We start from the raw sequence: 46965 nt of genomic DNA, 5'->3' as shown, positions 1-46965 counted from the left end.
GTACGCGGCCGCCACCTGCCCGCCTACCGTAAGGGCGCGGACTTGACCCCCGGACACCGGCGCTGTACCCCCCCGGGCTGCCGACGCGACCGAGGGGAACGGACCGCAACCACCTCAGGAACCGCCGCCGCTGAGACTGGCTCGACCACCCTATGGAACCGCGCCAGTTCCCCGAGGGAGCCAAGAGCCCCCGCCGGAGGCGCCGGCTCTTCACCAGGGCTCTTGATCTTGACCTTGATCTTGACCTTGACTGTGCCGTTGATCTTGCTTGTGATCTGGCTCTTGCTCCGACTTGCCGGAGTTGAAGAGGCTTGAGGTGCGGCGGGGTCGTGAACGCGTAGACCGGCAGCCGACGAACACACCCGCCGACCCGAACCCCGAACCGGCACAACCATGACCGAAGGCCGTAAAGAGCATTTAAATCCACAGCCTAACCGCAACCCGGCCCACAAACCCCACCCCCTCTACAGGCTCCAGCTCTAGAGCCTTTAGAGGCGGCCCACGCCCTCGGTCAGCGGGTATCGACCACCTGGAACGCCTCGGCGATCCGGCCTTCGGGCAGCCCCAGCCGCTGCGCGTTGCTCTGGCCCCAGGTGCGCAGCATGCCCTCCAGATCCGAGTGCCCGCTGATCTGCGAGGCGTGCGCCTGGAGCGCGGCCACCTTGCGGTCGAAGACGTCGGTGATGTCCACGGCGTGCGTGGCGTCCGTCATCGACATCACCCAGGTCTCGCCGACCGTCCAGGGCTCCAGCCCCTCCTGCTCCAGCAGTTCGGTGTGGGCCCACGGGTTGCGCGCGTCGGGGTAGACCGCCGCGATGGCCGCCTCGCCGACGGCGCGGTGGTCCGGGTGCGAGGCGTAGATGCGCGCCAGGTTCAGCTCGGCGGAGGGGATCAGGATCCGCTCGGGTCGCACCTGCCGGATCACCCGCGAGAGGTCGCGGCGCAGCTCCAGCGAGGGGGTCAGGCGGCCGTCGGGCCAGTGCAGGAAGCGGACGTCGCTTACCCCGACGGACTTGGCCGCCGCGGTCTGCTCGGCCTCGCGCAGCGCCCCGACCTGCGAGCGCGGCGTGTCCGGGAACGCCTCGCCGGCCTCGCCGCTGGTCGCGATCGCATAGGTGACCTCGATCCCGGCATCCGTCCAGGTGGCGACGGTGCCGGCGGCGCCGAAGTCGATGTCGTCGGGGTGGGCGGCGACGACGAGGATGCGGGACGGGACGCTGGCCTCGGGCATGGGCGGGCTCCTGGGTTCCGGGCGTGGCTGACCGGAGCGGTTCGGCTCCATGACGCGCAACGCCGTGCGGGCGGCTGGTGTTCCGGGTGCCGAAGTATCTCTTAGGCCGGTCGGGCTGCCGGTCAGGCCGGGCCGGGCGATCTCGCGGGCCGGGCCGGGCCAGGCCGGGCCGGGCCAGCCGCCGGCCCGAGCCGGCGGACCCTCGGTGCGGGCCGGGCCAGCCCCCGGCTCGGGCCGGTGGCGCGCGCTTCGGCCCAGGTGACCGCCTCATCTCGGCGAGCACTCCCGCGTTGTCGGTGCGGTCTGCGAAAATTCTGGAGTGAGCTCTTCCCTCTTCGCCCCAGGTGCCCTGCCATTGTTCCCCATGCTCGACGAGATCCGGGAGCAGCGCGGGTCGGGGGAGGAACGGCACACCGACCGCACGCTGCCCGAACCACCGGCGTGGGCCGACGAGGCCGACGCCGAGCGGGAGGGCTGGGAAGGCTGGGAGGAGCCCGAGGACGCCTGGGTCCCGCCGGAGGAGTCGGCCTCGGCCCGCAAGCTGCTCGACGGCCTGAACGACCCGCAGCGCGAGGCCGTCGTGCACACCGGCGGCCCGCTGCTGATCATCGCCGGCGCCGGCTCGGGCAAGACCCGGGTGCTGGCCCACCGCATCGCCTACCTGGTCGGCGAGCGGCACGCGCACCCCGGTTCGATACTGGCCATCACCTTCACCAACAAGGCCGCCGCCGAGATGCGGCAGCGCGTGGAGGAACTGGTCGGCCCGCGGGCCAAGCTGATGTGGGTCTCGACCTTCCACTCGGCCTGCGTCCGGATCCTGCGGGCCCAGGCCAAGACCGCCGGCCTGCCGAGCAACTTCTCGATCTACGACACCGCCGACTCCCAGCGCCTGATGACCATGGTGCTGCGGGAGCTGGAGATCGACCCGAAGAAGACCACGCCGCGCTCGATGCTCGGCCAGATCTCCAAGCTCAAGAACGAGCTGGTCGACCACGACACCTTCTCCAGCCGGGCCCAGACCGAGGCCGAGCGCCAGCTGGCGCAGGTCTACCGGATGTACTCCGACCGGTTGACCGCGGCGAAGGCGATGGACTTCGACGACATCATCATGACCACGGTGCACCTGCTCCAGGCCTTCCCGATGGTCGCCGAGCACTACCGCCGCCGGTTCCGGAACATCCTCGTCGACGAGTACCAGGACACCAACACCGCGCAGTACCAGCTGGTGAAGGAACTGGTCGGGCAGCACGAGAAGCGCACCGTCGACGGCGACCTGGTCAGGCCCGGCCTGAACACCGAGACTGTGCCCAATGAAGATCTGTTGCCCCCGGCCGAACTGTGCGTGGTCGGCGACGCGGACCAGTCCATCTACGCCTTCCGCGGCGCGACCATCCGCAACATCATCGAGTTCGAACGCGACTACCCGGACGCCAAGGTCATCAAGCTGGAGCAGAATTACCGCTCCACGCAGACCATCCTGACCGCGGCGAACGCGGTCATCGAGAACAACAAGGGCCGGCGCGCGAAGAACCTGTGGACCGACTCCGGCGACGGCAAGCTGATCACCGGATACGTCGCCGACGACGAGCACTCCGAGGCCCAGTACGTGGCCGAGGAGATCGACCGCCTGTCCGACGCCAAGGAGACCACGTACGGCGGCGTCGCGGTGTTCTACCGCACCAACGCGCAGTCCCGGGTCTTCGAGGAAATCTTCGTCCGCGTCGGCCTGCCCTACCGCGTGGTCGGCGGCGTCCGCTTCTATGAGCGCAAGGAGATCCGCGACGCGCTGGCCTACCTGCGCGCGCTGGCCAACGAGGACGACATCGTCTCGGTCCGGCGGATCCTGAACACCCCGAAGCGCGGCATCGGCGAGAAGGCTGAGGAGTCGCTGGAGCGGCTGGCCGCCCGCGACCGCATCTCCTTCGGCGACGCGCTCCGCCGGGCCGACGAGGCGCCCGCCCTGGCCGCGCGCTCGGTGAAGGCCGTCCAGGGCTTCACGCAGATGATGGACGAGCTGCGCGAGATGGCGTCCGAGTACGGGCCCGCGCACGTCCTGGAGGCCATACTGGAGCGCACGGGCCTGTTGCAGGAGCTCCAGGACTCCGACGACCCGCAGGACGAGACCCGCATCGAGAACCTCCGCGAACTCCTGGCCGTGGCGCTGGAATTCGAGCAGGCGCAGCCCGAGGGCCGCCTGCCGGAGTTCCTGGAGCGCGTGGCGCTGGTCGCCGACTCCGACCAGATCCCCGACGGCGAGGACCACGAGGGCATGGTCACCCTGATGACCCTGCACAGTGCCAAGGGCCTGGAGTTCCCGGTGGTGTTCCTCACCGGCATGGAGGACGGCATCTTCCCGCACATGCGCTCCATGGGCGACAAGAAGGAGATGGAGGAGGAGCGCCGCCTGGCCTACGTGGGCATCACCCGCGCCCGCGAGCAGCTGTACGTCTCCCGCTCCGTCTACCGCTCCGCCTGGGGCGCCCCGCAGTACAACCCGCCGTCGAAGTTCCTCGGCGAGATCCCGGACACCCTGCTCGAATGGGAGCGCACCGCCCCGGAGCCCAAGACCGCCGAGCGCTCCCCGTTCGGCGACCGCCGCGGCGTGACCCGCGGCTTCCAGCAACGCAAGGGCGCGGTGAAGGTGATCTCCCTGGACCCCGGCGACCGCGTGATCCACGACTCCTTCGGCATGGGCACCGTCGTCGCGGTCAGCGGCCGCGAACGGGACGAGGCGACGATCGACTTCGGCTCCTCGGGCCTGCGGACGCTGCTGCTGACGATGGCGCCGGTGCAGAAGCTGTAGTTAACCAGCTGTAACTAACCAGCTGTGACTAGGCAGCGGCCGACGAGGTCGGGTTCGGCGAGGTCGGCAGCCTCAGCCCGGCCGGGGGCTGGTCGGTGGTCTGCGAGGGGCCGGGGGCGACCAGGTCGACCGGGGTGCCGAAGGCGGAGAAGGTCTCGGTCAGCTTCATCGAAACGATGCCGGCCGCGCCGGCACCGACATCCGCGGTGTCGGTCTCGTAGAGCAGGGGGCGGCCGACGGCGTCCGTGTACAGGTCGGCCGAGATCTGGACCGGGTGCGCCTTGAACACCGGCAACGCCGACTGGCTCTGGATCAAGGATGCGGACAGCAGGGTGTAGGCATCGGCCTGGAAACGATAGTGATGGGCCGACCCGGCGGTCTGGTCGGGGAGTTCCTGTACCGCGGTGAGGTTGGGGTAGCGGAGCACTCCGAACTCGTCGCAGGGCGGGCGCAGCAGGTCGGCGGGGAGCGAGGCGGTAGCCACCTTGAACCATTTCGTGTCGCCCTGGCGGAGATAGTCGGTGCCGTCGACGAGCTCTTCCTCCAGGCCTCCCGAGCCCGTCATATGCGCGGCGAGGTGGCCGGGGCGCGCATCGGCCAGCACGTCCATGCTCAGCGCGGCCGTCTGTCCCTGCACGGTGGCCTTGAGCTGCATCTGGGCTTTCCACGAGGTCTGTTGGCAGGCCGCCTGGACCAGGCCCACCGCCGTCTCCGCGACCAGATCGGAGGACCCCGACGCGGCGGTGCCCGACGACGAGCCGCCCGAGGCCCCGCCCGACGAGGCCGCCCCGCCCGACGATCCGCCGACCGATGCCGAGATGTCCGCCAGCGCCGGCGCCTTGCTCCGGTCTTCGGAGCTGCTGCCGGACGGCTTGCCACAGGCGGCGCTCAAGGCCGCGACGGCGATGAGACAGGCGAGAACCCTGGATCTCCCGATCATCTGTACCCCCCCGGGTGATGTTGGTAGTACGAGCATTTGTACGCCTCGCCCGGGCGAAACGAAAGAGCCCGGGGGGTCCCGGGCTCTTTCGCAGTCTTCTGATCTTCGACGGTTGAACGTCTACGGTCGAACTTCGACGATCGAACTTCTACGGCACCAGACCGTGGCTCCGCAGGAACGGCATCGGGTCCACCGCCGTGGACGCCCCCGGCACCCCGTTGCCGGGATCGGCGGGCCCCGGGGGGTGGTATTCGAGGTGCAGGTGCGGTCCGGTGGTGTTGCCGGTGTCCCCGGACAGGGCGATGATCTGCCCGGCCGCGACCTTGCCGCTGCGCACCTTCATCACGCTCAGGTGGCAGTACCAGGTCTGGCTGCCGTCCGGGTGCTGCACCACGATCCGGTAGCCGTAGGGCCCGGCCCAGCCGGACTCTATGACCGTCCCGTCGGTGACCGCGACCACCTTGGTGCCGACCGGCACCGCGAAGTCCTGGCCGGTGTGCAGGTTGACCCAGCGGTCGCCGGCCTGGCCGAAGCCGGCGGTCAGCACGTAGTCCTGGACCGGCAGGTAGAACTTCTGCGACATCTCGGCGAGCCGCTGCTTCTCCAGCGCCTGCTGCTGCACCAGTTCGGTGCGCTGCTCGCTGCGGGTCGCGCGGTCGGCCAGGTTGGCGCTGGCCGCGCGCATCTGGAGCAGGTTCTGCTCCAGGCCGTTGGCCGGGGTGGCCGGGGCCGCGGCGTCCGCCGCGGTCTCGGTGTGGTTCGAGGGCAGGCGCAGGCCGCCGACCGCGGCGACCGCCACCGCGGCCACGCCGACGACCGCCGCGGGCGTCGAAGTGAACGCGTGCAGGGTGCGGCGCCCGGACAGCGAGACCGAGGGCCGGGCCGGCTTGCTGCCGAACGGGCGGGCCGGGGGAGTGCCGCCGGAGCGGCTGCGGGTCCGCAGCGGGGCGGCGTCGTCGCCGACCTCGTCGTACCCGTCGTCGCCGCTGCCGTCCTCGTACCCGTCGTAGCCGTAGCCCGCGTAGTCCTCGGCATCGTCCGTGTAGCCGGTCGCGGCGTACTCGCCGTCCTCGTACTCGCCTTCGTAGGCGCCCTCGGCGTCGTACGTACCCCCGCCGTTGTAGGCGTCATGGGCGTCGTACCCGACCTCGCCGTCCGGCAGGAGGTCGTAGGCGGCCTCGGTGGACCCGGGCGCCTCGTAGATGGCCTCGAAGGTCCCGGTGTCGAAGTCCGGGTGGTGGAAGTTGTGGTCCTCGTACTGCGGCTGCGCGCCGTACTGCTGGGCCTCGTACGCCGGCTGGCCGTAGTGCGGCTGCGGCTGGTGCTGCGCGGGCGGCTGCATCGGGTGCTGGGGCTGCGCCGGATGCTGGCGCTGCTGGTCGTACTGCTGCTGCGGCTGCCCGTACTGCGCGTACGGGTCCTGCCACCCCGGGCCGTCCCACATCGGGCTGGACTCGGGCGCCTGCGGCTGGGCCGGGATGACCGGCGCGGCGGGGGCCTGCTGCTGCGGGGCCGAATACGCCGCGTACACCGATTCGTAATAGCTCTGGTCCATCACCGGCTGCTGCGGCGCGGCGGCGGCCTCGTAGTCGTAGACAGCGCCCTGTTCATAGAAACCGCTCTGCGGTTGGGCCTCGTATACGCCGGACCACTCGTTGACCGCTTGGTAGCCGTCACTGGAACCGTACAGGCTGTCCTCGCCGTTAGGCGCTATGGCCGCATCCCAGTCGGTATCCCATTGCGACGAACCATGTTTTCCCATGACGGCCAACTACCTCCTGGGAACGTGGGACAGCCGATCTTCATAACGGGGCGGGGACAGCGCCGTTATCGAGTCGCGACTTTAGCGCCTCGGAGGCTGGACGGACAACGGTTCGGCTGACTTTGCGTGCCCTTTGCAAGCGGTTCACTGGTGTTGTCGCAGGAAGTCCGATGATCCTCACGGAGATTGTGCGGACCGTCACAGGGCGGGACTGGACAGGGCGCCGTCCCAGGTCGGCTACTGTGTGAAGCGGTTATGGCGGATCAAAGAAGATCTTCCGGTGGAACCCAAGTGGAGGCAGTCGCAATGAGCCAGTCAGCCCCGGTCCGCGTCGTCATCGCGAAGCCCGGCCTGGACGGCCACGACCGCGGCGCGAAGGTCGTGGCGCGCGCCCTGCGCGACGCCGGCGTCGAGGTCGTCTACACCGGCCTGCACCAGATGCCCGACCAGATCGTGGCCACCGCCATCCAGGAGGACGCCGACGCCATCGGGCTGTCGATCCTGTCCGGCGCGCACATGACGCAGTGCGCGAAGGTGATCGAGGTGCTGAAGGAGAAGGACGCCTCGGACATCAAGGTCTTCGTCGGCGGCATCATCCCGGAGGACGACTTCGCGCCGCTGAAGGAGATGGGCGTGGTGGCGATCTTCACCCCCGGCACCGCCACCCAGGAGATCGTCGACTGGGTCAACGAGAACCTGGCGCACGCCGCCTGACCCGGCGTCACAAAGCCCCACCCGGCTTGTGGGTGCCCTGAAATAGTGTTCGGGGCATGGCAGAACGTTGGACCGCCGCCCAGGTCAACTCGCTGGCCCCGGACCCCGCCGGGCAGAAGGCCGGCGCGAAGCTCGGGGTCCCCGGCCCGTGGTCGGGCATCGGATACCTGGAAGACGAGCGGTTGTTGTGGGGGGACTGCAAGGGGAGCGGGAGCAAGCCGTATCAGGTCACGGTCTCCGTGGCCGATTCGGACACCGCGTATCAGTGCACGTGCCCCAGTAGGAAGTTCCCGTGTAAGCACGCGCTGGGCCTGCTGTTGTTATGGGCGGCCGGCACGGTCCGGGACACCGAAGAGCTCCCGGAACGGGTCCAGGCCTGGTCCGACTCCCGGAAGGACCGCGCGGAGAAGTCCGCGGCCCGCAGCGTCGCCAAGGCCGAGAAGGCCGCCGCCGACCCCGAGGGCGTGGCCAAACGGGCCGCGCAGCGGGCCGAGCGGATCGGCAACGGCCTGGCCGACCTCGACCGCTGGCTCGCCGACCAGATCGCGGCCGGGCTGAGCGACCCGGCCACGCTCTCCTACGGCGCCGTGGACCCGGTCGCCAAGCGGCTGGTGGACGCGCAGGCGTCCGGGGTGGCCGGCCGGGTCCGGACCCTGCCCGGCACCCGCTCCGCCGCCGGCGACGCCTGGCCGGACGCGGTCCTGGCCGAGTTCTCCCGGCTGCACCTGCTGTGTCAGGCCTGGACCCGGCTGGCCGACCTGCCGCCGACGATGCAGGACACCGTGCGGCGGCGGATCGGGATCTCGGTCGACACCGACACCGTGCGCCGCGACGGCGAGCGGGTCGCGGGCCGCTGGCACGTCCTGGGGTCGCGCGATCGCGCCGCCGAGAAACTCACCGAGCGCCGGATCTGGCTGCGGGACGCCGAAAGCGGCCGGCTGGCGATGCTGCTGGCGTTCGGCGCCATGCAGCAGGCGCCGACGCTGGCGCTGCCGGTCGGCGCGGTCTACCGGGCCGAGATGGCGTTCCACTCCGAGGCGCTGCCGCTGCGGGCGCAGATGGAGACCGGCGAGGTCGTCACCACCGACACGGCCGCCGCCCCGGCGGGCGGGACGCTCCAAGCCGCGGCCGAGGAGTTCGCCGCGGCGCTCGCCGTGGATCCGTGGCAGGAGGGCTGGCCGGTGGTGATCGCGGACGCGGTCCCGGACCGGACCGGCGAACTGGCCGACGCCCAGGGCCGCCGCGTGCCGCTGATCAGCGACGAGACCGCCCTGTGGCGGCTGCTCGCGGTCTCCGGCGGCCATCCGGTGACGCTGTTCGGCGAGTACACGGACGCCGGGTTGGAACCGCTCACTGTGTGGGCCGACGGTTCGGCGGTCGGGCTGTGAACGCCTGGGCGCGCGGCGGACAGGACTCTGCGAAGCCCGCTCCGGCAGGGCCGGTGATTAGGGAATTTCAGGGTATTGCCATCGACCCCGTAAGTTGTCAGTGGCGTGGTGCACAATCTGTGGACATCAGTGCGAAGGCTGTGGGGATCTCCTACTCGGCGGAAGCGCGGTGAGCACCATGAACGAAACCTCCCATCAGACCGGCTCCGAGGTCTGGCAGGACCTTGTCTCGACGGCCCTGGTCGGCACCGACCGTCGCACCCCGCCGGCCGCCGGAGAGTTCGACGCGCCCGGTGACACCCCGGCCGCGGCCCTGCTCAGCTCGGCCGCGCTCATGAGCGCGTGGCGGCGGGCCGGCAGTGCCGGTTCGGCGTACTCCGCCGAGCTCGTCGGCGAGGCCGAGGGCGGGGCCCAGACCGAGGGCCGGGACGGCGCCGCGCCGGCCGCGAAGTCGGCCGCGCCCGACCCGCGCCCGCTGCTGTCGACCGCGACCTCGGCCCGGCTCACGGCGCTGGTGGCCTCGCGCTCGGAGACGCTTCCGGAGTACCTGGGCGCCGCCGCCAAGACCGGCTGCCGCGCGCCCGCCGAGCTGCTGCCCCCGCTGTTCGACTACGCCCGCGGCAGCATCGCGGTCCGGGCCGACCTGATGAAGCTGGCCGGCCCGCGCGGCACCTGGCTGGCCAAGCAGAACCAGCAGTGGTCGACCTTCACCCGCTACGCCGCGGCGCCGGACCCCGAGGCCTGGCGGTCCGACAAGCCGCACGAGCGCATCGGCTACCTCACCTGGTTCCGCGGCAAGGACCCGGCTTCGGCCCGGGTCCTGGTCCAGGAGGCGTGGACGCAGACCGGCCCGGGCGCCGGCGTGCTGGCCGCGGAGACCCGCGCCGCCTTCGTCGAGGCGCTGGCCGTCGGCCTGGGGCCGGAGGACGAGCCGTTCCTGGAATCAGCCCTGGACGACAAATCCCGCCAGGTCCGCGCCGAGGCGGTACGGCTGCTGGCCACCCTCCCGTCCTCGCGGTTCGCCGAGCGCATGGCCGCGCGGCTGCACGAGTGGGTCCGGGTGAGCACCGAGGGCACTGCCGTTCTGGTCACCCTCAAGGACGAGCCGCTGGCCGCCACCGAGGACCAGACCCGGGACGGTATAGGCGAGGGCTGGGTGCAGACCGAGGACGAGCGGCGGCTGGCCAAGCTCCAGCCCTCGTACTGGCTGGAGGACCTCATAGCCTCGACGCCGCTGGCGGCCTGGGAGCACTACGGGCTCCTCCCCGCCGAGCTGCTGCGGGCCACGGCCGCGAACCGCTGGGAGGCGAACTCCTGCCACCGCGGCTGGCGCTCGGCCACCCTGCGGCAGAAGGACCCGGCCTGGGCCGAGGCGTTCTGCGCCGTCAACGCCGCCAACGACATGCTGGAGCTGCTGTCCGACGAGGCCGCCGAACGCTGGTGTCTGGGCGTCGTGGCCAGCCACCGGTCGCAGTACTCGATCCACAGCACCCCGATCATCCTCAGCCGGCTGGGCCGGCCCTGGTCCGACGCGGTCTGCCAGGCCCTGCTCGACTCGATCCCGGTCTACCTGCCGAACGCCACCCGCAACGACGTGGCGCGCTTCTTCGGCATGGACAATCTGGCGGGCCGCTGGATGCCGCCGTCGTACGTGGACGCCGTGGCGGCCAAGGCCGAGGAGATCCGGGCCGGGCTGCCGCTGTGGGCCGAGGACCTGGACGACCTCGCGTCGATGCTGCGGGACCGGGCCCTGATGCTCGCCGAACTCGACACTGTCTAACGATCTGGACTCTGTCCGAAACCTTCCCCCAAGGTGGACCCTTGAGTGGGTACCGCCTTGCCGAAATCGAAAGTTGTCTGCCATGTCTGCCAAAGCCGCTGCCACTGAAGCAACAGAGCCGACCGTTCTGCGCCAGCATGCCGAGCACGCCTTCGCCGGGGAACTGGACGCCCTGCGCAAGGCCGACGCCGACTCCGGCCGCCCGAGGCCGCCGCGCTGGAAGCTGTCGCCGTGGGCAGTCGCCACCTATCTGCTCGGCGGCAGGCTCCAAGACGGTACTGAGATAACAGCGAAGTACATCGGCCCGCGCCGGATCGTCGAGATCGCCATCGCCACCCTGGCCACCGACCGCGCGCTGCTGCTGGTCGGCGTCCCGGGGACGGCGAAGACCTGGGTCTCCGAGCACCTGGCGGCGGCCATCTCCGGCGACTCCACGCTGCTGGTGCAGGGCACCGCAGGCACGCCGGAGGAGGCCATGCGCTACGGCTGGAACTACGCGCAGCTGCTGGCCCACGGTCCCTCGCGCGACGCGCTGGTCCCCAGCCCCCTGATGGTCGCCATGTCCACCGGCGCGATCGCCCGCATCGAAGAGCTCACCCGGATACCGGCCGACGTGCAGGACACCCTGATCACGATCCTGTCGGAGAAGACGCTGCCGATCCCGGAACTCGGCGAGGAGACCCAGGCCGAGAAGGGCTTCAGCGTCATCGCCACCGCGAACGACCGGGACAAGGGCGTCAACGACCTGTCCTCGGCGCTGCGCCGCCGGTTCAACACCGTGGTCCTGCCGCTGCCCGCTACCGCCGAGGAGGAGATCGCGATCGTCTCCCAGCGCGTGCAGTCCCTGGGCAAGGCGCTGGAACTGCCCGAGGTCCCGGCCGCGCACGAGGAGATCCGCCGTGTGGTCACGGTCTTCCGCGAGCTTCGCAGCGGCCTGACCGAGGACGGCAAGACCAAGCTGAAGACCCCCTCGGGCACCCTGTCCCCGGCCGAGGCCATCTCGGTGGTGGCCGGCGGCATCGCGCTGGCCGCGCACTTCGGCGACGGCACGCTGCGCCCGGCCGACATCGCGGCCGGCATCATCGGCGCGGTGGTGAAGGACACCTCGACCGACAAGCTGGTCTGGCAGGAGTACCTGGAGACGGTCGCCCGCGGCCGCGACGGCTGGACCGACTTCTACCGCAGCTGCCGCGAGGTCAGCGCCTGATGACGGTGACTGCCACGCCGGCCGGCCCGGTCGCGGGCGCAGGAGCGGCGGCCGGGCCGGTCACGCTGCTGGGCATCCGGCACCACGGCCCGGGATCGGCGCGCGCGGTCGCGGCGGCGCTGGCCGAGCTGAAGCCGGACGCGATCCTCATCGAGGGCCCGCCGGAGGCCGACGCGCTGATCCCGATGGCCGCGCATCCCTCGATGCGCCCGCCGGTCGCGCTGCTGGTCTACGCCGACGCCGACCCCTCACGGGCCGGATTCTGGCCCTTCGCCGAGTTCAGCCCCGAGTGGATCGCCATGCGGTTCGGGGTCGGTGCCGACATCCCCGTGCGGTTCATCGACCTGCCCTCGGGCCACCGGTTTGCCGACCTCCCGCAGGATGAAGATGCCGAGGATCGCGAGCAGGGAACCGCCTCCGAAGACGATCAGGAAGAGCAGCGCCATAGCGAGGAACGGCATGCCCTGGACTCTATGCGCCGGACCGATCCCATCGCCGCACTCGCCACGGCGGCCGGCTATGACGATCCCGAGCGTTGGTGGGAAGACGTCGTCGAGCAACGTGCGAACGGCACGTTCTCAGCCCTCGACTCCTTCGCCGCGATCGCCGAGGCGATGGCCGCCGTCCGCGACCAGACCCGGCCCGAGGACGAGCAGCGCGAGGCGTACATGCGCCAGTGCATCCGCGAGGAGATCAAGGCCGGCCGCCAGCGGATCGCGGTGATCTGCGGGGCCTTCCACGTCCCGGCTCTGGCCGAGATCGGCCCGGCCGCCCCGGACGCCAAGATCCTCAAGGAACTGCCGAAGAAGGCGAAGACCACCGCGACCTGGGTCCCGTGGACCCACGGCCGGCTGTCCTTCCGCTCCGGCTACGGCGCCGGCATCGAGTCGCCGGGCTGGTACCACCACTTGTTCACGGCCCCTGACCTGGTCGTCGAACGCTGGCTGGCCCGGGTCGCCGAGCTGTTCCGGGCCGAGGACCTGATGGTCTCCTCCGCACACCTGATCGAGGCGACGCGCCTGGCCCAGACCCTGGCCACGCTGCGCGGCCGCACCCTGGCCGGGCTGACCGAGGTCACCGAGGCCGTGCAGTCAGTGCTCTGCGACGGCTACGACACCCAGATGGCGCTGGTCCGGGACAAGCTGGTGATCGGCGAGGACCTGGGCGAGGTGCCGCCGGACGTGCCGGTGGTGCCGCTGGCCGCGGACCTGGCCAAGGAGCACAAGCGGCTGCGCTTCGGGCCCAGGCCCGGCCAGACCGAGGTGAAGCTGGACCTGCGCGAGCCCAACCCGGGCGACAAGTCGCGGCTGCTGCACCGGCTGAACATCCTCGGCATCCACTGGGGCACGCTGGGCCGGTCCCAGGGCAGCGGCACCTTCTGGGAGACCTGGTCGCTGGACTGGCAGCCGGAGTTCGCGGTGAAACTGGTCGAGGCCGCGATCTGGGGCACCACGGTGGCCACCGCGGCCTCGGCGAAGTCCGCGGACCGCGCGGCGAACGCCGAGCAGCTGGCCGGGATCACCGACGTCGTCGAGGCCTGCCTGCTGGCCGACCTGCCGGACGCGCTGGACCCGATCATGACGCTGCTGGCCGACCGCGCGGCGCTGGACACCGACGTGGCGCACCTGGCCGACGCGCTGCCGGCGCTGGCCCGGACCCTGCGCTACGGCGACGTGCGCGGTACCGACACCTCCTCGCTGCGCAAGGTCGCCGACACCCTGGTGGTCCGCATCGCGCTCGGCTTCCCGCCGGCCTGTTCCGGTCTGGACGAGGACGGCGCGCAGAAGATGCGGGTGCGGATGGACAAGACGCACCAGGCGGTCGGGCTGCTCGACGACGCCGCCGCGATCCAGGAGTGGCACCGGGCGCTGCGCCTGGTCGCCGACCGCGAGGGCATGACCGGCCTGCTCGCCGGGCGCGCGCTGCGTCTGCTCTACGACGCCGACAAGATCGGCGGCGACGAGCTGAACCGGCGCATGGGCCTGGCCCTGACCCCGGGCGTGCCGCCGGCCGAGGCCGCGGCCTGGCTGGACGGCGTGCTGTCCGGCGGTGCGATGCTGCTGATCCACGACCCGGTGCTGCTGGGCCTGCTGGACCGCTGGATCGCCGGGATCCCGGCGGACACCTTCACCGACGTGCTGCCGCTGCTGCGCCGCACGTTCTCGAACTTCGAGGGCCCCGAGCGCCGCAAGATCGGCGAGCTGGCCCGGACCGTCGGCGCGGCCCCGGTGGCCGGCGTCGCGGCCGGGGCCGAGCCGCCCGGCTTCGACCGGGCCCGCGGCGACCGCGCGCTGCCGGTGGTGCGGATGCTGCTGGGCCTGGGGACCAAGGGGGAGACAGATGCCTGACACGCTCGAAGCGGCTGAAGCCGCCGAAGCCGAGCGCATGCGCCGCTGGCGCCTGGTCCTGGGCGGGGACGACGACGGCACCGGCTGCAAGCTGAGCGGCGTCGATCTGGAGATGGACAAGGCACTCGCCGCGCTCTACAACAAGGGCGGCTACGAGACCGGGGGCGGCGGCGCCGTCCGCACCAAGGGCCGCGGCGGCAAGCAGGCCCCGCGCAGCGCCGGCCTCGGAACGTCCTCGCCGCAGGTCGCGCGCTGGCTTGGCGACATCCGCAACTACTTCCCGCAGACCGTCGTGCAGGTCATGCAGCGCGACGCCATCGACCGGCTGAACCTGCGCCAGCTGCTGCTGGAGCCGGAGATGATGGAGTCGGTCGAGCCGGACGTGCACCTGGTCGGCACCCTGCTGTCGCTGAACCACCTGATGCCCGCCGAGACCAAGGAGACCGCCCGCCAGGTGGTCCGCAAACTGGTCGAGGACCTGGAGCGGCGGCTCGGCGCCAAACTGCGCGCCACGGTCAGCGGCGCCCTGGACAAGAGCACCCGCACCAGCCGCCCCCGGCACAGCGACATCGACTGGGGCCGCACCATCCAGGTGAACCTCAAGAACTACCTGCCGGAGTACCGGACGGTGGTCCCCGAGCGGCTGGTCGGCTACGCGCGCAAGGAGCGCGCGGTGAAGCGCGACGTGGTCCTGGCCATCGACCAGTCGGGCTCGATGTACGCCTCGGTGGTCTACGCCTCGGTGTTCGGCGCGGTGCTGGCCTCGCTGAAATCGCTGAAGACCTCGCTGGTCGTCTTCGACACGGCGGTGGTGGACCTGACCCCGCAACTCAGCGACCCGGTCGACGTCCTGTTCGGCACCCAGCTCGGCGGCGGCACGGACATCAACCGCGCGATCGCCTACAGCCAGTCACTGATCACCCGCCCGACCGAGTCCATCTTCATCCTGATCTCCGACCTCTACGAAGGCGGCGTCCGCCGCGAGATGCTGCGCCGGGTCGCGGAGATGACGGCGGCCGGCACCCAGGTGATCGTCCTGCTGGCGCTCTCGGACGAAGGCGCGCCCTCCTATGACCGCGAGAACGCCTCGGCGCTGGCGGCGCTGGGCGTGCCCGCCTTCGCCTGCACCCCCGACAAGTTCGGGGACCTGATGGCGGCGGCGATCCAACGGCAGGACTTGAGCAAGTTCCTGGACGACTAGCAGCGATTCCTCATCCAGCCTCGGCCCGCGGCTCGCCCTAGGATCGTCCAGGGCGGCCGTCGGCGTGGACGGCCGTCGTGACCGGTGACAGGAGTGAAGTGATGACAGGCGGCAATCTGACCCGCGACGAGGCCGCGGAGCGTGCCCGGCTGCTGACGGCCGAGCACTACGCCGTCGAGCTCGATCTGACCCGCGGCGACACCACGTTCGGGTCGAAGAGCACCATCACCTTCGCCTGCTCCGAGCCGGGGGCGTCCAGTTTCGTCGACCTGCTGGCGCCGAGTGTGCGCAGCGTCACGCTGAACGGCGAGGCGCTGGACCCCGCCGAGGTGTTCGACGGCGCGCGGGTGCGTCTGAGCGGCTTGCAGACCGAGAACGTCGTCGTCATCGACGCCGACGCCGCCTACAGCCGCACCGGCGAGGGCCTGCACCGCTTCGTCGATCCGGTGGACGGCGAGGTGTACCTCTACACCCAGTTCGAGCCCGCCGACTCGCGGCGGCTGTTCGCCAACTTCGAGCAGCCCGATCTCAAGGCCCGCTTCCAATTCACCGTCACCGCCCCGGCGCACTGGCGGGTCTGGTCCAACGAGACGCTGGAGGAGCTGACGCAGGGCGCGGACGACGCCAACACCTGGCGCTTCAACCCCACCGAGCCGATCTCCACCTACATCACCGCGATCGTGGCCGGGGACTACCACGTCGTCGAGGACCAGCACACCGTGCGTCTCAAGGACGGCTCGGACCTGCTGATCCCGGTCAGCGCGATGGTCCGCAAGTCGCTGGCCCCGTACTTCGACGCCGCGGCGATCCTCGACGTCACCAAGGCCGGCCTGGACTTCTACCACGAGATCTTCGACTACCCGTACCCGTTCGGGAAGTACGACTCGGCCTTCGTACCCGAGTACAACCTCGGCGCCATGGAGAACCCGGGCCTGGTCACCTTCAACGAGCGCATGGTCTACCGCTCCAAGACCACCGACGCCTCCTACCAGGGCCGCGCCAACACGATCATGCACGAGATGGCGCACATGTGGTTCGGCGACCTGGTCACCATGAAGTGGTGGGACGACCTGTGGCTCAAGGAGTCCTTCGCGGACTTCATGGGTGCCTTCGCCCTGACCCGCGCCACCCGCTGGCAGCACGCCTGGGTCTCCTTCGCCAACGGCCGCAAGGCCTGGGCCTACCGGCAGGACCAGCTGCCGACCACGCACCCGATCGTGGCCGACATCCGCGACCTGGAGGACGCCCGCCTCAACTTCGACGGCATCACCTACGCCAAGGGCGCCTCGGTCCTGAAGCAGCTGGCCGCCTACGTCGGCGAGGACGCGTTCCTGGAGGGCGCCCGCCGCTACTTCAAGCGCCACGCGTTCGGCAACACCACCCTGAGCGACCTGCTGGCCGTCCTGGAGGAGACCTCGGGCCGGGACATGAAGGCGTGGTCGAAGGCCTGGCTCCAGACCGCCGGCGTCAACACCCTGACCGCCGAGGTGGAGACCGACGCGAACGGCGTGGTCACCGGCGCGCGGATCCGGCAGAGCGCCGTCCCGGACTTCCCGACACTGCGCCCGCACCGCATCGCCGTGGGCTGCTACTCCCCGAACCCGGCCACCGGCGACGTGGAGCTGACCGAGCGGATCGAGCTGGACGTCGACGGCGAACTCACCGACCTGCCGCAGCTGGCCGGCCAGCCGCGCCCGGGCCTGGTGCTGCTCAACGACCAGGACCTGACCTACGCCAAGATCCGCTTCACCGCCGCCGAACTGGACGCCTTCGAGCGCGGCGGCATCGCGGCCCTGCCGGACTCCATGGCCCGCGCGCTGGCCTGGTCCGGGGTGTGGCACATGACCCGGGACGCGGTGATGTCCGGCCGCCGCTTCATCGCCATCGTGCTGCGCAACATCGAGGCCGAGACCGACATCAGCGTCGTGCAGAACCTGCTGCGGCAGGTGCACCAGGTGCGCGGGGAGTACCTGGACCCGGCCAACCGCCCGGCCGCCGACGTCGCGATCTCCACGCGGCTGTGGGACGCGCTGTCGGCGGCGCCGGCCGGCAGCGACCACCAGGTGGCCTTCGGCTACGGCGTGGTGCGCGGGGCGAGTCAGGATTCGGACTTCGCCAAGCTCCGGGCCCTGCTCTCCGGCGAGCTCTCCTTCCCCGGCCTGACCGTGGACCAGGACCTGCGCTGGGCGATCATCGAGACGCTGGCCGCCGCGGGCCGGGACGACGACGGCGCGCTGGCCGAGCGCGAGGCCGCGACCGACGACACCGCCGACGGCCGCCGGCACCTGGCCGCCGCCCGCGCCGCGCGCCCGCTGGCCCAGGCCAAGGCCGAGGCCTGGCGGCTGGTCGTCGCCACACCCGATCAGCCCAACGACCTGATCGGCGCGGTGCTGTCCGAGTTCTACCAGGTCGGCGGCGAGCAGCTGGCCGAGCCGTACGTCGAGCCCTACTTCGAGGCGCTGGCGGCGCTCTGGGCCGAGCGCAGCATCCAGAACGCCGAGCGGATCGTCACCGGCGGCTACCCCTGGCCGCTGACCTCGCCGGACCTGCTGGCCCGCACCGACGCCTGGCTCGCCTCCGACGCGGCCAAGGCGCCGGCCCTGCGCCGGCTGGTGCTGGAGGCGCGCGACGGCGCGGCGCGCGCGTTGCGAGCGCAGGAATGCGACCGGAACGCTTAGCGAATCCCAGGTATGGCGTCCAACCCCACTGGTCCCGTCTCGCATGGCGGGACCAGTGACGGGTCCCTCATGTGCGCGAATTCACACCCCCGGTGTTCGCCTCCCGGTTCGTGATCTGGCAGCGCACCGGACTACCCTGCGATGAGGTGGACGGCATCCGCGCTTTCCGAAGCGGTAGCCGTACCGGAATCTTCCTTTGATGAGGGATGGACGCGCGTGGATCTTTTCGAGTACCAGGCGAGGGACATCTTCGCCAAGCACGGTGTGCCGGTGCTGGGCGGCGAGGTGGCCGAGACCCCGGAGCAGGCGGAGGCAGCCGCCGAGAAGCTGGGCGGCCGGGTGGTCGTCAAGGCCCAGGTGAAGGTCGGCGGACGCGGTAAGGCCGGCGGTGTGAAGCTGGCCGAGGGGCCGGCCGACGCCAAGGAGAAGGCCGCCGCGATCCTGGGCATGGACATCAAGGGCCACACGGTCCACAAGGTGATGCTGGCCCAGACCGCCGAGATCGAGGCCGAGTACTACGTCTCGTTCCTGCTGGACCGCTCCAACCGCACCTTCCTGGCGATGGCCAGTGTCGAGGGCGGTATGGAGATCGAGGAGATCGCGGTCACCAAGCCCGAGGCGCTGGCCAAGGTCCCGGTGGACGCCGCGGCCTACCACGAGGGGCTCTCGCAGGAGAAGGCCGAGGAGATCGTCAAGGCCGCCAACTTCCCGCACCACGTGGCCGACCAGGTGGCCGCCGCGCTGGTGCAGCTGTGGCAGGTCTTCGTCCAGGAGGACGCCACCCTGGTCGAGGTCAACCCGCTGGTGAAGACCTCCGCCGGGAAGATCGTGGCGCTGGACGGCAAGGTCTCGCTGGACGAGAACGCCTCCTTCCGGCACGAGGACCACGAGGCCCTGGAGGACAAGGCCTCGGCGGACCCGCTGGAGGCCAAGGCCAAGGCCAAGCACCTGAACTACGTCAAGCTCGACGGCGAGGTCGGCATCATCGGCAACGGCGCGGGCCTGGTCATGTCCACTCTGGACGTGGTCGCCTACGCCGGGGAGAAGCACGGCAACGTCAAGCCGGCGAACTTCCTGGACATCGGCGGCGGCGCCTCGGCCGAGGTGATGGCCAACGGTCTGGACATCATCTTGAACGACCCGGCCGTGAAGTCGGTGTTCGTCAACGTCTTCGGCGGCATCACCGCCTGCGACGCGGTGGCCAACGGCATCGTCGAGGCCTTCAACCTGCTGGGCGCCGAGGCCGGCAAGAAGCCGCTGGTCGTCCGGCTGGACGGCAACAACGCCGAGCTGGGCCGCCAGATCCTGGTGGACGCCAAGCTGCCGGGCGTGGAGCAGGTCGACACCATGGACGGCGCCGCGGACCGCGCGGCCGAGCTGGCGAACGCGCGCTAAGGGGATTGCAGAGAAATGGCTATCTTCCTCACTGAGAACAGCAAGGTCATCGTCCAGGGGATGACCGGCTCCGAGGGCATGAAGCACACCAAGCGCATGCTGGCCTCGGGCACCAAGATCGTCGGCGGCGTGAACCCGCGCAAGGCCGGCACCACCGTCGACGTCGACGGCGTCGAGGTCCCGGTGTTCGGCACCGTGGCCGAGGCGATGGACAAGACCGGCGCGGACGTGTCCGTGGTCTTCGTCCCGCCGGCGTTCACCAAGGCGGCGGCGCTGGAGGCGGTCGACGCCGGGATCGCGCTGTGCGTGATCATCACCGAGGGCGTGCCGGTCCACGACACCGCCGAGGTGTGGGCCTACAACCAGGCCAAGGGCGCCAAGACCCGGATCATCGGCCCGAACTGCCCGGGCCTGATCACCCCCGGCGCCTCCAACGCGGGCATCATCCCGGCCACCATCACCAAGGCCGGCAAGATCGGCCTGGTGTCCAAGTCGGGCACGCTGACCTACCAGATGATGTACGAGCTGCGGGACTTCGGTTTCTCCACCGCGGTCGGCATCGGCGGCGACCCGGTCATCGGCACCACCCACATCGACTGCCTGCAGGCGTTCCAGGACGACCCGGACACCGCGGCGATCGTGATGATCGGCGAGATCGGCGGCGACGCCGAGGAGCGCGCCGCGGCGTACATCAAGGAGCACATCACCAAGCCGGTGGTGGGCTACGTCGCGGGCTTCACCGCGCCGGAGGGCAAGACCATGGGCCACGCCGGCGCCATCGTCTCCGGCTCGGCCGGCACCGCCCAGGCGAAGCAGGAAGCGCTGGAAGCGGTCGGCGTGAAGGTCGGCAAGACGCCTTCGGCCACCGCGCAGCTGATGCGCGAGATCATGCAGGGCCTGTAAGGGTTCTGTCTCACGGGCCTCGGCCGCGCCTCGGGCGCGGTCGGGGCCCGTGGCGTTTTTCGGTGCCGCCGGACGGCCCGCCCGACACGCCCGCCCGACACGCCCGGCGACACGCCCGGCGACACGCCCGGGCCGATCACTCGGTCGACGCAACCTCGGCCCCGTTTCGGCGCGGATCGGGTGTGACCGGTGGGATTCTGGGGTTGTCGGCGGGGCACGGGCATCTCCTTTTTCTGGCTCTTCGTTCGTGTTTGTGGGTAGGGTCCTGGGCGGTGCCCGACGGGAACAGATCCCGCAGCTCGGCCACGGTGCGCTCGATTCCACCGGCCCGAAGCCGTACATTCGAGGACACGTCGTGCACCGTCTTGAAGGTTGCTGATCTAGACACTCAGAAACCTAGAGCGGGGCACGACGTTCTTCGTTGATCAACACGGACCGACCCACACATGCAGGCGAAGAGCCCTTTTCTGGGTGGTTTGCCCCCTTTGGTTGGGCGGGGCCCAACCGTGCCGCTGATTACGCCGCCGGGGTGAATCGCGGCGGCGCCCTCGGTGAGGCGTGCTGTCGCACCGGAGGCGGCGCGGATCCGCTGGCCACAGTGGGGGGCATGCGCGATGAGAGCGGCGATCGCCGGAATGCCGTGGACGCTGGGCCGGATCGGAGCTGGGTGGCAGAGCAGTTGGCCGCCGCGCGGGCCCGGCAGGAGCCCGAGACCGAGCCGGAGCCGGCCGTCGTGCTCGGGGAGGCGCTGCGCGATCTGGCCGCCGAGTGGGGCGAGGTGCTGGCCGTCGCGTGGAACGGGCCGCATGGGCGGGACGTGCGGTTGGCCGCGCGGGCCGGGGCGCACGCGGCGCTGGCGGCGATCGCCACCTGGCTGGCCGCCGTCACCCTGTGCGTGACCGTCTGGCTCGTCTCGGCGCCCAACACCTCGGGGATCAGCGGGCCGCTGCGCGTCGGCGGCCAACTCTGGCTGCTGAGTCACCACGCCGCACTGGACGTGCCGGCCGGCCGGATCGCACTGGCCCCGCTCGGCTTCACCGCGTTGGTGGTCTTGGCGTTGTGGCAGACGGCCGTCGCCCCGATCGCCCGGCCCGCGCAGCTCGCCTACACCGCGTTCGGCGCCGCGACCGGCTACTGCCTGGTGGCCGCGCTGGTGGCGGCCGGGGCCGCGACCAGCGACGTGCGGCCGGACACGGCGCAGGCGGTGCTGTTCGCGGTCCTGTTCGGCGCGCTGGTGCCGACGGCCGCGCGCTGGCGGCGCATCGCCGGGTTCTGCGATCTGCCGGACTGGGCGTCCACGGCCGCCCGGGCGGGTGCGGCAGCGGGCGCCGTGCTGGTCGGCGGCGGCGCGTTGACGCTGGCCGGGACGATGGTCGCGCACCTGCCGGAGCCGGGCTGGCCGCGCGGCATCGCCGACGCGGTCGGCATGTTCCTGCTCAGCCTCGCGGTGCTGCCGAACGCGCTCGCCTGGTCGGCGTCGTACGTGCTCGGGCCCGGATTCGCGGTGGGTACCGGGACCGGCGTCAGCGTGCTGAGCGCGAAGGTCGGAGCGTTGCCGGTGTTCCCGATGCTCGGTGCCCTGCCGCGCGACGGCAGCCGCCTCCACCCCTACAGCCTGGCGTTCCTCGGGCTTCCGGTGGCGGCCGGGGCGGTGTTGGCGCTGGTCGTGCGACGCGCCGGGGAGCGGCCACTGGGCGAGCGAGTACGGGCCCTGAGCGCCGGAGCGGTGGTCGTGGCGCTGCTGTCCGGGCTGGTCGCGGCGTTGTCGGGCGGTCCGCTGGCCGGCGGACGGATGGCCACGCTCGGTCCTTCCGGCTGGCGCACCGCTGTGGCGGCCTTCGTCCTGCTGGGAGCGACCGCAGCCATCGTGGTGCTGACGCCGTCGCTGGGTCCGGCGGTCAGGGGACTGCCCAGACCGTCGGTCGGGCGGATGGCTGAAGCCGCGGCTGCTCTGCGGCCCCGGCGCCGGGTGACTGCGGAGCCTGAAGCAGAGTTCTTCACAGCAGAGCCCGAGGCCACCCCCCAAGTGGAGCCTGCATCTGAGCCGGAAACAGAACTGGAAACAGAACTGGAAACAGCGCTCGAAGTGAGTCTCGATGATGCTGCCGAAGACACCGCTGCCGAAGAAGCCGTTGAGGAAGAAGCCGAAGCCGACCCGGAGCCAGCCGAGCCCGAGCACCAGCCCGAGCCCGAGCCCGAGCACCAGCCGAGCGAAGAGCAGAACTGAACCCGCTCAGCGCGACGTCGACATCCCCGTCCGGTTCTCCAACTGCGTCAGGCAGGCCTTCTGCGCGACCTGTGTGTTCGCACCCTGCATGCACTTGGCGTAGTCCTTGAACGGACTCCACCACACGATCGAGGCGACCAGCAGCAGCCCGGCCAGCACCCCGGACACCGAGGCCGACACCATGCTCGCGGTGGCCTCGGACGCCCGCTGATGCTTCAGCGCGGCCGTCCGCTGCGCCGAGATCGACAGCACGAAGGCCGCCACCGCGAACGCCAGCCCGGCCGCCGCCCCGACCATCCACGCCGGGAACGTCTCCACGCCCTGGTAGATCGCCAGCATGGTGCACGCCGTCGAGCCCAGCGACAGGCCCAGGGCCCAGCGCGTCTTCAGATCGCGCGGCGGACGTGTGGGCGCCGGCGGTGCCTCGCGTTGGTCCCGGTAGCGCCGGTCCGGGTCGTTCTGCGGGTCCGGGCGCCGGTCCACCGGGCCGTAGCGGTTCGGGTCGCCCCACGGGGAGTGCTGGTGTTCCGGCTCGCGCGGACGCTCCGCACCCCACGGCTGCACTGGTCCCGGACGCACCTGGCCGTAAGGCTGTTGCGGCGGCGGGCCCCAGGGCGAGGGCGGCTGCTGCTGCCGGTCGGCGGCGTCTTCCGGAGGCGGCGCGAACGGGTTGTCCTCAGCCGGAGCCGAAACCGCTCCCGTCCCCACCTCCGAAGCGGACGCCCCACCCTGCTCATCCGGCTCAGCGGCCCCGACGCCACCGGCGCCGAGTCCGCTGTCCGTCGGCGTGGGCCGTTGCTCGGCGTCGGTCACGGAAGTCCTCCGGGTTATCGTGGACATGATCGGTTCATCGCTGGTCGGCTGGCGGGCAACGTCCCGCGTGCCCACTATCGTTGCCTATGGCGACCCCGCCCGTCCAAGTGGGTTGGGTCCGACCGGCAGACAACAGCAAACACCCCTATAAGGAGGCCGCGGTCGTGGTCCATCCCGAAGGAACGAAGAGCCCGCCAGGGCTCGTGGAACACCGCCCGGGCGCCCCGGCGAGGATCGTGGTCCTCGTCTCGGGCTCGGGCACCAATCTGCAGGCGTTGATCGACGCGGAGAACGCCGAGAAAGCCCAGCACACCGACGAAGCCCAGCACGCCGGGAAAGCCCAGCAGGCCGCGAAGGCCGAGCCGGCCGGCAGCCCCGCGTTCGGCGCCACCATCGTGGCCGTCGGCGCGGACCGCACCGGGATCCAGGGTCTGGACCGTGCGGAGCAGGCCGGTATCCCCACTTTCGCGCTGCGGGTCAAGGACTTCGCCACCCGCGAGGACTGGGACCGCGCGCTGCGCGACAAGGTCGCCGAGTACGAGCCGGACCTGGTGGTCTCGGCCGGCTTCATGAAGCTGCTCGGCCCGGACTTCCTGGCCGCCTTCGACGGCCGCGTCATCAACACCCACCCCGCGCTCTCGCCGAGCTTCCCCGGCATGCACGGCCCCGCCGACGCCCTGGCCTACGGCGTGAAGGTCACCGGCTGCACGGTGTTCTTCGTCGCCGGCGGCGTGGACGACGGCCCGGTGGTGGCCCAGGCCGCCGTCCCGGTCGAGGACGGCGACGACGAGGCGAGCCTGCACGAGCGCATCAAGACGGCGGAGCGGGCGCTGCTCGTGGACGTCGTGGGCCGGCTGGCCCGCCATGGCTGGACCATCGACAACCGAAAGGTCACTTTCCAGTGAGCAGCACTGAGGACTTCCGCCCGATCAAGCGCGCGCTGGTCAGCGTGTACGACAAGACCGGGCTGGAGGAGCTGGCGCGCGGCCTGCACGCCGCCGGGGTCGCCCTGGTCTCCACCGGCGGCTCGGCGAAGCTGATCCGCGACCTGGACATCCCGGTCACCGAGGTGGCCGAGCTCACCGGGTTCCCGGAGTGCCTGGACGGCCGGGTCAAGACCCTGCATCCCAAGGTGCACGCCGGCATCCTGGCCGACCTGCGGCTGGAGGACCACCGCAAGCAGCTCGCCGAGCTCGGCGTGGAGCCCTTCGATCTGGTCGTGGTGAACCTCTACCCGTTCACCCAGACCGTCGCCTCCGGCGCCGGCCCCGACGAGTGCGTCGAGCAGATCGACATCGGCGGCCCGTCGATGGTCCGGGCCGCGGCGAAGAACCACCCGAGCGTGGCCGTCGTCGTGAACCCGGCGAACTACGGCGCCGTGCTGGCCGCGGTGCAGGCCGGCGGCTTCAGCTTCGCGCAGCGCAAGCGCCTGGCCGCCGAGGCCTTCGCGCACACCGCCGAGTACGACGCCGCCGTCGCCGGCTGGTTCTCCTCGGCCTACGCCCCGGACGGCGAGTCCCGCTTCCCCGACTTCGTCGCCAACACCTACGAGCGCAAGGCGGTCCTGCGCTACGGCGAGAACCCGCACCAGGGCGCCGCGCTCTACATCAACGACGACGAGCAGAACACGCTCGCCACCGCCGAGCAGCTGCACGGCAAGGAGATGTCCTACAACAACTACGTCGACACCGACGCCGCGATCCGCTCGGCCCACGACTTCGACGAGGCCTGCGTCGCGATCATCAAGCACGCCAACCCCTGCGGCATCGCGGTCAGCTCCGCCGGCGATATCGCCGAGGCGCACCGGCTGGCCAACGAGTGCGACCCGGTCTCGGCCTTCGGCGGCATCATCGCCGCCAACCGCACCGTCACCAACGCGATGGCGTTGCAGGTCAACGAGGTCTTCACCGAGGTCATCTGCGCGCCGGACTACGAGCCGGAGGCGCTGGAGACCCTGAAGACGAAGAAGAACATCAGGATCCTGAGGACCGGCAGCCGCAACCGCCGCCGTCTGGAGTTCCGCCAGATCTGTGGCGGCCTGCTGCTCCAGGACGGCGACCTGTACCAGGCCGAGGGCGACGACCCGGCGACCTGGACCCTGGCCAGCGGCGAGCCGGCCGACGAGCAGACCTTCGCCGACCTGGTCTTCGCCTGGCGCGCGATCCGCTCGGTGAAGTCCAACGCGATCCTGCTGGCCTCCGGCGGCGCCTCGGTCGGCGTCGGCATGGGCCAGGTGAACCGGGTCGACTCGGCCAAGCTGGCGGTTCAGCGGGCCGGCGACAAGGCGCACGGCTCGGTCGCGGCCTCCGACGCCTACTTCCCGTTCCCCGACGGCTTCGAGGTGCTGGCCGAGGCCGGAGTCAAGGCCGTGGTGCAGCCCGGCGGCTCGGTGCGCGACGAGCTGGTGATCGAGGCGGCGCGCAAGGCCGGCGTCACCATGTACATGACCGGCACCCGGCACTTCACCCACTAAAGGAGGCGACAGACATGACCGCACAGATCCTTGACGGCAAGGCCACGGCCGCCACCATCAAGAGTGAGCTGTCGACGCGGGTCGAGACACTCAAGGCCCGCGGCATCGTGCCGGGCCTGGCCACCCTGCTGGTCGGCGACGATCCGGCGTCCGCCTCCTACGTGCGCAGCAAGCACCGCGACTGCGCGCAGGTGGGCATCGCCTCGATCCAGCGCCAGCTGCCCGCCACGGCGTCCCAGGCGCAGGTCGCCGAGGCCGTGGCCGAGCTGAACGAGGACCCGGCCTGCACCGGCTACATCGTCCAGCTGCCGCTGCCCAAGGGCATCGACGAGAACGCGATCCTGGAGCTGGTGGACCCGGACAAGGACGCCGACGGCCTGCACCCGACCAACCTGGGCCGGCTCGTGCTCGGCGCCCCGGCGCCGCTGCCGTGCACCCCGCTGGGCATCGTCGAGCTGCTGCGGCGGCACGACGTGGCGATCGCCGGGGCCGAGGTGGTGATCGTCGGCCGCGGTATCACCGTGGGCCGGCCGCTGGGCCTGCTGCTGACCCGGCGCAGCGAGAACGCGACCGTGACGCTGTGCCACACCGGCACCCGCGACCTGGCGTTCCACACCCTGAAGGCGGACATCGTGGTGGCCGCCGCCGGCGTGCCGAACCTGATCACCGCCGAACTGGTGAAGCCGGGCGCGGCGGTGCTGGACGTCGGGGTGTCCCGCGGTGAGGGCGGTCTGGCCGGCGACGTCGCGGACGATGTGCGCGACGTGGCGGGCTGGGTGTCGCCGAACCCCGGCGGGGTCGGGCCGATGACCCGGGCGATGCTGCTCAACAACGTGGTGGAGATCGCGGAGCGCCGGCTCTAGGCGGCCTTCGGCGGTGCTGATGAGCCGTCCCTATTGACGGTTCATCAGAACACCCCTACAAGGGGGGACATGTCCGACGGCGATCGGGACCTGTCCCCCCTTGATGATTTCCCGTTCCATCAGACCTCGGAGTCGCTGGCACACGTGGCCACCTCCGACCGGAACTTCTACGACCGCTACTACTTCAATGTGCATCACTGCACCGGCGATCTCTTCATGGCGCTGGGAGTGGGGCAGTACCCGAATCTCGGGGTGACGGACGCTTTCGCGGCGGTCGTCCACCGGGGAGTCCACCGCGTGGTCCGGGCCTCGCGCGAGTTGGGGAGCGACCGTGGCGACACGTCCGTGGGCCCGTTCCACGTCGAGGTGCTGGAGCCGCTGAACCGGCTGCGGGTCCTGCTGGAGCCGGGGGAGTACGAGCTCTCCTTCGATCTGACCTGGACCGCGTCGATCCCGGCGACCCGGGAGCCCCGGCAGTTCCTCCGGCGCCACGGCCGGGTCTGGATGGACTCGGTGCGGCTGGCGCAGACCGGCTTCTGGGCCGGGACGCTGCGGATCGGCGAGGACGAACTCGCCGTCACGCCCGACACCTGGTGGGGGTCGCGGGACCGGTCGTGGGGCATCCGGCCGGTCGGCGAGGCCGAACCCGCCGGGATCGGCGGCAACGGCGGGGTCCCGCCGACGTTCCACTGGGTCTACGCGCCGATGCAGTTCGACGACTTCTCGATCCTGGTGATCGCGCAGGAGGACGAGGACGGCGCCCGGGTCGTGGAGGAGGCGGTGAAGGTCTTCCGCGACGGCCGCCCCGCCGAGTCCCTGGGCCGTCCGGACCTGGAACTGCACTACAGCCCCGGCAGCCGGGACGTGAAGTCGGCCGTGGTGACCTTCGCCGGCCGGGCCGAGCGGGTCCGGGTGACGCAGCTACTCCCGCTGCACATGGCCGTCGGCAGCGGCTACGGCCTGGACGCCGACTGGCGGCACGGCATGTATCAAGGGCCTGATCTGGTGGTCCAGCAGGTGGTGATGCCGGCGCCGGAGGCGGCCGCGAAGTCCGGGATGTTCGGCATCACCGAGCGGCTCTCGCGCTTCGACTACGACGGGCCCGAGGGCGTCCGCGCCGGGTTCGGCCTGTTCGAGACGCTGTTCATCGGCGCGCACAGACCCAGCGGTTTCGGCGACTGGCTGGCGGTGGCGCCGTAGCGTGCTCGTTACAGATCGCGGCCGTGGCGATCATGCCGCGCAAGTAGAGTTGCCCGCATGGCAGTGAACAACCGTCCCCCCGGCGCCTCCTTCGGCCGCCAGGTCGCCGCGGAGTGGCCGATCCTGGCGGTGCTGGCCGGTTTCTGCTTCGGCATGACGGTGATACTGCACGACGAGGTCTTCCAGGGCGCCGCGGTGATGGGCCTGTCGCTGCTGCTGGGCGCCGGGCTCCGGCTGTTCCTGCCCACCCGGGTGGCCGGCACGCTGGCCGTCCGGCGCCGGGCGGTCGACGTCGGCATGTACACGGCAGTCGGTCTGACGCTGGTGGTGTTGGGGCTGCTGGTGCAGGGGATCTTCTCGAACTGACGGCCCGGCCGGTCCCGCTCGGACCGGGTCCGGCGGCCGCTTGGCGATCGGTGCCGCGAGGCATGTATCTTGAGGTCGAGATAATTCCCGATCCGTAAGGACGTCCGCCATGGCCTACTCCGGTCCCAAGATCAAGGTCGCGAACCCCGTCGTCGAGCTCGACGGCGACGAGATGACCCGGATCATCTGGCAGTTCATCAAGGACCAGCTGATCCTGCCCTACCTCGATGTCGACCTGAAGTACTTCGACCTGGGCATCGAGCACCGCGACGCCACGGACGACCAGGTCACCGTGGACGCGGCGAACGCGATCAAGCAGTACGGCGTGGGCGTGAAGTGCGCCACCATCACCCCGGACGAGGCGCGGGTCGAGGAGTTCGGCCTGAAGAAGATGTGGCGCTCGCCCAACGGCACCATCCGCAACATCCTGGACGGCGTGATCTTCCGCGAGCCGATCGTCATCAGCAACATCCCGCGCCTGGTCCCGGGCTGGACCAAGCCGATCGTCGTCGGCCGCCACGCCTTCGGCGACCAGTACCGCGCCACTGACCTGTTGGTCCCCGGCGAGGGCACGCTGACCTTGACCTTCACGCCGAAGGACGGCGGCGAGCCGATCGAGCTCAACGTCTTCGACTTCCCCGGCTCCGGCGTCGCGCTGGCGATGTACAACCTGGACGAGTCGATCCGCGGCTTCGCCCGCGCCTCGATGCGCTACGGCCTCAACCGCGGCTACCCGGTCTACCTCTCCACGAAGAACACGATCCTGAAGGGCTACGACGGCCGCTTCAAGGACATCTTCCAGGAGGTCTACGAGACCGAGTTCAAGGCCGAGTTCGACAAGGCCGGCCTGACCTACGAGCACCGCCTGATCGACGACATGGTGGCCTCCGCGCTGAAGTGGGAGGGCGGCTACGTCTGGGCGTGCAAGAACTACGACGGCGACGTCCAGTCCGACACCGTCGCCCAGGGCTTCGGCTCCCTCGGCCTGATGACCTCGGTCCTGATGGCCCCCGACGGCAAGACCGTCGAGGCCGAGGCCGCGCACGGCACCGTGACCCGGCACTACCGCCAGCACCAGCAGGGCAAGCCCACCTCCACCAACCCGATCGCCTCGATCTACGCGTGGACCCAGGGCCTGGCCTACCGCGGCAAGTTCGACAACACCCCCGAGGTCGTGAAGTTCGCCGAGACCCTGGAGCGCGTCTGCATCCAGACCGTCGAGGAGGGCAAGATGACCAAGGACCTGGCGCTGCTGGTCTCCCCGGACCAGCCGTACCTGACCACCCAGGAATTCCTCGCCGCGATCGACGAGAACCTGCAGAAGGCGATGACCTCGGCCTGAGGCTGAGCCTTCGGCTCTGAGCTTGGGGCTCTGAACGCCGGGCTCTGAGCTTGGGGCTCTGAACGCCGGGCTCTATGGGCCTTGGGTTTCGAGCCCCGCGCTCCGAAACACCTCGTGAGGTGCGCGGCCCCCGTGGCCGCGCACCTCACGCGTTTCCGCCGCTGAGCGTCCTCGCCGGTCGAAGCCATGCCGGCGCCGGGTTCTGTGGCGTGCCGCGAGAATCGAGGCGCGCGCTACGCCGCCGGCGTATACGTCACGAACACAATCCCGTTGTTGCCGAACCCGGGCGCCGCGCCGACCGGCGGACTCGGTTCCCCCGGCGAGCTCGGCGGCTGTGAGCCGCCTCCAGTGCCGCCGTTGCCGCCATCCTGCGCGGGCCCGCCCTCGCCGTTTCCGCCGCCGGAGCTGAGGGTGCCACCGCCGTCGCCGCCGAACACGGTGAAGTCGCTGGCGTTGGACGCGCCGCGGCCGCCGTTCGCCCCGGAGATGTTCTGCGCCGCGGCGATCACCTGGCCGTTCTGCTTGCAGACACCGCCCTGGCCGCCGAGTCCGCCGTCCCCGCCGTAGCCGCCCTCGTGCTGGTCCAGCTGCCCGGCGCCGCCTCCGCCGCCGCCGAAGGCGTAGGCGATGGTGTCGCCGCTGCCGAAGCTGCTCGCGCCGCCGCCCCCGCCGCCGCCGGCCGCGGCCACGGTCACCGTGACCTGGGTGACGCCCGCGGGCACGGTGAACACGGTGTTCGCGGTGAACATCTCGGTCTCCGGCTCGGGCGTGGCCGCGCGGGCCGCGGCCGCGGGGAGCACGACGACTCCGGCCAGGGCCGCCACGGCGATCGCTGTGATCTTTGCGGAATTCACAAGGCCACCGTAGGACTCGGTATGAGCGCCTTGATGTACATTTCGCCATGAAATCACCGATTGGCGCCGAATGGCTCCGCGAGCCGGGCAGACAGGTGTCTTATATGCGCATTCGAACCAAGGCCGCAGCAGGCCTGGCCACCTTCCTCACCACGGCGGGCCTGGCGGCGGTGTGGGGACCGCCCGCGTCGGCCGACACCGACGCGGTGGCGCCGTCGGTCCTGGCGATCCTCGCCCATCCGGACGACGACCTGCTGTTCATGGAACCGGATCTCAAGGAGGACTACGGCGTCCCCACCACCACCGTCTACGTCACCGGCGGGGACGCCACCAACCACGGCGACGCGGGCAAGGAGTTCCCCGACCCGTGCGCGTACTCGGCCAGCCGGTTCGACGGTCTGCGCGCGGCCCACTCCCGCGGCGTCCAGAACCCGACCTGGACCAGGGCCGCCATCACGCTCGACGGGCACCTCATCGAGGAGGACACCCTCGACCAGCGCCCGACGACCAAGCTCGTCTTCCTGCGCCTGCACGAGGCGGGGAACGGGCACTTCAAGTCGGGCCAGGACGGCTTCGCCAACATCTACGACCTGTTCCGGGACCCCAAGTCCGGGCTGCAAGAGAAGTCGGAGGGCAGCGACCCCGCCGACGGCGGCGGCGACTGCGACCCGCAGTGGGCGAACCAGAAGTACACCTACGACGGCCTGCTCAAGACCTTCACCGAGCTGATGGCCCGGTCCCAGGCCAGCACGGTCCTGTCCCTGGACCCCAACGTCGGCTACGACTACGTGCGCAACATCGACCACATCGGCGTCGCCCGGTTCGTCGGCGCCGCGTCCCTGGGCTGGCACGGGCCCGAGAACAAGGGCCATCTCCTGCTGCGGGACTATCGGACGTACACGATCGACGTCGATCCCGCGAACCTGGACGCCGCCACGGCCGCCGACAAGCAGCAGGAGTTCCTCTCCTATGTCGGACCGGACAGGGGCGACATCAAGGGGCGCTATCACGGGAGGAACGATCCCGAGCCGGATCCGAACAACGCCTTCTACTCCGGGTTCATCCACCGCGAATACCCGCGCTGGACCAACGGTGTGGCCTGGGCGGCGCTGGACTCCACCGGGAGCTTGAACGCGGCGGCGACGCTGGACAACAAGGTCCAGGTCTGGCGCGAGGACGCCGCGGGCGGCAGCTGGACCGGGCCGAAGCCGGTCCCCGGCAGTGGTCCGATGGCCTCGGCCCTGACGCTGATCAAGGACGGCTTCGGCACCCTGCACATCGTCGGGATCCGGCTGGCGGACAACCAGATCGTCACCACCGCCGAGACCGGGCCCGGAACCTGGGGGCCGTGGACCGTCCTGGGCAATCCCAACCCCGACCCGCGCCAGGAGGCCCTGACCGGCAACCCGGCCGTGGTGGCCGAGCGCGACGGCCGGCTGACCGTGTTCGTCCGCAACTGGGGCAGCGGCGTCAGCGTTCTGCGGCAGAATCCGGACGGGAGCTGGCCCTCGGACTGGGCCGACATCAAGGGCTACCTGGTGCGCGACGACCTCACCGCCGGGCTGGCCCCGGACGGGCACGTCGAGCTGTTCGCGCCGTCGATCGGCGGCCTGCTGCACTGGAGCGAGGTCCCGGACACCGGCGCCTACCCGATCGACCCGGTTCCGGTCGGCCCGGCGACGGCCGGACCGGGCAGCATCAGCCGCAACTCCGACGGCCGCATGCAGATCTTCTACGTGCAGGCCGACACCGGGAAGGTCGCGACGCAGTGGCAGCGGCCGAACGGCTTCTGGACCACCACCTCCGGCGCCATCGGCCCGATCGGGCTCGAAGGCGTCTCGGCGAACGCCGGCAGCGACGGCCGCATGACGCTGGCCACCCGCAACCCCGGGGGCGGGGTGAGCCTGCTGGTCCAGGACGCGCCGAACATCGGCTTCAGCACGTTCCCGGACCTGGGCAACGTGGTCCTCGGCGCCCCGGTCGTGGTGCTCGACCGGCGCGGGCGCCAGGTGGTGCTGGCCTTCGAACGGGACGGTGCGCTGCACGCGGCGCGGCAGTCGGCGCCGGGGGCGCAGAGCCCGTACGGGGCGTGGGAGTTGGCAGGGAGCTGAGATAGGCGACAGCCGAGCGGCCCCGGACCTGTCGTCCGGGGCCGCTGTGGCTTCTTGGCCGCTCAGCGGCGCCTCAGCGGCGCGCCAGCCGCCGATCGGCCAGCGAGGCCAGCAGCGCGGCCCCGTCCCCGAGCACCGAATCATCGAAATCGGCCAGCGGGCTGTGGTTCGAGGGCGCGTTCTCGAAGTCGTCCACCGGACAGGCGCCGAGGAAGCAGTAAGTCCCCGGCACCTCCTCCAAGACCCGCGAGAAGTCCTCGGCCCCGGGGTTCGGGTTGGCCAACCGCAGGAAGCGCTCCTCGCCGAAGAGCTCGCTCGTGACCTCCTGGAGGAAGTCGACCTCGGCGTCGTGGTTCACGGTCGGCGGGTACTGCTCCTTGTAGGTGATGTCCACCCCGCAGCCATAGGCCGCCGCAAGGCCGTTGAGCAGGTCCGGCATCGTCTCCAGCAGCCGGGCCCGGGACGCGTGCGAGAACGAGCGCATCGTCAGGTGGAACATGGCGTCGTCCGGGATGATGTTCGACGCGGTCCCGGCGTGGAACTCGCCGACGGTGATCACCACCGGGTCGAAGATGTCGAACTTGCGGGTCACCAGGGACTGCAATGCCACCACCATCTCGCAGGCCACCGGGATCGGATCCCGGCCGGTGTGCGGCCGCGAGCCGTGCGCACCGGCGCCGCGCACCGTCACCAGGATCTCGTCGGCCCCGGCCATCAGGGTCCCGGCCCGGGAGCCGACCGACCCGCGGGGGAGCTTGTCGGAGAGCACGTGCAGGCCGTAGACGCCGACCACCCGCGGGCCCGCGGCGTCCAGCACGCCCTCGCGGATCATGTGCCCGGCCCCGTCGCCGCCCTCCTCGCCGGGCTGGAACATGAACACCACGTCGCCGGCCAGCCGGTCGCGGCGCGCGCTGAGCAGCCGGGCCGCGCCGACCAGGATCGCGGTGTGCAGGTCGTGGCCGCAGGCGTGCATGTTCGGGCCGTCGGCGGCGTAGTCCCGGCCGGTCCTCTCCACCACCGGCAGCGCGTCCATGTCGCCGCGCAGCAGCACCGCCTGCGCCTGGGCATCCTGGGAGTCTCCGGTGCCGCCCGCCGCGCCGGTACCGCGCAGCACAGCGGTCACCGAGCTCAGCCCGGTGCCCAGGCTGATCTCCAGCGGCAGCCCGTCGAGCGCGGCCAGGACCCGCTCCTGGGTGCGGGGCAGATCCAGGCCGATCTCGGGTATGCGATGCAGGTCGCGGCGCAGCCGGACCAGATCGTCCCGCAGCTCCTTGGCGTCATCGGTGTAGGTCATGCTGCCATCGTGCACCGGCTGTCCAGATCCGCGATCGTGATGACGGCCTGACCGCCGGTGATGCCCGGACGCTTCGGCGCTCGTCTACCGCCCGTCCGGCGGCCCGGCCATCGGCGCCGGCTCCAGGATGTTGAACCGCGCGCCGAACTGGTCGGTCAGCGCGGCCAGCCGTCCGGGCGGGGCGTCGGCGGCCGGGATCAGGACGGTGCCGCCGGAGCCGGTCGCCCGGGCCACAGTCGCGTCGGCGTCGGCCACCATGAAGTAGGGGACCCATTTCTCGTCCTGGATCGGCACCTGGTCGGTGATCGTCATGATCCCGCCGAACGCGGCCATCGGGTCGCCGGACTGGGTCGTCCACATGTCGTAGCCGCCGCCCTCCGGCGCGCCTTCCATATACGGCTCCACCTGCCAGCCGAACAGCGCGGGATAGAAGGACTTCGCCGCGGCCGGATCGCGGGTCCACAACTCGGTCCAGAGCATCGTGTCCTCGACGCAGCAGGCCTGGAAGCCGGTGACCTCGCCGGACTGCCAGAGCGCGAACTCGGCGCCGCTGGGATCGGTGAGCTGGGCGAAGGAGCCCTCGCCGGGGATCCCCGTGACCGGGACGCGCACCTTGGCGCCGCCCTTCTCGGCGGCGGCCACCGAAGCGGCGGCGTCGGCGACCCGGACATAGGTCATCCAGTCGGGTTTGTCGGCCGGATCGGTCAGCCCGCCGAGCCCGGCGACCGACTTCCCGTCCTTGCGCAGGAACCAGTAGCCGGGACCCTCCGGGGAATCCGGCATCATCTGCTCCGCGGTCCAGCCGAAGACCCGGCCGTAGAAGGCGGCCGAGGCGCCGGGGTCGGGGGAGCCGAGGTCGATCCAACCGGGCAGGCCGGGGGTGTTCTCCGAGGTGATCATGAGGAGGCCTTCCTGTGAGGTGCGTCACACATGATCGAGTCTTCCACCCGGCACCGACAGTCACGACCCGGACGCGGATCGGCGATCACACGCTTCCCGCGTATGTCTGCTTTCTCACAGGAGTCGGCGCTCCCTGACGGAAACCTCGCAGGTACTCCAGGAGTAGCCTGTGGGCTGGCAACACATCCATACGGAACCTTCACATAAACGCAGGAGCCACAAGCGATGTCCCGCACCCCCGTCAACGTCACCGTGACCGGCGCGGCCGGCCAGATCGGCTACGCCCTGCTGTTCCGCATCGCCTCCGGCCACCTGCTGGGCCCGGACGTGCCGGTGAAGCTGAACCTGCTGGAGATCCCGCAGGCGGTCAAGGCCGCCGAGGGCACGGCGATGGAGCTGGTCGACTCCGCGTTCCCGCTGCTGGCCGGGATCGACATCCACGACAACCCCAAGGACGGCTTCGACGGCGCGAACGTGGCGCTGCTGGTCGGCGCCCGCCCCCGCACCGCGGGCATGGAGCGCGGCGACCTGCTGGAGGCCAACGGCGGCATCTTCAAGCCGCAGGGCGAGGCCATCAACGCGCACGCCGCCGACGACATCAAGGTCCTGGTGGTCGGCAACCCGGCGAACACCAACGCGCTGATCGCCGCCGCCCACGCCCCGGACGTCCCGAAGTCCCGGTTCACCGCGATGACCCGCCTGGACCACAACCGGGCCCTGGGCCAGCTGGCGCTGAAGACCGGCGCCCCGGTCGCCGACATCACCAATATGACCATCTGGGGCAACCACTCCGCGACCCAGTACCCGGACGTGTTCCACGCCAAGATCGGCGGCAAGAACGCCGCCGAGGTCGTCAACGACCAGGAGTGGATCGAGAAGACCTTCATCCCGACCGTCGCCAAGCGCGGCGCGGCCATCATCGAGGCCCGCGGCTTCAGCTCCGCCGCCTCGGCCGCCAACGCAGCCCTGAACCACATGTACACCTGGGTCAACGGCACCGCCGAGGGCGACTGGACCTCCATGGGTGTCGTCTCCAACGGCGCCTACGGCGTCCCCGAGGGCCTGGTCTCCTCCTTCCCGGTCACCACCAAGGACGGCGAGTGGAGCATCGTCGAGGGCCTGGAGATCGACGAGTTCTCGCGCGGCCGCATCGACGCCTCGGTCAAGGAACTGTCCGAGGAGCGCGACGCGGTGAAGCAGCTCGGCCTGATCTGAGCCGCTGATCTGTGCGGCTCAGCTGCATAGCTCGACAAGACGGCCCGGCGCCCCGCATACCGCGGGAACCGGGCCGTTTCTGATGCCTGACCGTCGCGGGTCACGGCAACGGGTCACAGCAGCGGGTCACAGCAACGGATCCCGCGCTAACAACCGCGTCAGCACCAAGGCCGACCGCGTCCGCTGAATCTCCGGCTCCCGCCGGATCCGTTCCAGCGCCTCCTCCAAGTGCTGCGTGTTCTCGGCGACCAGGTGCAGCAGTGCGTCGGCGTCCCCGGTGATCGTGTACGCGGCGACCACCTCCGGGTGGCGCGAAACGCACTCCCGGATCACGTCCGGCGACGTCCGGTCCCCGCAGTAGACCTCGACGAAGGCCTCGGTGGTCCAGCCGAGCGCGGTCTGGTCGACGATCACGGAGAACCCGCGGATCGCCCCGTCGGCCCGCAGCCGGTCGACCCGCCGCTTCACCGCCGAAGCCGACAACCCCACCCCCGCCCCGACGTCGGCGAAGGACGCCCGCGCATCGCGGCGCAGCGCGTCGATGATGGCGCGGTCGAGGCTGTCCATGTCCTGAGATTAGCGGTCCGCGGTCGCCTGACCCCGGACGCCCGATCCCGATCCGGCCGACTGATCCGGGCGCAACGCGAGGAACGGACGATTGCGGCGAAGGGGTGACGTCACCTCTTCATTGAAGACGACACCCGCCGTCTATGCGGGCGCCGTCGGCCGGACGCCGGAATCACGTCACGGTGAAGAAATCCCGCCACCGACGAGACCAGAACCCCTCGCCACACGTCTAAAGAGACGAAGCCGCGCCCGCAGCGGGCCGTACCCCCGCCGCGAGCGCGGCCGATCACGTCGTGCGGACCCGGCCGCCGAGGCCGGGTCCGTCGCGACCGACAGACAGTATCAACCCAGAGCGCTCCGTAGTTGCAGCACGGCCCAGTCCAGGTCCTCGGCGGTCACCACGAGCGGCGGCGCGAGCCGGATCGTCGAACCGTGCGTGTCCTTGGCCAGCACCCCGCGCGCCATCAGCCGCTCGGAGATCTCCCGGCCGGTCCCGTAGGAGGGATCGACGTCCACCCCGGCCCACAGGCCGCGCCCGCGGACCTCGCGCACCATCTCCGGCGGCAGCTCGGCCAGCGCCGCGTGCAGATGCGCGCCGAGCGTCCGGGCCCGGGCCTGGTACTCGCCGGTGGCCAGCAGGCCGACCACCGCGCGGCCGACCGCGCAGGCCAGCGGGTTGCCGCCGAAGGTGGAGCCGTGCTCGCCGGGGTGGAACACGCCGAGCACGTCCCGGTTCGCGACCACCGCCGATACCGGCAGGATCCCGCCGCCGAGCGCCTTGCCCAGGATGTAGACGTCCGGCACCACGGCCTCGTGGTCACACGCGAACGTGTACCCCGTCCGGCCCAGCCCGGACTGGATCTCGTCGGCCATCATCAGGACGCCGCGCCGGGTGCAGACTTCGCGCACCGCCGCGAGATACCCGTCCGGCGGTACCAGCACCCCGGCCTCGCCCTGGATCGGCTCCAGCAGCACGGCCACGGTGTCGTCGGTGATGGCCGCCTCGATCGCCGCGGCGTCGCCGTAGGGGACTGAGACGAACCCCGGGGTGAACGGCCCGAACTCGTTGCGGGCGTCCGGATCCGTGGAGAACGACACAATGGACAGCGTTCGGCCGTGGAAGTTCCCCTCGCAGGTGATGATCTGCGCGCGGTCCTCGGGCACGCCCTTGACCTGGTAGCCCCACTTGCGCGCGGTCTTCAGCGCGGTCTCCACGGCCTCGGCCCCGGAGTTCATCGGCAGTGCCGCGTCCTTGCCGGACAGCTCGGCCAGCTCGGCGACGAACGGCCCGAACTGGTCGTGGTGGAAGGCCCGCGAGGTCAGCGTCACCCGGCCCAGCTGCTCGCGCGCGGCGGCCAGCAGCACCGGGTTGCTGTGCCCGAAGTTCAGCGCCGAGTACCCGGCGAGCATGTCCAGGTAGCGGTTGCCGTCGACGTCGGTCACCCAGGCCCCGTCGGCCTCGGCGATCACCACCGGCAGCGGGTGGTAGTTGTGCGCGGTGTGCGCGTCGGACTGCGCGATCAGCGCTTTGGCCCGGTCCGAGGGCGGAGCGTGCTGGCCGGTGCGGTCGGTCTCAGGGATCGTGGTCACGGCGGGGCCCCTTTCAGCCTCGGAGTTCGAGCGTGCAGCACTTGACCGAGCCGCCGGCCTTGAGCAGTTCGGACAGGTCCATGCCGATCGGCTCGTAGCCGCGCTCGGCGAGCTGCGCCGCCATGCCGGTGGCGGCCTGCGGCAGCAGGACGTGCTTGCCGTCGGACACCGCGTTGAGCCCGAACGCCGCGGCGTCCTCGGCGGTGGCGATGACAGCGTTCGGATACAGCGTGTTCAGCACCGCCCGCGACCCCGGCGAGAACGCCTCCGGGTAGTAGGCGATGGTCTCGTGGTCGAGCACCGTCAGCGCCGTGTCCAGGTGGTAGAAGCGCGGGTCGACCAGGCGCAGCCCGATCACCGGCATCCCGAAGAACTCCTGCGCCTCCAGGTGCGCGTTCGGGTCGGACCGGAAGCCGTGGCCGGCCAGGATCCAGTCCCCGGCGTAGAGGAAGTCGCCCTCACCCTCGTTGATGAACTGCGGGTCGTGGATCTCGGCGAAGCCGTTCTTCCGGAACCACTCCATGTACGCCGGACCCTCCGGCACGCGCTCCTTGTTCCGGAACGAGGCGCCGAGCACCTTGCCGCCCACGACGGTGGCGCCGTTGGCCGCGAACACCATGTCCGGCAGGCCCTCGATCGGCTTGATGGCCTCCACCTGGTGGCCCAGGCGCAGGTAGGCGTCGCGCAGGGTCTCCCACTGGCGCGCGGCCAGCGAGGCGTCGACCGGTTGGTCCGGGTGCATCCAGGGGTTGATGGCGTAGGTGACCGCGAAGTGGTCGGGGGGGCACATCAGATAGCGGCGCGGGATCGCCACGCGCTGGGCCGCCGAGGGGGCGCCGGAAGACTCGGGGATCATGCAACCTGAGCATAAGTACCGCGTTTCCCCAGCTCAAGGGACCATCGTTGCGTGTCGCCGGGCGAACGTTGCGAAGTTCGGGCGGTCACAGCCGTTTCATTGCGCCCCCGCCGTCCCAGCGGGCCGACGCCCGGGCTCCCTACAATCAGGACGTGAGCCCCATTCTCGTGTCCATCCTGGTCGTGCTGGCCCTGATCCTCGTGGAGGCGCTGTTCGTCGCCTCGGAGATCGCGCTCGTTTCGTTGCGCGAGAGCCAGATCGAGACCATGGCCCAACAAGGCCGCCGCGGCCAGGTGGTGGCCAAACTGGTGCGCGATCAGAACCGATGGCTGGCCACGGTGCAGATCGGCGTCACCCTGACCGCGCTGCTGTCCTCGGCCTACGGCGCCATCACCCTGTCCGAGAGCGCCAAGCGCGGCCTGATCAGCGCCGGGCTCGGGCAGGGCCTGGCCGGGTTCGTCGGGGTCGTCGGGGTCACCCTGGCCATCACCTTCGTCACCCTGGTCATCGGCGAGCTCGCGCCCAAGCGGCTGGCGCTGCAACGGCCGGAGCCGACGGCGCGCGCGGTCGCGCCGTTCCTGAACCGGATGGCCGCGGTGGTCCGGCCCTTCATCTTCCTGCTGTCGGTCTGCACCAACGGCGTGGTCCGGCTGTTCGGCGGCGACCCGGACGTGGGCCGGGAGGCGGTGTCCTCCGAGGAGCTGCGGCTGATGGTGGCCGGGAACCAGACCCTGAACAGCGACGAGCGCGAGCTGATCGACGAGATCTTCGACGCCGGCGACCGGCAGCTCCGCGAGGTGCTGGTGCCGCGGACCGAGGTCACGTTCCTGGACGGGAGCATGCCGATCCGGCAGGCCGGGCGGATCGCCGCCTCCGAGCCGCACTCCCGCTACCCGGTGATCGACGGCTCGGCGGACAACGTCATCGGGTTCGTGCACGTGCGCGACTTCCTCAACCCCGAGCTGGCCGGGCGCTCGATCCGGCTGGAGGAGATCGCCCGGCCGGTGAAGATGCTGCCGACCTCCAAGCAGCTGCTCGCGGCGCTGTCGGAGATGCGGGCGGAGTCCACGCACCTGGCGATCGTCGTGGACGAGTACGGCGGCACCGCCGGCATCGTCACCCTGGAGGACCTGATCGAGGAGCTGATCGGCGACATCCAGGACGAGTACGACGTCGGCCAGGCCGGCACCACCCGGCTGGTCGGCGGGGTGATGGAGGTCGACGGCCTGCTGAACCTCGACGACTTCATGGACGAGAGCGGGATCGAGCTGCCGGACGGCCCGTACGAGACCGCGGCCGGCTTCATCGTGGCCCAGCTTGGCCGGCTGCCGCAGCTGGGCGACGAGGTGGTGGTCGCCTTCGACACGGTGCCCGGGCTCGCCGACGTGGACGACGACGAGGACGTCGAACGCGAGGTGCACCGCTACCAGCTGCGGGTGGCGGAGCTGGACGGCCGGCGGATCGCGCGGATCCGGATCACGCGGCTGCCGGAGGGTGGGGTCGCGGCGGTGGGGGCTGGTGATGAGGCCGGCGATGACGCCGGTGACGCTGGCGCGGGTGACTCCGGTGCCGGTGCCGTGAACGTTGACGGCCACGACGGCTCTGGCGCCAGTGCCGATGTCTCCGCCGATCTCCCTGCCGATGGCTCTGTCGATGTCGATGTTGCCGAGCCTGCCGAGGCCCCGGCCACCGCCGCCGAATCAGCCGCTGATCTCGCCTCTGATCTCACCTCCGGTGATCATTCGGACACTGATGGTGCCGAACCCTTGGCCGGGTCCGGCCGCGGGGAGGAGATCCAGGGAGAACCCGATCAAAGCGAGCCGCGGATCTGAGAGAATGGGGCTCATGGCAGCCGCTCCCCAGTCCTCCGGTCGCAAGCGCGTCTTCTCCGGGATCCAGCCGACCGCCGACTCCTTCCACGTCGGCAACTACCTCGGCGCGATCCGGCAGTGGGTGCCGCTGCAAGAGACCCACGAGACCATCTACTGCGTGGTGGACCTGCACGCGATCACGGTCGAGCAGGACCCGAAGCTGTTGCGCCAGCGCACCCGGATCGCCGCCGCGCAGCTGCTGGCGGCCGGCATCGACCCCGGGCGCAGCACCCTGTTCGTGCAGAGCCACGTGCCCGAGCACGCGCAGCTGGCCTGGGTGCTGGCCTGTATGACCGGGTTCGGCGAGGCCAGCCGGATGACCCAGTTCAAGGACAAGTCCGGCAAGCAGGGCGCGGCCAACACCAACGTGGGGCTGTTCACCTACCCGATGCTGATGGCCGCCGACGTGCTGCTCTACAACGCCGACGCGGTCCCGGTCGGCGAGGACCAGCGGCAGCACCTGGAGCTCACCCGCGACCTGGCCCAGCGCTTCAACGGCCGCTACGGCGACTACTTCACGGTGCCGGACCCGTTGATCATCAAGGCCACCGGCAAGATCACCGACCTGCAGGAGCCGGGCGCGAAGATGTCGAAGTCGGCCTCCTCGCCGGCCGGCATCATCGAGCTGCTGGACGAGCCGTTGGTCTCGGCCAAGAAGATCCGCTCGGCGGTCACCGACACCGAGCGCGAGATCCGCTACGACGAGGAGAATAAGGCCGGCATCTCCAACCTGCTGTCGATCTACTCGGCGCTGGACGGCCGGACCATCTCCGAGCTCGAGGCCGCCTACGACGGCAAGGGCTACGGCGACCTGAAGAAGGACCTGGCCGAGGTCTTCATCGACTTCGTGACCCCGTTCCGGGAGCGGACCCAGGACCTGCTGGCCGAGCCGGACAAGCTGGACGCGGTCCTGGCCGAGGGCGCGGCCAAGGCCCGGGCGATCGCGACGCGGACCCTGTCGGAGGTCTACGACCGAGTCGGATTCCTGCCCGCGGCGGGGAACTGACGGTGGGCGGCGTACCGGATCCCCTAGAGGCGACCTTCGCGGGCGTCAACCCCTTCGCGGCCGCGCACGGGGTGGACACCGTGACCATCGGCGTCGCGGTGCCGATCCCGGAACCGTTCGGCAGCGAGCTGCAGAAGTGGCGCGAATCGTTCCACGACCCGATGGCACTGGCGATCCCGACTCACGTCACCCTGCTCCCGCCGACCGAGGTCGAGCGCGAGGACCTGCCGGGCATCGAGGACCACCTGACCAAGGCGGCCACTATCGGCCAGCCGTTCTCCATGCTGTTGCAGGGCACGGACACCTTCCGTCCGATCTCCCCGGTGACCTTCGTGCGGGTGGCCCAGGGCGCCGAGCAGTGCGCCACCACCGAGGCCCTGGTCCGCTCCGGAGTCCTGGCCCGCGAGGCGCGTTTCCCCTACCACCCGCACGTGACGGTCGCCCACGAGCTGCCCGACGACATGCTCGCCCGGGCCCAGGACGTTCTGGCCGGGTACGAGGCCCGCTTCCCGGTCACCGGTTTCGCCTTGTACCTCCACGGCGACGACGGCGTGTGGCGCGTCCGCCGCCTGTTCCCTTACGGCGGCTAGGCCTACCCGCTCCCTGTCGGAGGCCGGGCCGGGAAAGCGCGAGGGCGGCCCCAGCAGAGCCGGAAGCCGCCGTATGGCTTTGTATCGGGAGAGCTTTTACTCAAGCACGGGTGCCGGCCCCGAAGAGGCCGCCGCCGGCTTTGGCCTCAGCGTCAGCGACAACAAACAAACCGCCAGCGCGATGCAGGCGCCGACCGTCAGCCCGGTCTCCAGACCGTGGGTGTAGTTCACCTTGGGGTTCGGGTTGTGACTGCCCTTCGTCGACGACGTGGAGATGGTCAACAGAACCGCGATACCCAGCGCGCCGCCGATCTGCTGGCAGGCCTGCATCAGGCCGGAGCCGGCGCCGGAGTCGCGCGGGGCCAGGCCGTTCATGATGTTCAGCGCGATCGGGCTGAACGCGATACCGCCGCCGAGGCCGAACAGCAGGAACGGCACCAGCAGGCCGGTGGTGAAGCCGGTGTGGATCGAGATGTGCGACAGCCAGTACAGCGCCACGGCGATCAGCGCCGTGCCGGTCACGATCAGCGGCCGCGGTCCGAAACGGGGCAGCAGCTTGGGAACGAACCGGGACACCGCGAACAGCGTCGCGGTCAGCGGCAGGAACGCCAGCCCGGCCCGGATCGGCGAGTAGCTCAGCACGTTCTGCATGAACTGCGGCAGGAAGAAGAACATCGAGAACATCGCGCCGACCAGCAGCACATAGGAACCATAACTGCGGGCCCGGGTGGAGTTCCTCAGCAGCCGCAGCGGGAACACCGGGAAGTCGCTGCGGGACTCGATGAACACGAACGAGCTCAGCAGCACCACGGCCGCGACGAACACGAAGATGGTCGTGCTGTTGCCCCAGCCGTGCTCGGAGGCGTTGATGAACCCGTAGACCAGGCTGCCCATGCCGGTGACCGAGGTGATGGCACCGGGGATGTCGAACTTGCCCTGCACCCGCGGCGACTCGTTCAGCAACGTGGCCGCGGCGATCGCGGCCACCGCACCGATCGGCACGTTGATGTACATCACCAGCCGCCACGAACCCCAGGTGGTCAGCATCCCGCCGAGCAACAGCCCGACCGACCCGCCGGCACTGGAAACCGCGGTGAACAGGCTCATAGCCTTCACCCGCGGAGCGCCCTCCGGGAACGTGGTGATGATCAGCGCCAACATACTCGGCCCGGCCATAGCCGCACCCACACCCTGCAACGCCCGCGAAGCAAGCAGCATGGTGGAGTCGACCGCGAGCCCACCGATGAACGAGGCAGCCGTGAACAAGATGACCCCGGAGACGAACATCCGCCGCCGCCCCAGAATGTCCCCAGCCCGCCCACCAAGCAGCAACAGCCCACCGAACGCAAGCGTGTAGGCGTTCAGCACCCACGACAGATTCGACTCAGAGAACTTCAGCGACGTCTGGATCTTCGGCAGGGCTATGTTGACGATGGTCGCGTCGAGGACCAGCATCAGCTGGCAGGTCACGATGGTGGCGAGGATGAGCCCCGGCTTGGGCTCCCGCTTCGGAACAACCTTCCCAGTGGAAGGCGTTGTGGATATGGACGCAGTAGACATGGTGTCCTTCACCTGACGGCGAGCAAAAAGCGGAGGCTAACTCCGTTTAGCGTAGAGTGCCGCTACGCATCGCGGCAACTTAATTCGACCGGGGCCCGGGGAAGCCCCGACAACAGGCGAAGGAGTCGATCCACCGTGAGGGCAGACGCGCTCCGCAACCGCGAGCGCCTCGTCGAGGTAGCCCAGTCGGCGTTCGCGAACAACGGGATCGAAACATCCCTAGAAGAAATCGCACGCCAAGCAGGCGTAGGCATCGGGACGCTCTACCGCCGGTTCCCCCGGCGAGAAGACCTCATCGCAGCAGTCCTAGCGGAGCGCTACCTAAAACTCACCGAGTGCGCCCTAACCCTGGCCCAACACCGCGAAGACGCAGACACAGCCCTCACCCAGTGGCTGACCCTCCTCGTAGAGCACATGGCCATCTACCGAGGCCTGTCCCTAGCAGTGAAAGAAGCCATCCACGACCAAAGCACAGCCCTAGGCCGCACCTGCAAAGAAATGATGGACGCCGCCACCGCCCTCCTGGAACGAGGACAAAGCCAAGGCACCTTCCGCACAGACGTGAACTTCTACGACGTCATGTCCCTATGCTCAGGCATCGTCACAGCCGTGGAGCGACGCGCGGAGAAGCGGGCTGACTCGGACGTCCCGCCAGTGGACCCGTACCTGCTGCTCGATGTGGTGTTGAAGGGGCTGCGGTCGGGGGTGGTTGGGGGCGGTGCTGGCGGTTAGGTCGCTGCTGGTGCTGTTGTTGCCGCCGCTGCCAGTGCCGCCGCCGCCGCTGCCAGTGCCGCCGCCGCGAGTGCCAGTGCCATTGCCGCTGCTGTCGTCGCCGTCGCCGTCGTCGCCGTCGCTGTGCCGGTGCTGCCTTCGCTGCCGCTCCGCTGTCATCGCTGTCGTCGCCGTGTCTGCTGCCGTCGTTGACACCGTCACTGCCGCTGCCGCTCTGCTGTCGTTGCCGCCGCCGTCGTGTCTACTGCCGTCGCTGACACGGTCGCCGCCGCCGTGCCGCTCCGCCGCTGTTGGCCGTCGGCATCGCTGCTGCCGCCGCCGTGCATGCTGTCGTCATCGTCATCGTCATCGTCATCGTCATCGTCACGGTGCGGGCCTGGCGTGCCACTTGATCTTCTGTGTCGGTCAAGTCGGCGTGCCGCCTGCGCCGAGCGTGCAGCCCGTGCCGCCCGCCCCGTGCTTGCAGTCCGCGCGCCCGCACCGCCGGTGCTGCCCGCGCCGTGCTTGCAGTCCGCGCCACCCGCGCTGTGCGTGCCGTGCGTGCCGTCTGCGTGATGCGTGCGGCTTGAGCTGGCATGCTCCCCGAGCCGCCGCCGTGCCACGCGAGCTGCCCCGCCCCTTTTCAATCGGCGTGTCGCCCGACCCGCCAAGTCACCCGCACCGCCCCCCCTCGAGCCGGCGTGTCGCCCGACTCCGCAAGCCGCCCGCACTCCCGCGCCGCCCGAGGTCGCCGCCAAACCACCCGAGTTGAATGAGTAGTGAACATCAGACCAACTCCAGGCGACTAAGTTACTGTGAGGCATGCTCACCGAACCCCGGCATGCCGGCACCCGGCGCTCCGAACCAGTCTTCTTCGACGACCGCGCCCGCGTCTCCGCCCTGCGCGCATGCGGAGCAGTGTCGTTCGGCGTATTCGTACTGCTGGCGATCGTCGTCGCGGCCAAGGCGTCCAAGGGCACGGATCAGTCGATCGACGATTCGCTGAACCGCTTCGCGCTGCGTGACACCGGGATCACCGACTTCTTCAAGGCGGTGACCAACGCCGGTTCACCGACGGTGACCCTGGGACTCGGCCTGCTGGTCGCCCTAGCTTTCTACCTGCTCCGGATGCGCACCTCGGCCTACTTCGCCGCAGCTTCGGTGATCGGCGCCTACGCCATCGCCTACGTCGCCAAGAAGGGCGTGAACCGCCCGCGCCCCCACTGGGACGCCGCTCACACGATCTCCACAGAATCCGGCGCGTCCTTCCCCTCCGGCCACGCCACCGGCACCTCCACCTTGGCCGCCGTCCTGATCCTGGCCGCGGTCCCACTGCTGGCCGGCCCGGCGGCGCGCCGCATCGCACAAACAGTCCTGGTGCTGTACGTGATCGTCATCGTCGCGTCGCGCCCAGTCCTCGGCGTCCACTTCCCCACCGACGTCCTCGCGGGCGCCGCCCTGGGCACCGGCTGGACCCTTTTGTGCGCCTCGGTACTGCGGCCGTGGCGGGACCGAGTGTCCAACCGGTGGTCCGCACGTGACCCGCTTAGGAGAACCGGCCGCTGACGCGTGATACTAAGGGCGGACGAGCATAGGGCTTTGCAGCCCGCACCGCTGCGTCGCCCACCGCATCAACAGGAGGACCGGAGAAAGTGACTTACGTCATCGCCCTGCCCTGCGTGGACGTGAAGGACAAGGCCTGCATCGAGGAGTGCCCTGTCGACTGCATCTACGAGGGCGAGCGCATGCTCTACATTCACCCGGACGAGTGCGTCGACTGCGGCGCCTGCGAACCGGTGTGCCCCGTCGAGGCGATCTTCTACGAGGACGACACGCCGGAGCAGTGGAAGGACTACTACAAGGCCAACGTGGAGTTCTTCGACGACCTCGGCTCCCCCGGCGGTGCCTCCAAGATGGGCCTGATCGAGAAGGACCACCCGCTGATCTCCGCCCTGCCGCCGCAGGCTCAGGGCGAAAGCTAAAGGCTTTCCCCTACGGCGAAACCCCGCTCCACCAGAGGAAAGCCTTCAGATGCGGAAGCTCCCTGACTTCCCGTGGGACCGGCTCGCGCCCGCCAAGGCGCGAGCCGGCCAGCACCCGGACGGGATCGTCGACCTCTCCGTCGGCACGCCAGTCGACCCGGTGCCGGCCGTCATCCAAGACGCGCTGAGTGCCGGGTCGAACGCCCCCGGCTACCCCCTCACCC

Annotated in this window: 36 protein-coding genes and 1 pseudogene; 26 read left to right on the top strand and 11 right to left on the bottom strand. The window is 70.5% G+C overall.

Annotation, left to right across the window (positions count from 1 at the left end; translation table 11 throughout):
• Positions 1-511: 511 nt before the first annotated feature.
• Positions 512-1231 carry a PIG-L deacetylase family protein gene (locus tag IZR01_RS19230; RefSeq protein ID WP_194893353.1) on the bottom strand — a complete coding sequence of 240 codons (720 nt, stop codon included), beginning with the start codon at positions 1229-1231 and terminating at the stop codon, positions 512-514.
• A gap of 364 nt (positions 1232-1595) precedes the next feature.
• Between IZR01_RS19230 and pcrA the strand changes: the two genes are divergently transcribed.
• Positions 1596-4034, top strand: coding sequence for a DNA helicase PcrA (gene pcrA, locus IZR01_RS19225; RefSeq protein ID WP_194893383.1), 2439 nt, complete (start codon positions 1596-1598; stop codon positions 4032-4034).
• A 28-nt stretch (positions 4035-4062) separates the two neighbouring features.
• Here pcrA and IZR01_RS19220 read toward each other — a convergent pair whose 3' ends face one another.
• Complete coding sequence (locus IZR01_RS19220) at positions 4063-4974, bottom strand: hypothetical protein (protein WP_194893354.1); 912 nt, start codon at positions 4972-4974, stop codon at positions 4063-4065.
• Positions 4975-5122: 148 nt separating this feature from the next.
• Positions 5123-6736 carry a M23 family metallopeptidase gene (locus IZR01_RS19215; protein ID WP_194893355.1) on the bottom strand — a complete coding sequence of 538 codons (1614 nt, stop codon included), beginning with the start codon at positions 6734-6736 and terminating at the stop codon, positions 5123-5125.
• 306 nt (positions 6737-7042) lie between these two features.
• Between IZR01_RS19215 and icmB the strand changes: the two genes are divergently transcribed.
• From icmB to IZR01_RS19165, 10 genes are all read left to right on the top strand, one after another.
• Positions 7043-7450 carry a coenzyme B12-dependent isobutyryl CoA mutase small subunit gene (gene icmB / locus IZR01_RS19210; RefSeq protein WP_194893356.1) on the top strand — a complete coding sequence of 136 codons (408 nt, stop codon included), beginning with the start codon at positions 7043-7045 and terminating at the stop codon, positions 7448-7450.
• A 56-nt stretch (positions 7451-7506) separates the two neighbouring features.
• Complete coding sequence (locus tag IZR01_RS19205) at positions 7507-8838, top strand: SWIM zinc finger family protein (RefSeq protein ID WP_194924625.1); 1332 nt, start codon at positions 7507-7509, stop codon at positions 8836-8838.
• A 178-nt stretch (positions 8839-9016) separates the two neighbouring features.
• A complete protein-coding gene (locus IZR01_RS19200; protein ID WP_194924624.1) occupies positions 9017-10618 on the top strand; it encodes a DUF5691 domain-containing protein in 1602 nt (533 codons plus the stop codon).
• Positions 10619-10700: 82 nt separating this feature from the next.
• The gene (locus IZR01_RS19195; protein WP_194924623.1) at positions 10701-11825 is read left to right on the top strand and encodes an ATP-binding protein; all 1125 of its coding nucleotides are present in this window, start codon (positions 10701-10703) and stop codon (positions 11823-11825) included.
• Positions 11825-14173, top strand: coding sequence for a DUF5682 family protein (locus IZR01_RS19190; protein ID WP_194924622.1), 2349 nt, complete (start codon positions 11825-11827; stop codon positions 14171-14173). The genes IZR01_RS19195 and IZR01_RS19190 overlap by 1 nt, the downstream gene beginning before the upstream one ends.
• Entirely contained in the window at positions 14166-15374 is a 1209-nt protein-coding gene (locus tag IZR01_RS19185; protein ID WP_194924621.1) for a VWA domain-containing protein, read from the top strand. The genes IZR01_RS19190 and IZR01_RS19185 overlap by 8 nt, the downstream gene beginning before the upstream one ends.
• Before the next feature lie 101 nt (positions 15375-15475).
• Positions 15476-18052, top strand: a complete 2577-nt coding sequence (gene pepN / locus IZR01_RS19180; RefSeq protein WP_194924620.1) for an aminopeptidase N — start codon at positions 15476-15478, stop codon at positions 18050-18052.
• A gap of 216 nt (positions 18053-18268) precedes the next feature.
• Positions 18269-19447, top strand: a complete 1179-nt coding sequence (sucC, locus tag IZR01_RS19175) for an ADP-forming succinate--CoA ligase subunit beta (RefSeq protein WP_194924619.1) — start codon at positions 18269-18271, stop codon at positions 19445-19447.
• Positions 19448-19462: 15 nt separating this feature from the next.
• Entirely contained in the window at positions 19463-20350 is an 888-nt protein-coding gene (sucD, locus tag IZR01_RS19170; protein ID WP_194893364.1) for a succinate--CoA ligase subunit alpha, read from the top strand.
• A gap of 607 nt (positions 20351-20957) precedes the next feature.
• A complete protein-coding gene (locus IZR01_RS19165) occupies positions 20958-22577 on the top strand; it encodes a cell division protein PerM (protein ID WP_194924618.1) in 1620 nt (539 codons plus the stop codon).
• A gap of 6 nt (positions 22578-22583) precedes the next feature.
• On the opposite strand, the gene IZR01_RS19160 is transcribed toward IZR01_RS19165, so the two are convergent.
• Positions 22584-23417: a hypothetical protein gene (locus tag IZR01_RS19160; RefSeq protein ID WP_194924617.1), complete on the bottom strand. Its 834-nt coding sequence runs from the start codon at positions 23415-23417 to the stop codon at positions 22584-22586.
• 59 nt (positions 23418-23476) lie between these two features.
• On the opposite strand from IZR01_RS19160, the gene purN reads away from it, so the two are divergent.
• From purN to IZR01_RS19130, 6 genes are all read left to right on the top strand, one after another.
• Positions 23477-24295 (top strand): phosphoribosylglycinamide formyltransferase, encoded by an 819-nt coding sequence (gene purN / locus IZR01_RS19155; protein ID WP_228559778.1) that lies wholly within the window; start codon positions 23477-23479, stop codon positions 24293-24295.
• Positions 24292-25863 (top strand): bifunctional phosphoribosylaminoimidazolecarboxamide formyltransferase/IMP cyclohydrolase, encoded by a 1572-nt coding sequence (gene purH, locus IZR01_RS19150; protein ID WP_194924616.1) that lies wholly within the window; start codon positions 24292-24294, stop codon positions 25861-25863. Before purN ends, purH begins: the two co-directional genes overlap by 4 nt.
• Positions 25864-25877: 14 nt before the next feature.
• Positions 25878-26726 (top strand): bifunctional methylenetetrahydrofolate dehydrogenase/methenyltetrahydrofolate cyclohydrolase, encoded by an 849-nt coding sequence (locus IZR01_RS19145; protein ID WP_194893368.1) that lies wholly within the window; start codon positions 25878-25880, stop codon positions 26724-26726.
• A 69-nt stretch (positions 26727-26795) separates the two neighbouring features.
• Positions 26796-27926, top strand: coding sequence for an Rv3169 family protein (locus tag IZR01_RS19140; RefSeq protein ID WP_194924615.1), 1131 nt, complete (start codon positions 26796-26798; stop codon positions 27924-27926).
• Between the two features lie 57 nt (positions 27927-27983).
• Positions 27984-28292, top strand: a complete 309-nt coding sequence (locus IZR01_RS19135) for a DUF3017 domain-containing protein (protein ID WP_194893370.1) — start codon at positions 27984-27986, stop codon at positions 28290-28292.
• Positions 28293-28401: 109 nt separating this feature from the next.
• A complete protein-coding gene (locus IZR01_RS19130; protein WP_194893371.1) occupies positions 28402-29634 on the top strand; it encodes an NADP-dependent isocitrate dehydrogenase in 1233 nt (410 codons plus the stop codon).
• Positions 29635-29867: 233 nt separating this feature from the next.
• Here the strand turns inward: IZR01_RS19130 and IZR01_RS19125 are convergent, their stop codons facing one another.
• On the bottom strand, positions 29868-30488 hold the full coding sequence (locus tag IZR01_RS19125; protein ID WP_194893372.1) for a hypothetical protein: 621 nt from the start codon (positions 30486-30488) through the stop codon (positions 29868-29870).
• Positions 30489-30592: 104 nt separating this feature from the next.
• Here IZR01_RS19125 and IZR01_RS19120 point away from each other — a divergent pair, with 104 nt between their 5' ends.
• Entirely contained in the window at positions 30593-32599 is a 2007-nt protein-coding gene (locus tag IZR01_RS19120; RefSeq protein ID WP_194924614.1) for a DUF8189 domain-containing protein, read from the top strand.
• Positions 32600-32672: 73 nt separating this feature from the next.
• Here IZR01_RS19120 and IZR01_RS19115 read toward each other — a convergent pair whose 3' ends face one another.
• Positions 32673-33893 (bottom strand): M20 metallopeptidase family protein, encoded by a 1221-nt coding sequence (locus IZR01_RS19115; RefSeq protein ID WP_194924613.1) that lies wholly within the window; start codon positions 33891-33893, stop codon positions 32673-32675.
• An 84-nt stretch (positions 33894-33977) separates the two neighbouring features.
• Positions 33978-34793: a VOC family protein gene (locus IZR01_RS19110; RefSeq protein WP_194893375.1), complete on the bottom strand. Its 816-nt coding sequence runs from the start codon at positions 34791-34793 to the stop codon at positions 33978-33980.
• 225 nt (positions 34794-35018) lie between these two features.
• Between IZR01_RS19110 and IZR01_RS19105 the strand changes: the two genes are divergently transcribed.
• Positions 35019-36008 carry a malate dehydrogenase gene (locus IZR01_RS19105; protein ID WP_194893376.1) on the top strand — a complete coding sequence of 330 codons (990 nt, stop codon included), beginning with the start codon at positions 35019-35021 and terminating at the stop codon, positions 36006-36008.
• A gap of 126 nt (positions 36009-36134) precedes the next feature.
• On the opposite strand, the gene IZR01_RS19100 is transcribed toward IZR01_RS19105, so the two are convergent.
• The 3 genes from IZR01_RS19100 to ddaH form a co-directional block, all read right to left on the bottom strand.
• Positions 36135-36575: an Lrp/AsnC family transcriptional regulator gene (locus IZR01_RS19100; protein WP_194893377.1), complete on the bottom strand. Its 441-nt coding sequence runs from the start codon at positions 36573-36575 to the stop codon at positions 36135-36137.
• Positions 36576-36917: 342 nt separating this feature from the next.
• Entirely contained in the window at positions 36918-38156 is a 1239-nt protein-coding gene (rocD, locus tag IZR01_RS19095) for an ornithine--oxo-acid transaminase (RefSeq protein ID WP_194893385.1), read from the bottom strand.
• A gap of 22 nt (positions 38157-38178) precedes the next feature.
• Positions 38179-39021, bottom strand: a complete 843-nt coding sequence (gene ddaH / locus IZR01_RS19090; protein WP_194893378.1) for a dimethylargininase — start codon at positions 39019-39021, stop codon at positions 38179-38181.
• Positions 39022-39173: 152 nt separating this feature from the next.
• On the opposite strand from ddaH, the gene IZR01_RS19085 reads away from it, so the two are divergent.
• The 3 genes from IZR01_RS19085 to IZR01_RS19075 are packed head-to-tail and all read left to right on the top strand — an operon-like array spanning position 39174 to position 42488.
• Positions 39174-40853, top strand: coding sequence for a hemolysin family protein (locus tag IZR01_RS19085; RefSeq protein WP_323747044.1), 1680 nt, complete (start codon positions 39174-39176; stop codon positions 40851-40853).
• Between the two features lie 4 nt (positions 40854-40857).
• Complete coding sequence (trpS, locus tag IZR01_RS19080; protein WP_194924612.1) at positions 40858-41898, top strand: tryptophan--tRNA ligase; 1041 nt, start codon at positions 40858-40860, stop codon at positions 41896-41898.
• Between the two features lie 2 nt (positions 41899-41900).
• On the top strand, positions 41901-42488 hold the full coding sequence (locus IZR01_RS19075; RefSeq protein ID WP_194893380.1) for a 2'-5' RNA ligase family protein: 588 nt from the start codon (positions 41901-41903) through the stop codon (positions 42486-42488).
• Between the two features lie 96 nt (positions 42489-42584).
• Here IZR01_RS19075 and IZR01_RS19070 read toward each other — a convergent pair whose 3' ends face one another.
• Positions 42585-44048, bottom strand: a complete 1464-nt coding sequence (locus IZR01_RS19070; protein ID WP_194924611.1) for an MFS transporter — start codon at positions 44046-44048, stop codon at positions 42585-42587.
• Positions 44049-44183: 135 nt separating this feature from the next.
• On the opposite strand from IZR01_RS19070, the gene IZR01_RS19065 reads away from it, so the two are divergent.
• The 4 genes and pseudogenes from IZR01_RS19065 to IZR01_RS19050 form a co-directional block, all read left to right on the top strand.
• Positions 44184-44780, top strand: a complete 597-nt coding sequence (locus IZR01_RS19065) for a TetR/AcrR family transcriptional regulator (RefSeq protein ID WP_194893382.1) — start codon at positions 44184-44186, stop codon at positions 44778-44780.
• A gap of 801 nt (positions 44781-45581) precedes the next feature.
• On the top strand, positions 45582-46325 hold the full coding sequence (locus tag IZR01_RS19060) for a phosphatase PAP2 family protein (RefSeq protein ID WP_194924610.1): 744 nt from the start codon (positions 45582-45584) through the stop codon (positions 46323-46325).
• An 86-nt stretch (positions 46326-46411) separates the two neighbouring features.
• On the top strand, positions 46412-46741 hold the full coding sequence (fdxA, locus tag IZR01_RS19055; protein ID WP_194899904.1) for a ferredoxin: 330 nt from the start codon (positions 46412-46414) through the stop codon (positions 46739-46741).
• Positions 46742-46790: 49 nt separating this feature from the next.
• Positions 46791-46965, top strand: a pseudogene (locus IZR01_RS19050) (succinyldiaminopimelate transaminase); the annotation flags it as partial.

The sequence above is a fragment of the Catenulispora pinisilvae genome, assembly GCF_015356865.1.
Taxonomy (GTDB): domain Bacteria; phylum Actinomycetota; class Actinomycetes; order Streptomycetales; family Catenulisporaceae; genus Catenulispora; species Catenulispora pinisilvae.
The sequence above is the reverse complement of the archived record's forward strand: the minus strand, read 5'-3'. Positions and strand labels throughout refer to the sequence as shown.

Bases quoted from the DNA above. Each gene is read 5' to 3' on its own strand.
- pepN (WP_194924620.1), top strand. From the start codon at position 15,476: ATGACAGGCGGCAATCTGACCCGCGACGAGGCCGCGGAGCGTGCCCGG.
- IZR01_RS19190 (WP_194924622.1), top strand. From the start codon at position 11,825: ATGACGGTGACTGCCACGCCGGCCGGCCCGGTCGCGGGCGCAGGAGCG.
- IZR01_RS19215 (WP_194893355.1), bottom strand. From the start codon at position 6,736: ATGGGAAAACATGGTTCGTCGCAATGGGATACCGACTGGGATGCGGCC.
- IZR01_RS19120 (WP_194924614.1), top strand. From the start codon at position 30,593: ATGCGCATTCGAACCAAGGCCGCAGCAGGCCTGGCCACCTTCCTCACC.
- IZR01_RS19145 (WP_194893368.1), top strand. From the start codon at position 25,878: ATGACCGCACAGATCCTTGACGGCAAGGCCACGGCCGCCACCATCAAG.
- purN (WP_228559778.1), top strand. From the start codon at position 23,477: ATGGCGACCCCGCCCGTCCAAGTGGGTTGGGTCCGACCGGCAGACAAC.
- ddaH (WP_194893378.1), bottom strand. From the start codon at position 39,021: ATGATCCCCGAGTCTTCCGGCGCCCCCTCGGCGGCCCAGCGCGTGGCG.
- sucD (WP_194893364.1), top strand. From the start codon at position 19,463: ATGGCTATCTTCCTCACTGAGAACAGCAAGGTCATCGTCCAGGGGATG.
- trpS (WP_194924612.1), top strand. From the start codon at position 40,858: ATGGGGCTCATGGCAGCCGCTCCCCAGTCCTCCGGTCGCAAGCGCGTC.
- IZR01_RS19070 (WP_194924611.1), bottom strand. From the start codon at position 44,048: ATGTCTACTGCGTCCATATCCACAACGCCTTCCACTGGGAAGGTTGTT.
- pcrA (WP_194893383.1), top strand. From the start codon at position 1,596: ATGCTCGACGAGATCCGGGAGCAGCGCGGGTCGGGGGAGGAACGGCAC.
- IZR01_RS19135 (WP_194893370.1), top strand. From the start codon at position 27,984: ATGGCAGTGAACAACCGTCCCCCCGGCGCCTCCTTCGGCCGCCAGGTC.
- IZR01_RS19140 (WP_194924615.1), top strand. From the start codon at position 26,796: ATGTCCGACGGCGATCGGGACCTGTCCCCCCTTGATGATTTCCCGTTC.
- IZR01_RS19110 (WP_194893375.1), bottom strand. From the start codon at position 34,793: ATGATCACCTCGGAGAACACCCCCGGCCTGCCCGGTTGGATCGACCTC.
- IZR01_RS19230 (WP_194893353.1), bottom strand. From the start codon at position 1,231: ATGCCCGAGGCCAGCGTCCCGTCCCGCATCCTCGTCGTCGCCGCCCAC.
- IZR01_RS19130 (WP_194893371.1), top strand. From the start codon at position 28,402: ATGGCCTACTCCGGTCCCAAGATCAAGGTCGCGAACCCCGTCGTCGAG.
- IZR01_RS19195 (WP_194924623.1), top strand. From the start codon at position 10,701: ATGTCTGCCAAAGCCGCTGCCACTGAAGCAACAGAGCCGACCGTTCTG.
- IZR01_RS19115 (WP_194924613.1), bottom strand. From the start codon at position 33,893: ATGACCTACACCGATGACGCCAAGGAGCTGCGGGACGATCTGGTCCGG.
- IZR01_RS19165 (WP_194924618.1), top strand. From the start codon at position 20,958: ATGCGCGATGAGAGCGGCGATCGCCGGAATGCCGTGGACGCTGGGCCG.
- IZR01_RS19160 (WP_194924617.1), bottom strand. From the start codon at position 23,417: ATGTCCACGATAACCCGGAGGACTTCCGTGACCGACGCCGAGCAACGG.
- IZR01_RS19060 (WP_194924610.1), top strand. From the start codon at position 45,582: ATGCTCACCGAACCCCGGCATGCCGGCACCCGGCGCTCCGAACCAGTC.
- IZR01_RS19105 (WP_194893376.1), top strand. From the start codon at position 35,019: ATGTCCCGCACCCCCGTCAACGTCACCGTGACCGGCGCGGCCGGCCAG.
- IZR01_RS19100 (WP_194893377.1), bottom strand. From the start codon at position 36,575: ATGGACAGCCTCGACCGCGCCATCATCGACGCGCTGCGCCGCGATGCG.
- IZR01_RS19205 (WP_194924625.1), top strand. From the start codon at position 7,507: ATGGCAGAACGTTGGACCGCCGCCCAGGTCAACTCGCTGGCCCCGGAC.
- IZR01_RS19200 (WP_194924624.1), top strand. From the start codon at position 9,017: ATGAACGAAACCTCCCATCAGACCGGCTCCGAGGTCTGGCAGGACCTT.
- IZR01_RS19220 (WP_194893354.1), bottom strand. From the start codon at position 4,974: ATGATCGGGAGATCCAGGGTTCTCGCCTGTCTCATCGCCGTCGCGGCC.
- IZR01_RS19185 (WP_194924621.1), top strand. From the start codon at position 14,166: ATGCCTGACACGCTCGAAGCGGCTGAAGCCGCCGAAGCCGAGCGCATG.
- icmB (WP_194893356.1), top strand. From the start codon at position 7,043: ATGAGCCAGTCAGCCCCGGTCCGCGTCGTCATCGCGAAGCCCGGCCTG.